The following is a 55,786-nucleotide window of genomic DNA, read 5'->3' as shown; positions in this document are numbered from 1 at the left end:
GGCCCTGCTGCTGCCGATCGGCGCGCTCGCTGCCGTGCCTGTCGCCGCGCTGTCGCCGGTGATGATCGCCGGCTTCCTCAGCTTCGGGCTGATGGCGCTGCTCTACCTCGTCACGGAGGAGTTGCTGGTCGAGGCGCACGAGAAACCCGACACCCCGCTCATCAGCTCGATGTTTTTCGTCGGCTTCCTGGCCCTGCTGACACTTGAGGAGATGATGGGATGATCCCGGGCAACGACAACAATGGCGGGCAGGAGCGCCGCACACTGTGGATCGTCCTGCTGCTGAACGCGGCGATCGCTGCGGGCTTCTTCGTTTCCGGCTTCTTCGCGGACTCGAGCGCGCTGATCGCCAACGGCGTCGACAACCTGTCCGATACGGCTGTGTATGCGCTGAGCCTTGTGGCGCTCACCCGGGGCCAGACATGGAAGACACGCGCCGCGGTCGCTTCGGGCGTCATGCTGCTGATCTTCGCGGGCGGCATCTTGATCGATGTCGGACGGCGCTACGTGCAGGGCAGCGAGCCCATCGGACCTACCATGATGGTCATGTCCGCGATCGCCGGCGTCGTGAATTACCTCTGCCTGCGGCTGCTCCAGCGCCTCAAGGATCCGGACGTCAATCTCCGGGCCGCAACCACCTTCAGCTTCAACGACTTCATTTCCAACGGCGGCATCCTGATCGCCGGCGTGCTGGTGCTGTGGTTGGGTACCAATTGGCCGGACCTGCTGGTCGGCTTCGCCACCGCCATCATCGCCATCAAGGGCGGTGTCGAAATCCTGCGCGACGCGCGCGCCGAAACCAAGAAAAGCGAAAGGAGGTCGTCATGAACGACAAGCTCGAACTCGACATTCCAGTGTTGTTGCCGGACCTTCCTGACGCGGCCGATGCCTGCCTGGACCGTCTCGTATCAACCCTGTCAAAGCGCGAAGGTGTCGAGCGGGCGCATGTGATCTGTCTCGACGGCAACACGCCAGCGGCGCTGTGCATCCATTTCGATGCCGCCAAGCTGCCGCTGCCACGGTTGCGCGAAATGGTGCGCGCCGCAGGTGCCGAAATCACCGAGCGCTACGGCCATGCGATCTGGCAGGTGACGGGGATCAACCACGAACGTCGGGCGCGCACGGTCAGCGATGCGCTGTGCGCCTTGCCCGGCGTGGTCCAGGCAAGCGCCAGCACCAGCGGGTCTGTCCGGGTCGAATATGATCGCCGCGAAACCACCGAAGAGGAGGTGCGCGCTGCGCTTCGCAAGCTGAAGGTGAGGGTGGGCAAGCGGGTCGCTGCCGATGAACATGCCGGCCACGACCACGGCCCCGGGGGCCACGGCGCGGGCGAAGAGAAGCACGGCCCCGGCGATGGCCACGACCATAGCCACGCCGAATTTCTCGGCCCCAATACCGAGCTGATCTTCGCGCTCGCCTGTGGCGCGCTGCTGGGGATCGGCTACGCGATCGAGAGGCTGGTCGCTGGCGCGCCCGAATGGCTGCCGACCGCCTGCTATATCGCAGCCTATTTCTTCGGCGGATTCTTCACGCTGCGCGAGGCGATCGACAACCTCCGGATGAAGAAGTTCGAGATCGACACGCTGATGTTGGTCGCTGCGGCCGGCGCCGCTGCGCTGGGCGCATGGGCCGAAGGTGCGCTGCTGCTGTTCCTGTTCAGCCTCGGCCATGCGCTTGAGCATTATGCAATGGGCCGCGCCAAGAAGGCGATCGAGGCGCTGGCGAAGCTCGCGCCCGAAACCGCGACCGTGCGACGCGGCGGGCAGACCAGCGAAATCCCGGTCGAGCAGATGGTCGTCGGGGACATTGCCATCGTCCGCCCGAACGAGCGCCTGCCTGCCGACGGCTTCGTCATCAAGGGCACCAGCGCGATCAACCAGGCCCCGGTCACGGGTGAAAGCATCCCGGTCGACAAGGTGCCGGTCGCAGATGCCGCAGCGGCACGCGCCAAGCCCGATGCAGTCGACGCGGAAAGCCGGGTTTTTGCTGGTACGATCAACGGCGGCGGCGCGATCGAGATCGAGGTGACACGCCGTTCCAATGAAAGCGCGCTTGCCAAGGTCGTGAAGATGGTGAGCGAAGCGGAGACGCAGAAGTCGCCGACGCAGCGCTTCACCGACCGGTTCGAACGGATCTTCGTGCCCGCCGTCCTGGTCCTGTCAGTGCTCCTGCTGTTCGCATGGGTGGTCGTCGACGAGCCGTTCCGCGACAGCTTCTATCGCGCGATGGCGGTGCTGGTGGCGGCAAGCCCGTGCGCGCTCGCGATCGCAACGCCGAGCGCGGTCCTGTCGGGCGTTGCCCGTGCAGCGCGGGGCGGCGTGCTCGTGAAGGGCGGTGCACCGCTCGAAAACCTCGGGTCGCTCAAAGCGATCGCTTTCGACAAGACGGGCACGCTGACCGAAGGTCGTCCGCGCATCACTGATGTCGTGCCCGTCGATGGCGCCGATGAAGGCGAGTTGCTGGCGCTGGCTGTCGCCGTCGAAGCGTTGAGCGACCATCCCCTGGCCCAAGCGATCGTCAAGGACGGCCGCGAACGTCTGAACGATCGTGCCGTGCCGACTGCCGGCGACCTCAAGAGCCTGACCGGTCGGGGCGTCACCGCGAGCGTGGATGGCGAGACGGTGTGGATCGGCAAGGCCGAGATGTTCGGAAGTGAGGGCATTCCGGCGCTGGGGCAGGGCGCGCAGGACGCAATCGCGAAGCTGCGCGAGAACGGCCGCACGACAATGGTGGTCCGCAAGGGGGACCGCGACCTGGGCGCGATCGGCCTGATGGACACGCCTCGCGAAGCTGCCAAGACCGCGTTGCGTCGGCTGCACGAGATGGGCGTGTCGCGGATGATAATGATCTCCGGCGATCACCAGAAAGTCGCCGAAGCGATCGCCGACGAAGTCGGGATCGACGAAGCGTGGGGCGACCTCATGCCCGAAGACAAGGTTGCCGCGATCAAGAAGCTCGCCGGCGAAGACAAGGTCGCGATGGTGGGCGACGGCGTGAACGATGCGCCGGCGATGGCAAGCGCCACGGTCGGCATCGCGATGGGCGCGGCGGGGTCGGACGTTGCGCTGGAGACAGCCGACGTGGCGCTGATGGCCGACGATCTGGCGCACCTGCCATTCGCAGTCGGTCTTAGCCGCCATACCCGTGGAATCATCCGGCAGAACGTCTTCGTCAGCCTGGGTGTCGTCGCCTTCCTGGTGCCTGCTACCATCCTCGGCCTCGGCATTGGGCCAGCGGTGGCGGTTCATGAGGGATCGACGCTGCTCGTCGTCATCAATGCGCTCAGGCTGCTCGCCTACCGCGATCCGGCAGGGAAGGCGGCATGAAGTGGCTGATCGCCTTCGACCTCGACGGCACGCTTGCCGAGAGCAAGCGGCCGTTATCGGAGGATATGGCCGCAATCCTCGCCCGATTGCTCGCCATCACGGATGTGGCGGTGATCTCGGGCGGGGACTGGCCGCAGTTCGAAAAGCAGATCGCCTCGCGCCTTCCTGCCGGCGTCGCGCTCGACCGTCTCTGGTTGATGCCGACCACAGGCACGAAACTCTATCGGTTCATCAATGGCGCTTGGCGCGCGGTCTATGCCGAACTGTTCGACGACGCGGAGAAGGCGAAGATCCGCACGGCCTTCGATCAGGCGCTGACCGATGCCGGTCTCGCCGACGAACGTATCTGGGGCGAACGGATCGAGGACCGGGGCAGCCAGATCACCTTTTCGGGCCTGGGGCAGGCAGCGCCGCTGAAGGAAAAGGAAGCGTGGGATCCTGACCGAAAGAAGAGGACCGCGTTGCAGGCCACGTTGCGCGCGAAGCTGCCGGAGCTCTCGATCAATCTCGGTGGCACGACATCGATCGACGTGACCAGAGCAGGGATCGACAAGGGCTATGGCCTGAAGCGCCTGAGTGCCGAGAGCGGTGTCCCGCTCGACGGGATGCTGTTCATTGGGGATGCGATATTCCCCGGTGGGAATGACTATCCCGCTGCTGAAATCGGCCTCGACACAGTGAGGGTGCGCGACGTCGCGGAAACCACCGCCGTCGTGACCGCCATCATCGCGTGTCTGCACCGATAGGATCAAGATACATGGTCGGCTCCATCGCGGAATGCCGCATTGTCAAAGCTCTGGCTTCTGTCGCTTAGGGCAGCGCTTCCTAAAACGAAAAGAAGGCAATGTGCGCGTCTCCGCGAACAAAGCCTCCAGCGATCAATCTAAGAGATTCCGCCGCGCTTCTCAATCGTAGGGGGCGTTTGCGGGAGGGGGCGGAATCCTACGCTAAGGATTTGGGCCAGCGATATTCCCCGGTTAGATTGATGTGTTCCCATCCCAACGGCGAGACGTGGGCGAGTAGATCAGGCGCGATATGGGTACCGCTGGCGGCCCGGGTATTGACGACCTCGCCGAGCTTCATGGTGTTCCAGAATATGATGATGGCGGCGAGCAGGTTCATTCCGGCGATGCGATAGTGCTGGCCTTCGCCGGATCGATCCCGGATTTCACCTCGGCGGTGGAAGCTGATGGCGCGCTTTAGGGCGTGGTGGGCCTCACCCTTGTTGAGGCCGATCTGAGCCTGGCGCTGGAGGCCGGCATCAAGAATCCAGTCGATCATGAACAGGGTTCGCTCGATGCGGCCCACCTCTCGCAATGCGAGGGCCAGCTCATTCTGGCGCGGGTAAGAGGCGAGCTTGCGAAGAATCTGGCTGGGGGCGACGATCCCCGCTGCGATCGTCGCCATGATGCGCAGGATGTCGGGCCAGTTGCGCTCGATGAGCGGTTCATTGATCTTACCTCCGACCAGCGCTCGCACATTGGCCGGCGTCGCGTTGGGCGTGAAGGCATAGAGTCTTTTCTGAGGGAGATCGCGGATACGGGGGGCGAACCTGTAGCCGAGCAAGGCGCAGGCGGCGAACACATGATCGGTGAAGCCGCCCGTGTCGGCAAAATGCTGGCGAACGCGGCGGCCCGCGTCATTCATGAGCAGCCCGTCCAGGATATAGGGAGCCTCGCTGACCGTTGCCGGGATCACCTGGGTTGCGAACGGCGCATATTGATCGGACACATGGCTGTATCCCTTGAGGCCCGGGACGTTGCCATATTTCGCGTTGATCAGATTCATCGCCTCGCCCTGCTCGGTAGCAAGGAAGAACTGCCCGTCGCTGGATGCCGATTGCCCTTGTCCCCAGAGGGCGGCCATGGGCAGGGCGGCGTGGGCCTCCACGATCATGGCGAGCGCCCGATCATAGGCGCTGCCTTCGACATGCCAGCGCGCGATCCGCAGCAATTCCCAGAAGCTGTGCGTGTTGGTCGCCGCCGCCATCTTGCGCAAACCGAGATTGACGCCTTCCGCCAGCAACACGTTCATCAGGCCGATCCGGTCGCTGCAGGGCGCGCCGGTGCGCAGATGCGTGAACGCCTCGGAAAATCCGGTTCGCTCATCGACTTCCAGCAACAGATCGGTGATCCTCGCGGGCGGGAGCTGTTGATAGAGATCGAGCACGAGATCCTCGGCCCCTTCGGGCGTGTCGGCCCTCAGCTTGTCGATGTGCAGCTTGCCGTTCTCGATGATGCCGCCTGGGATCGTGCCGGTTCGCGCCGCGCGGCCAAACTCCTTCAGCCGTGTATCCAGTCGAGCCCTGCGCTCGGCCAGCCATTCGCCGGGTCGCAGCGGCACGGCGAGCCGCGCGGTCTGCTCTATCGCCTGTGGCGGGACCAGAAGCTGCTTGAGGTCGCCATAGCGGCGCGATCCCGCCAACCATATGTCACCGGACCGGAAGGCGTCGCGGATGTGGAACAGCACCGCGATTTCCCAAAGCCGGTGGTCGCCGCTGGGCTCAGCGCGAAGATGACGATGCCATTTCGAGTTGGGACGTAGAAAATCCACCGGCGGATCGACCTTGATCCCGTTACGCAGCATCGCAACGGCCGCCAGAAGAGGCGTGGCGATCGGCGCCGCCTGCATGTCGAGCAGGCGCAGCATCCTGGGCGCGTAGAGGCGGAAACGGTGATAGCCGTCCAGCACACGGCTGAGCGGGTCGGCCGCGAGCACGTTGGTCAGCGCGGAGGCCGTGGCGACAAGGGTTCTGAACCGTTCCCAGCCAGGCCCGGTGGCGATTATCCCGTCCAGGGCCGTGCCATCGTCCTGCGCTCCAAGCAAAGCACCACCGATTTCGGCAAAGGACTTCAGCGTGTCCCGAACGGCCGCCTTTTCGTCGGCGATCCTGGTGTTGCAAAGGCGTTCGGAGGCCCGATAGAGACGGCCTACGATGCGATCGTGGGTCTCCACGATGACATCGGCCAGCGATGACCGCCATTCCAGGGTGCAGACAGCGAGGATCGCAAGCCGCCTGTCTTCGGGCAGATCACGCATGCCGTCGGCGTAATAGCGCTCGCCCTGCCGGCGAAGCCGGGTCACACGATGCGCCGGCACGCCGTCCAGCAAATCCGCCGGAAGATCGAACCTTTGAAGATATTCCAGTCGATCCATCAGCCGGTTAGCGGCTGCTGAATTTGCGCCAACCTCGAACTGTCGCAGCCATACGAAGCGCGTGACGCGACCATCCACCGTATCCTCCAACAGGTGAGCCAAATTCTCGCTCAGGGTTGGCGTGATGCGATGGGCGATAAGATCCTCGATCCGGCGCTCGGCCTCAACCAGCGCATCGGCGCAAAGGCGCTCGATCGTCGAGGAGCCGGGAAGGATCGTGCGGGTGCGGCGACACTCCGCAACGAAGCGACGGGCAAGATCCTCATTCGATGTCGCCGCCTCGGCTTCCCGAGCGATCCATTCGCGCAAATCCCGTGCGCCCCGCCCCGAAAAGGAGCGATAGCCGTAGATTCGGCGAAGGTCCGCCAGATGCTCGTGCCGGGTCTCCTCGCGCGCGGCATAGAGGAGTAGATCGTCGCTGGTCAGGCCGAGCTGGGCCGCGATGAAATCCGATACCTGCGCCGGGATCAACTCGCCAGGAGCGAGCACCCGGCCCGGGTAGCGCAGGACGCACAGTTGCAGCGCGAAGCCAAAACGATTGTGGGCGCGCCGGCGCTGGCGGATATGCCCGAGATCCTCATCGCTGAGGGTATAGTGCCGCAGCAGCTCACCTTGATCGACCGGCAAGTGAAGCAGCGCCTCGCGCTGTCGATCGGTCAGGGTCACGCGACGCGGCATACATGCTCCTTATTCTTTCCGAGCTACGGTTTGAGATAGCTTGATTGAGATGCTGGTTAAGATACACAATAGCCCAATCTTATGTGCTCATGTTCGTCACCGCCTCAAACCTTCGTTTGTGATCCATGCTGATCGGCTACGCCCGCGTGTCCAAAGCCGACGGCTCGCAGTCGCTCGACCTGCAGCACGATGCCCTTCGCGCTGCCGGTGTCGAGCCAGGCAATATCTATGATGATCGTGCATCCGGTAGCCGTGATGATCGCCCCGGTCTTGCCGCCTGCCTGAAATCGTTGCGCGACGGCGATGTCCTCATCGTTTGGAAGCTCGACCGGCTCGGCCGAACGCTCACCCACCTGGTCAGCACGGTGCAGAATCTGTCGGATCGCGGTATCGGTCTGCGGGTGCTCACCGGCAAGGGCGCGCAGATCGACACCACGACGCCATCGGGCCGGATGGTGTTCGGCATTTTTGCCACACTGGCGGAGTTTGAGCGGGATATGATCCGCGAGCGCACCATGGCTGGCCTGGCCGCTGCCCGCGCGCGGGGACGCAAGGGTGGCCGCAAGTTCGCCCTCTCCAAGGCCCAGGTGCGGCTCGCTCAGGCTGCTATGGCCCAACGCGACACGTCCGTTTCCGACCTCTGCAAGGAACTCGGGATCGAGCGCGTCACTCTCTACCGCTATGTCGGTCCCAACGGGGAACTCCGGGATTACGGTCAGCGCGTGCTTGCTGCCAAAACGCGATGATGATGACGGGAGCCCCGATCAAACTTACCCAAGCGGACGCCGCAGACGTTGCAGACCTGTACAACCGTTGCAGCGACTATTTCCTGTTGCAGGACGGGGCCGCGCCCACGCTGGACGATGCTCGCGAGCTTTTCTCCGATGTGCCGCCCGAAAAGAGCGCCCACAATCAAGCTGTCCTGGGATGGAAGGGGCCTGGCGGCCTATATGCAATCGCGGCCATCCTCCGCGATTATCCGCGTGATGGCACATGGTATCTCGGCTTCATGATCGTAGATGCCGCACAGCGTGGTCGTGGCGTCGGACGCTCAATTTACTCGACGGTCGAAAGCTGGGCCGCTGCGAGAGGTGCCACAGAGATTCGGTTGGCCGTGCTGGAAGCGAATGAAGCGGCAGAGCGATTTTGGCGTTCTCTCGGCTTCATTGAGTATCGGCGCGTTGGGCCAGACACCTTCAAAATGCGTAGCCATCGCCGGATAGAACTGAGCCGTCGCCTTTCTGGCGCGACCGTAGAAGGCAGCAACAAGTAAGATCTCGCGCCGGCTATCTGGGCGAGCTTGGCGTAGGATTCCGCCCCCTCCCGCAAACGCCCCCTTTCAGGGAAGGGGGCTTGAGATCGCCTTGATGGCCTTCAATCCCGTTCCAAAACGAGCGATCGCGTCCCTGTTTCTCTCCAGCTCGCCATAGGGCAGATAGGCGAAGTCGAGATCGGCAATACGGCTGAAAGCCGGGCGACGGAGTTGCGCGCGAACGTCCTGCTCGCGCGCATTCGGTGCGACCAGGAATAGCCCGGCGGCAGCGTGCAGATCGCTCCCCGACAGCGCCAGATCGAGCATGCGCACGATCCCCGAGTAGATCGAGGTCGAATGTTCAACCTCGAACGCGGCGGCGACGCCGTCGCCACCCTTCGCCAGCCACAACACGTCGATGAGGCGGATCGAGTCCGCTCCGGGAGAGGTCGCAATGGCGTCTGGAAGGCGCTCGAGGCATCCCTGTCCAAGCGGGCAGCCAGCGTGAAGTCGACCGCGGTCATTGGCGGCGATCCACACATCGTAACCGAGGGCATGGCCGAGGTCGCGCAGCCAGGCCTGGATTTCGGCGTGCGTGCGATCGGTTTCGCCCTGCGCGGCGGCTGTCTTGTCGAGCCGGCTTGCCTCCGCTCTGGCATGTTCCAATCTGCCGAGCCAGTCGTCGGCCGCCGTTGCGTCATCCTCCAGCGGTGGCGCGGGATAGCGGCCCGAGCCAATGTCGAACAACAGTCCGCCGATCGCGCCGAGATCGTTGGAGAGCAACTCGCGGTAACGGTCGTTGAGGTCGAGGATGCCGGCGCGCATGGCGAGAAAATGATCCCATGACCCGAGCTTCACCTTGGCGCCGGTGACGGCATTGTAGCCCTTGACGATCGCGGTATTGAAGGGCGGCACCAGCGTCGGGTGAAGGAAATAGAGCAGGTTGGCCGCCGCCGGCCCCAGCCCCTTGATCTTGAGCGCGTCTATGCTGCGGATGTGGCTGATGATCTCCTCGGCGGTATCGCAGCACGAGCAATTGTCGAGCAGGCGACCGAACGCCCGCTGGTTGTCCGGGCTTTCGTAGATGTCTGGAATGCGCAGCTTGGGCTTCCACAGCCAGGCATGGTCGGCGCCCTTGAAGATCTGCCGCTGTTCGGCGATCGAGTGGACAACCGTTTCCAGTGACGAGCCGCGATAGGCGACGCCGAACCGCCCACTTTCGATTTCTGCGACCACCTGCTGCAGCCCGCGACGGATGGAGCGGAAGTTTTTCAGCCGTTCGTCCCACAGAAACCAGGAGCGATAGGTGGCGCCGGGATCGTCTCGCCAACGACGGACAAGCTCGCTCACGAGATCATGATGTGTCGCGGGTAACAAGGTCATACTGGCTGGGTCATCTAAACTGGGCTCCTTGCCGTTCAGGCTATCGCGAGCAAGGGCGGCTTGCACGTTCAATGTGCGATCCGCGAAGCGTGCTCAAATTGTCGGTGATCGCGCAGGGAAACGCCGCTGGCATTGGGCGTTGCCGGTCGCAACCGTCGACCGGGCGCACAGCCAGGCAGACGGCCGGCACGGGCGTCGCCGCCCGGGAGCGGCGACGCAACCAGCTTTTTCCGGTCGAACTTAGCGGATCACTGCTTTGCGATCGCGGTGACCTCGCCATCGCTGCCCTTGAGCGAGAGGTCGAAATCGACCTTGTCGCCGACCTTGACCGCATCGGTGATCGACGGCGCGGCCTTGAACGCCATCGTCATCGCGGGCCACTTGGCCTCCGGGATCGGACCATGATCGAGCGTGATCGTGCCTGCCGCCTTGTCGATCGCGGTGACGGTGCCATGGCCCTTGGCCTTGATCGCGGCGTTCGCGTCAGGCGCCATCGACATGTTGCCCATGTCGCCGCTCATGGTCGCGGCGGGCGCCGCCTCGTTGGTCTCAGTCGCAACGGGGGCCTCCGCCTTCTTGCCGCACGCGGCAGTCAGGGCGGCGAGGCCGAGGGCAATGGTCAGTCGTGCATGGTTCATCGTCTTCTCCTTCATGATGAAACGGGTTGAGGGATGGGATCGGTCTTGGGCCGGCGCAACAGCAGATAGGCGGCGGGCAGGACGAACATTGAGAGCAAGGGCGCGGTCAGCATGCCGCCGATCATCGGCGCGGCAATCCGGCTCATGACCTCCGAACCCGCGCCTGATCCCAGCAGGATCGGCAGCAGGCCGGCCAGGATCACCGCCACCGTCATCGCCTTGGGACGGACGCGCAGCAGCGCGCCTTCGCGCACGGCGGCCTCGACTTCGGCGGCGTCCGGATTTGCGGTGTGCTCCGCCAGCGCGTTCTTGAGATAGATCAGCATCACCACCCCGAACTCGGCGGAGATGCCGGCGAGCGCGATGAACCCGACCCCGGTGGCAACCGACTGGTTGAACCCCAGCAGATAGAGCGTCCAGATGCCGCCGGTCAGCGCGAACGGCAGCGTGCCCATGATCAGCGCAGCCTCGTCGAAGCGGCCGAAGATCAGGTAGAGCAGCACGAAGATGATCAGCAGCGTCGCGGGCACGACCAGCTTCAACCGGTCGACTGCGCGCTCGAGATATTCGAACTGGCCCGAATAGGCGATGCTGACCCCCGGCGAGAGCCGAACCTGTCTCGCCACCGCGCGTTGCAGATCGCCAACCACCGAGGCGAGATCGCGCCCGCGCACATCGACATAGACCCAGGTCGAGGGCCGGGCATTCTCGGTCTTGAGCATCGGCGGCCCTTCGGCGATCGTGACATTGGCGACCGTGCCGAGGGTGATCTGCTGGCCCGCGGGCGTCAGGATCGGTAGCCCCCGCAGCCCGTCGAGGCTGTCGCGCAATTCGCGCGGATAGCGCACGCTGATCGGGTAGCGGGCGAGGCCCTCGACCGTCTCGCCGATCGTCTCGCCGCCGATCGCGCCGGAGACGATGGCCTGGACGTCGGCGATGTTGAGCCCGAACCGCGCGGCGGCGGCGCGGTCTATGTCGACATCGACATAGCGTCCGCCGGTCAGCCGCTCGGCGAGCGCCGAGCTGACGCCGGGCACGCTCCTGGCCACGGTCTCGACATCATGCGCGATGCGGTCGAGCTCGGCGAGGTCACTGCCCGACACCTTGACCCCGATCGGGCTCTTGATGCCCGTCGCGAGCATGTCGATGCGGTTGCGGATCGGCGGCACCCAGATATTGGCGAGACCCGGAAGCTTCACCCGGCGATCGAGCTCGTCGACAAGGCGTTCGGGCGTCATGCCCGACCGCCACTGGTCGCGGGGCTTGAATTGGATCGTCGTCTCGAACATTTCGAGCGGCGCGGGATCGGTCGCGGTCTCGGCGCGGCCGGCCTTGCCGAACACGCTTTCGACTTCGGGCACGGTCTTGATCAGGCGGTCGGTCTGCTGGAGCAGCTCACTCGCCTTGGCGGCCGAGAGGCCCGGCAGCGCCGAGGGCATGTAGAGCAGGTCGCCCTCGTCGAGATTGGGCATGAACTCGCCGCCGAGCCGGCTGAGCGGCCAGGCCGTGGTGGCGAACACCAGAGCCGCGATCAGCAGCACTGCCTTGGGCCGCTTCATCGTCCAGTCGATCGCGGGCCGGTAGATATTGGTGAGCCAGCGATTGACCGGATTGGCCTGCTCGGCCGGAATGCGGCCCCGGATCAGCCAGCCCATCAGGATCGGCACCAGGGTCACCGACAGGATCGCGGCCGCGCCCATCGCATAGGTCTTGGTGAAGGCGAGCGGCGCGAACAGCCGGCCTTCCTGCGCCTCCAGGGTGAAGACCGGAATGAACGACAGCGTGATGATCAGCAGGCTGAAGAACAGCGCCGGCCCGACCTCGGCCGCCGCCTCGGTGACGACGATCCAGCGCATCTCGCCATCGAGATGTCTGTCCGGGTGATCCTGCTCCCAGCGTTCGATCCTCTTGTGGGCGTTCTCGATCATGACGACCGCCGCATCCACCATCGCGCCGATGGCGATGGCGATGCCGCCCAGCGACATGATGTTGGCGTTCACCCCCTGGAACCGCATTACGACGAACGCGGCCAGCACACCGAGCGGCAAGGTCAGGATCGCGACCAGCGCCGAGCGGACGTGCCAGAGGAACAGGGCGCAGACCAATGCGACGACGATGAACTCCTCGACCAGCTTGCGGGTGAGGTTCTCGACCGCGCGATCGATCAGCTGCGAGCGGTCATAGACCGTGACCACCTCGACGCCCGGCGGCAGGCTTTTCCTGAGATCGGCGAGCTTGTCCTTGACCGCCGCGATGGTCTCACGGGCGTTCTTGCCTGACCGAAGAATAACGACGCCGCCGGCGACCTCGCCTTCGCCGTTCAGTTCGGCGATGCCGCGCCGCATCTCGGGGCCGACCTGGATCGTGGCGACATCGCCGAGCCGGACGGGCACGCCGCCCGCCGCAGTCTTGAGCGGGATTGCCCGGAAATCGTCGAGCGTTTTCAGATAGCCCGAGGCGCGGACCATATATTCGGCCTCGGCCATTTCCAGCACCGAGCCGCCGGCTTCCTGATTGGCTTGGCTGATCGCCTGCACTGCCTGGGCGTGGGTTACGCCGTAGGCCGCGAGCTTCACCGGATCGAGCAGCACCTGGTACTGCTTGACCATGCCGCCGATGCTGGCGACTTCGGCCACGCCGGTCACGGTCTTCAGCTCGTAGCGCAGGAACCAGTCCTGCAACCCGCGAAGCTGCGAGAGATCGTGCCGGCCGGTGCGGTCGACCAGCGCATATTCATAGACCCAGCCGACCCCGGTCGCGTCCGGCCCGAGCGCGCTGCGGGCGCTGGCCGGCAACCGACCCTGGACCTGGTTGAGATATTCGAGCACGCGGCTGCGCGCCCAGTAGAGATCGGTGCCGTCCTCGAAGATCACATAGACGAAGCTGTCGCCGAAGAAGCTATAGCCGCGCACCGTCTTGGCGCCGGGCACCGACAGCATGGTGGTGGTGAGCGGATAGGTGATCTGGTTCTCGACGATCTGCGGCGCCTGACCCGGATAGGAAGTGCGGATCACGACCTGCACGTCGGAAAGATCGGGCAGCGCGTCGATCGGGGTCGAGCGCACCGCCCACAGGCCCGCGCCGACCAGCGCGAGCATGCCGAGCACGACGAAGAAGCGGTTCCTCACCGACCAGCGGATGAGATGGGCGATCACTGGCCCGCCACCTTCGCCATATGCCGCAGCGTCGGTCCCGCCGGGGGCCGGTCGAACCCGAACCGGACCCGGTCACCCGCCTTGAAGCCGCGCGCGATGCCCGGATTGGCGAGCGCGAAGGTCATCGTCATCGCCGGCCAGTCGAGCGCGGGAACGGGCTCGTGGCTGAGCGTCACCGAATTGGCCGTGATCCGCTCGATCTTGCCCGTCGTCTCGTACAGCGTGGCTTTCGACGCCGGCGCGGCGATGGTCGCCGATGCCGCACCGCCGCCGATCGGCCGCGCCTCGATTCCCGACAGGCTCGCCTCGGAATCGATCAGGAACTGCCCCGAGACGACGACGTTCTCGCCGGGCGACAGGCCGGCAAGGATCTCGGTCTCGCCGCCTGCCTCGCGGCCGATGCGGACCTCGGCGGGATGATAGCGCCCGTCGCCTGCGGCCAGCATGACGAGCGTGCGCCTGCCCGTGCGGATCACCGCTTCGCTCGGCACCAGCAGCGCCGGCTTGGCATCGCCGCCAAGCGCGACGCTGGCGAACATGCCCGGCCGCAACCGGCCGTCCCGGTTGGGCAGCTCGATCCGCACGGTGAGCGTGCGGCTGTCGGCCTGCGTGGTCGGCAGGATCGCGATCACCCGGCCGGCGAAGCGCTCGCCGGGGAAGCCCGCCAGCGTGGTGCTGGCATTCTGGCCGACCCGGACATCGCCCGCGCGCGCTTCGGGCACCGCGGCATTGAGCCAGACGGTGCCGAGCCCGCTTACCTGGGCGAGCGTCTGGCCCATGGCGAGCGTCACGCCGGCACGGGCGTCGAGCGTCTGGATCGTGCCCGAGATCGGCGTCGTGATCGTCACCACGCCGTTCGGGCGTCCGCTCCGCTCGACGCTGGCGATGAGGCCGTCGGACATGCCCATCAGCCGCAGTCGCTGGCGCGCGGCCGCGGTGAGGTCGGGCTTGCCGAGCCGCCTGACGCTCAGATATTCGGTCTGCGCGCCGCCCCATTCGGGCAGGAGCAGGTCCGCGATCGGCGCGCCGGCGCGGACCACGTCCCCGGGCGCTCGCGCATAGACGCGGCTCACGAACCCGCCCGAACGCGCCTGGATGACGGCGACGTCGCGCTGGTTGAAGTCGATCGTGCCGGTGACCTCGAGGGCCGAGGCAAGGCTGCCCATCTTCGCCGCGACGACCCGCAATCCCAGGCTCTGCCGCGCGGCGGGATCGACGGCGACCGTGGGGGCCGCGCCGGCGCTTCCTCCGTCCGCGTATCGCGGCACGAGCTGCATATCCATGAAGGGCGACTTGCCGGGCTTGTCGAACTTCTGGTTGGGGAACATCGGATCGTACCAGTAAAGGACTTTGCCTGCCCCGGCGGGCGTGGTCGCCTCCGATTGCGGTGCCTGGCGATGGCCAGCCCAATAGCCTGTGCCGCCGGCCAGCAGCGCGACAGCCAGGATCGATGCGCCCCAGCGCAGCGCGGATTTATCGAGCGTCATGGCCGCTCCTCCCCATAGGTGATAGTGATGCGGACCGCGTCGCGCGCGACGTCGGCTTCGCGGTTGAGCGCCTCGACCTCGGCCTCCGCGAGCCCGAGCGTCGTGAGCAGCGCGGCGCCAAGGTCGAGCTTGCCGGCGCCATAGCTGTCGCGGTCGAGCTCGGCGCGGTGCCTGGCGAGTGGCACCAGCGTCTCGCGGGCATTGCGCAACCGGGAGAGATGCATGGCATGGTCTGCGAGATCGGCGTCGAGCTGCGCCACCAGCTCGCGGCGGATCGCCTCGCGGTCGAACCGACCCCCTTGCGCAAGGCTCTCGCTTGCAGCGATCCTGGGGTTCTGGCGCTTGCCGGCGAACAGCGGCAGGTCGATCGACACGCCGACCGAGGCCATGTCGCCGTACATGGGATCGCGCCGGCCATAGGTGACGCCGACCTTCCAGTCGGGGCGCTTGTCGGCGCGCGCGAGACGCACGTCCGCTTCGGCGACTGCGATCCGCGCGTCCTGCGCGCGCAGGGCGGGAAGCGCATCGATTTCGGCCCGCAGCCGGATCGGATCGACATCGAGCATCGGCGGGTCGCCCGTCGCCTGCGGGTCGGGGTCGCCGGTATAGCGCGCGAGCCGGGCCCGCGCCTGCGCCACCACCGCAGCCATCTCGGCGCGGCGATCGGCGATGGCGGCGCGGAGCTGGTCGGGCTCGAGCGCCTGGCTCGGGCGCGCGCTGCCCGACGCCAGGCGTGCGGTCACGGTCTTCTGCAGGTCGTCGAGGCTGGCATCGAGCGGGTCGAGCTGCCGGAGCCGGCGTTCTCCATAATAGAGATCGACCCAGGCGAGGGCGGTCTCGAGCCGCACGTTGCGGCCTTCGACCAGCTCGCCCGCCTCGGCGATACCGATATCGGCCGCGGCGCGCGCGGCGCGTGCATGGCGCTTGGCGAGATTGGGGAAGGTCTGGCTGAACCCGATCGTCGCCATAGTGAAATCGTCGCGCGTGAAGCTGCCGGCATTGGGGCCGCTCACCGGGAAGTTCTGCAGGCCCAGGTCGAGCGTCGGATCGGGCAGGCGATCGGCCGCGACCGCCGAAGAGCGGGCGCCGGCTGTCGCCGCCGCGCGCGCCTTGAGGCTTGGCGCGTTGGCGGCAGCGAGCCTCACTGCCTGCTCGTAGGTGAGCGGGCCGGCCGACACCGGCACGGCCCAGGCGCTCGCAAGCGTCGCACCGATAGAGAGCAACAGGCGTCGCACAGCGCGCCTCGGCATCATGATCATGGATATCATCCCCTCATGACAGAGGCGGCGCGCCAAGATGTGACGCGCCGCTCCGGAGCGGGTTTAGCCCTTGTCCGACCTGACTGCGCCGCGCATGCAGTCGGCGGCGCTTGCCTGCATCATCGCGCAATCGCAGCTGGCCATGTCCCGGCTGTCGGGCACCCATATGCGGACACGCGCAGGGCCAGTCGCCCGCGGACCATATTGCGGCGCCGACCGCCATTCCCAATGGCCTTGCGGCGTGCGGCTCGCGTCGGTTGCAAGCGCAGGCGCGGCGAGACTGAGGGCCGCCACAAGGGCGGCCGGAAGCAGTTTGATCATCACGAAAACCTTTGACTGAAAAGAAGGAAACCGGGCGCGCACGCATCGATCGATGCGCGCAGCCCGAGCTCGTTCAATCAGGCAAGGCTGGTGGGAGGATCCGGCTCGGGCGCAACCGCCTTGCCGGTCAATATCGTGTCGGTCGTCCAGAAGCTGGGCGCGTCGTAGAGACGCGCAGGCGCAACGCCGCCTGCCAGGTCCGCTGCGACCAGCGGGATCACGCACCCCATCGCGGCGATGCAATCGAGCGTCAGGCCCTTGCAGGGCTTTTCGCTGGGCGCAGGCTGCTGCTTGGCCATCATCGCCATGCAGTCCGCATCCATGCCCTTGGCCAGCGGCGCGCCTGCCGCCTGCGGCACGCTGTGCGCGGCCGCCATCTGGGCTCCGAAGAGACCGGACAGCGCTCCGATGACGAGCAGGAGGGCGAGCAGGCGTTTCACGGGCCTCGATATCTAGCGGGTTTCGCGGGCGCAGCCAACCAAAGTCTCGCGCCGCGCGGATTTTGAAGTGCTGACGGCTGATTCCGTCAACTCCGCGTCAATAAAGATCCGGCCCGGGGAAGAAGATCGGCTGCGGCCTCTACGTATATCGAGGCTGGACCCGGGACCGTAGTCCCAAGCCTGAAGAGACGCTCTTCCCCTCGGCAAAGTCCGGGCGGTGGCTTACCATCCAAGGAGGTGAATATGGTCAGAAAAACTCTCATGGTCGCGCTTGCCGGCATTTCGATGCTTGCTGCCGTCCCCGCTATGGCCCAGGGCATCGGGCACAGCCTGTTCATGCGCGGCTCGATCGTCGACACGGGCAGCAACGGCACGGTCGTCTGCATCGGCAAGGCCGATGGCGCCGAGGTCGGCCAGAAGCTCGAGGTCTATCGCGTCGTGACCCATCCGGGTCCGTCCAAGGGCGTGGCGCCGACCTATCACCGCCAGCTCGTCGGCCATGTGACGATCGACCATATCTTTGACGATCACTTCGCGCACGTGTCCGTCGCCGACGGCACGCCTGCCAGGCACGACATCGTCGAGCTTCGCAAGAACTGACAAGCCGGTGGCCCGGCGGCACGGGCTGCCCTGCGACGCGTCGGGGCAGCGGGCCGCCGGCGACGAGGAGACCGTTCGGGGTCAAAGCGAAACCGCTTGACCCTGGACCATGGTCCAACCGGCATGATCGAGCGGATGACATGGGCAATTTCAAGATCGGCGAACTGGCCGCGGCCGCAGGCGTGGGGCGGGATACGATCCGCTATTATGAGCGGATGGGCCTGCTGCGCGAGCCCGCGCGCACGGCAGCGGGCTACAGGCTCTACGACGCGACCGACCTCGAGCGCGTCAATTTCATCCGCTCGGCGCAGGAGCTTGGTTTCACACTCGAACAGGCCCGGCAGCTGCTGGCGCTCAGGGCGTCGGACACCGCGCATGCCCAGGCCGTGCTCGATATCACGCTTGCCAAGATCGCGGACGCCGAAGCCCGGCTCGAGCGCCTGTCGGATATCCGCGACATGCTGCGGATGCTCGCCGACGAATGCCCGGGCGAAGTGCCGGTCTCCGATTGCCCGATCCTCGCCTTCCTGACGGCGCGGCGGAAAGACCAGCAGCATAACAAGAAACATCAGGCAGCGCAGGACGAACGATCACCACGAGCGAAAGGGGTTTTGTCATGAAGAAAATGCGTTTGATCGCCGTCCTCACGCCGGCGCTGCTTCTAGGCGCCTGTGTGACCACGCGGCCGACCTCGGCGCAGGTCGAGAGTTGCCGGGCGATGGAGGGCAATATGGGTCTCCAGACGCCGCATGATCATGGCGAGATGAAGGGGCAGGGGCGCAACCCGATGAACCTCTCGCACGACCGGTGTCTCCGGATTCTGCGCAGCGCGCAATGAGCCGGTCCGGACGCCAGGGATGGCGCCCGGACACAGTTTTCAAGCCAAGGAGCAAAGCCATGATCGACCATGCGAAGAAAGCCCTTCCACTTGTCGGCGGAAGCCTGTTGCTGGCGCTCGCGCTTTCGGGCTGCGACCGCCAGGCCGACCAGACGGTGCCGCCCGCGGCGAACAGCGTCGCCGCCACCCCGGTCCTGACCGACAGCGGCAACGCTGCAGACGCGGCGCCGATGGACGCGATGAGCAACCAGGCCGAGATGGAGCGGCATCACCGTCAGGCGATGGACCATGACGCGATGCGCGCCGGGGCCGGCAACCAGACCGCGCCGGCACCCGATCCCGCGCCGGGCAATGCGGCGATGCCGATGAAGGATATGTAGGCTCGCACACTAAGGGGATGAGGATGTCCAGGCGGATCAGCCTTCGACGCTTGAGCCTCGGCTGCGCAATCGCTCTCAGCCTGTCCGCGAGCGCGGGCGCGCAGGAGGGCGAGGATCATGCCGCGCATCATGGCGCAGGCATGCCGGCCGGCGGGGGCATGTCCGCACCGGCAGAGCCGGGGTCGTCGGACATGGCGAAGATGATGAACCCCATGATGGATCGCATGATCAATGGGGAAGGGGAGAATGAGCACGGCCACGAATCGCGCCGGACCGGCTTCATCTCGCAGCTGCTCGCCTTTCCCGCGCTTGACGAAGCGGCAAGGCAGCGGGTCGCTGCGCAGGCCGGCGAACGGGTAAGCACGGGTCTGGCGATGATCAACGCCGCCTCGGCCGACGGCGCGCGTGCGACCACGGTCTCGGCCCGGCTCGATGCGGCGCGGCGCCTGCGCGAGGGAACCGACCTGTTCCGCTCCGGCACCGCCGCGCAGGGCGCGATCGGGGGCTTGCAGCCGCCCCGGGAGGTCGGGCTTGCCTGGCTGCGCGATCAGCTCGACATCGACCAGGCCGCGCCCGGCCATGCCGATCACTGGTTCGGCATCTCGCCCTCGCACCTCCTTCTCATGCTGTTCCTGGGGCTGGTGAGCGCCACGCTTATCGCGCTGCAGATCTTCCGCCTGCGGCGGATCGGGGCGATCGCCGGCGGTGTCGCCACCGCCAAGGTTCCAGCAAAGCCGGAGCCGAAGGCTGCCCCTCCCGCTACCAGGGTTGCGCCCGCGCCTGCACCCGTTGCCGACAGCGCCGGGCTCGCGCCGAGCAATGCGGCCGCACCCGCTGGGGCGTCGCTGCGCAAGCCCAAAAGCTGGGCGGGGCAGCTGCGCGTGGTCCAGATCGTGCGAGAGACGCCGAGCGTGCTGACCTTCCGGCTCGCGGACCCGACCGCCGACCGGCTGCCGTTCGACTTCCTGCCGGGCCAGTTCCTGCAGGTCGAGGTAGAGCCCGAAGCGGGCAAGACCGCGCGCCGTTCCTACACGATCGCCTCTTCGCCGACCCAGCGGGCCTATGTCGAACTGACGGTCAAGCGCGAGGAGCAGGGCGTGGTCTCGCGATACCTGCACGACAAGGTCGTCGCCGACGATCTGCTGAAGGTCAGCGGACCGTTCGGCGCCTTCACCTTCACGGGAACGGATGCCCAGAGCATCGTGCTGATCGCGGGCGGGGTCGGCATCACCCCGATGATGTCGGTGCTGCGCTATCTCACCGACACCGCGTGGAAGGGTGATATCTTCTTCTTCTACGGCGCACGGTCGACCGAGGAATTCGTGTTCCGCGACGAGCTCGAGCGGCTCGAACGCCGTTTTCCCAACCTCCATGTCGTCGCCGCGATGCAGCGCGCGCCCGGCACCGTCTGGATGGGCCCCGAAGGGCCGATCACGCGCGAGATGATCCTGGCCGCGGTGCCGGAGATCGCGAGCCGGCGCATCCATATGTGCGGCCCGCCGGCGATGATGGGCGCGATGCGCGGCGTGCTGGCGGAACTCGGCGTCCCCGAAGCGCAGCTGCACACCGAGGCGTTCGGTCCGGCCTCGCTGCCGGCCGACCACGAGGATCTCGAGGTCAAGCCCGCGCCCCCGCCAGCGGATAAGCCGGCCCCGAGCGCCGAGGTGGCGCCGAGCACGGTGACCTTCTCCGTGTCGGGGGTGTCGGCGGCCTTGCCCGCGGACGAGACCGTGCTGGAGGCGGCCGAGGGCGCGGGCGTCGAGATCCCCTATGCATGCCGTGCGGGCACATGCGGCGCCTGCGTGGTCAAGCTGCTGCGGGGCGAAGTGACGATGGAGGTCGAATCCGGCCTTGCGCCCGCCGACAAGGCGCAAGGCTATGTGCTCGCGTGCCAGGCGAAGGGGACGGGCACGCCGCTCGTGGTCGAAGCCTGATGCGCGAACGCAGCGACATTGCCGTGGGCCTGCTGGTCGCGTTCCTGCTGCTGTTCCCGTTCGGCTATCTCGTGCATGTGTCGCCCCGCTTTCCGGGTAGCCTGGCCGGCGGGATCATCGGGATCGCAGCGCTCGTGCTGATGCTGCTGACGCTTCCTTATGTCGCGGCCAAGCACATCGCCTGGGTCGACAAGGCGCTCTCCCGGGTCGTCAGCAAGCCAACCCTGCTCGCCATCCACATCTATGCCGGCGTGCTGGCGCCGATCCTGGGTCTGGTCCACGCCGCGCACAAGCTCGAAAGCCCGGTCGGCCTGCTTCTGACCGTCCTCCTGCTGATGACGGTCATCACCGGCTTCATCGGCCGCTACCTGCTTGCCCAGCTTGGTCGGGCGCTGCGCGGACGCAGGTCAGAACTGGCCTCGCTTCGCGCCGCCTTCCTCGAGGAGCCGGCGGCGCCGACGCAGGCCGATACCGCAGCCCCGCCGCTGTCGGGCTGGAAGCGCTATCTGTTCGTCGCCGGGGATGCGTCCGCGGGCCAGCGCCCCCAGGACAAGGCGGGGATCGCCGCAGCGCTGGCCGATACCGAATTCGCGATCCGTGCCGAAGAGGCAACCAACACCCTGTTCGCGCGGTGGCGGTTCCTGCACATCCTGCTGGGCTGTCTCATCTTCGCGCTGCTCGCGCTCCACGTCGGCGCGGCGATCTATTACGGGCTGCGCTGGCTATGAGCTGGCAGCGTCTTTCCTACGCCGTCTTCATCGCAGCCCTGCTGGTGATGGTCGCCGCGGTCGCGATCCGGATGCGATCGGACGCGCCGAGGGATGCCGGCCTGGTGGCGCAGCTCGTCTCGCCCGGCCCGCTCTCGAGCGCGCACCAGTCCTTTGCCGGCCAATGCACGGCCTGCCACACGCCGGGCAAGGGCGTCGAAACCCGGACCTGTCTCACCTGCCATGCGGGCACCGATTTCGGGACGAAGCAGTCGACGCAGTTCCACGCGAAAGCGACGCAGTGCACCTCCTGCCACGTCGAACATGAGGGAGAGCGCGGCATCATCCGCATGGATCACGCCGCGTTGCTCGACATGGCGAAGTGGCGGCAGCCTTTGGCGGGCATGTCGACAAACACTCGAAGCCTGACCCCCGAGACCGCGCTCAATTGCGCGAGCTGCCATGCGTTCCGCGATCCGCACCAGGGCCTGTTCGGCACCGACTGCGCGAGCTGCCACAAGACCGACAGCTGGAAGATCGCCAATTACCGCCATCCATCGGTCAATTCGACGCAGTGCGCCGAGTGCCACAAGGCGCCGCCGAGTCACTTCATGGAGCATTTCAGCATGGTCTCGCAGCGCGCAGCCGGATCGAAGGCGCGCGTCGACCAATGCTATGCCTGTCACGCCACCGACAGCTTCAACAATATCCGCAAGCGAGGCTGGTATGATCACCATTGAGGCCGACTGGCTGAGCGCCTTCTTCCGGCTCGCGGTGATCGGCCTGGAACTGGCGGGCACGCTGACCATCCTGGTCGGCGCGGGGCTCGCAACCTTTCTGTTTGCGCGGCGGGCGAGGGCGGGCGACCGAACCGAGGCCTATAGCGCGTTCCGCTCGGCGCTCGGCCGCAGCATCCTGCTCGGCCTGGAATTTCTGGTCGCCGGCGACATCGTCAAGTCGCTGGTGATCAACCCAACGCTCGACGATCTCATCGTTCTGGCCGGGCTGGTGCTGGTGCGGACCTTCCTGAGCATCTCGCTCGGGGTCGAGATCAACGGCCACTGGCCCTGGGAGGAAACCCGGATGGCGCGGGAGAAGGCGCGTGCGGCGTCGGATGGGTCGCCTGCGACGGCTGAGGCCGCCGGATGCGGCCCAGCGCTCAAGGGATAGCAGATGGGAGGTGCATGATGATCGAGAGACGCGAATTGCTGATGGCCGGCGCCGGCCTTGCCGCCGCCGGAACGCTGGCTGTGCCGGCGGCGGCGCAGCAGCATCGAATGGAAGGGATGGCGATGTCGATGACGGACTGCATCGACGATTGCGTGGCTTCGCACCGCATGTGCCTGGAAACCGCCGCTTGGCTGACGAAGCAAGGCGGCGCGTCAGCTACGGCGTCGCTGATCGCCATGCTGAACGACTGTGCGGAACTGTGCCAGGCGACCGCCAACTCGATGCTGCGGGAATCTGCCCTGCACCGCATCGTCTGCCGCGCCTGCGCCGACGCTTGCGAGCGCTGCGCCGAGGAATGCGGACGCCATAGCGCGCACCAGCGGATCGCGCGTTGCTCGGCCACCTGCAAGAAATGCGCGGCGAGCTGCCGAACGATGGCGGACATGTCGAGCTGAGCGGCGCGCTTCGCACGTGCCCCACATAGTCACGTTCAGGCCAGAGCCCCCGGTCACAGCTTGTGTGTCCGACAACTACGCCAGGACAGCGATCATGGCACGTGGCACAAAGTCCGAGTATCCGGCAACGGCGGAAATCATCGCACCCGCCATCGCCGGAGCCTTCCGTGCCGCCACCCGATAGTCGGGTAATGCCGAGCACCATCTTTACGATTGCGTGAACGCTCCACGGTCGATCTGTATTGGAGAAGTCAGTGTCAACCGCCGAATTTGTCAACCGGCTACCCGAATTGCTCCGCCCCAATCCAGCAAGGGTAGTGATCAGACCCTATATGCCGTCGACGGAAACCTATAAATATGCGGTACCGGATCAGCCACGTGCGCAGCGCATCGCCGACCGCGTCCTGGCGCTCGACCCAGCATCGCTCCACGATGAGTTGCAACGCATTCTTGATGATTTCTCGGGAAGGCATCGTGAGGTTCCGTCCCTGTTTTTGCGGCGGTTCCACGAGTTTATGGCATCATCGTCTGTGATTGCGAGGTCACCCATGAACAGGCGCTCTTGATCGGTGCCCATTTTTGCAACGAATATTCCTATGAGGCAGCAGCGCTTTTCAATCCGAGCATCGTCCTGCATCCTGATCAGTCTGCTGTACCTGAAAACTCTCTCCGATTCATTCTTTCCCTGCGAGGCGTGGGCGAGGGGCATATCTCCTCCGTCACCTTTCGCACCGGGTTTTGCGCCGCGGACGGAACCATAGCAATCAATCCTCCGAGCCCCATGCCGCTCGTGCTGGAGACTGAAAACATCTCCGGCGAGGACGGGCCGGACGCGGGCATTCGGATCAAGTGCGATGGCAGCCACGATCTCTCGGAGATCGTGATCTTTCCGACAACCCCCAGCCAGCGTGGTGGCATCGAAGACCTTCGCTTGGTCCGCTTCCTGGACGACGATGGCCGAGCCACCTATTTCGGTACATATACGGCATTTAGCGGCCAGTCCGTCCGGCAGGAGTTGTTGTCCACGCCGGACTTCCGGACATTCGAACTCAGACCGCTGCGTGGGGATGCCACCGGTAGCAAGGGCATGGCGCTTTTCCCCCGACGCATTGCCGGGCACTTTGCCATGCTTGGGCGCGAGGATAACGAAAATATCTGGTTCCTGACGTCCGCGGACATTCACGACTGGAGTGGCGGAGCGAAAGCCATCGAACCTCGCTGGCCTTGGGAGTTTGTCCAGATCGGTAATTGCGGATCGCCGATCGAGATCGACGAAGGCTGGCTGGTCGTAACTCATGGAGTCGGCGCCGTTCGGAACTATTGCATCGGGGCGTGCCTGCTGGACCGTGACGATCCCTCGAAGCTGCTGGCGCGGACGAAGCTACCGCTTTTGCGGTCGGACATGGATGAGCGCGAAGGTTATGTGCCAAACGTAGCCTACAGCTGCGGCGCGATGGTACATAATCGGGTGCTGGTACTGCCTTATGCCATTGCTGACAGCTTCACCACTTTTGCCACTATTCCTCTCGAGCGTCTGCTGGCCGCCATGGATTAGTCACTGTTGCCGACCTGTCCTGCTCTCGAGTCCGAACCATAGTTACACATCGGCACAACAACGATGCCAGTGCGATAATTTATGGCCATCTCAGAGACGGACTTCGCACATTACGTATACAGCAAGGCGGAAGGTGACACCATTTCACGGGCAAGCTCCGGAAGGGGCGACAATCGACCGGGCATATGCTCGATCGAACGGGAAACCCAGACTTGAAGGAATGGATACTTGCGCAAGAAGACGGCAATGATCGCTTCGCTCGCAGCTCTCGGCTTCCTCGCCGTCAGTGCCGGACCGGTGCTGGCGGACGGGATGCCGCCGGGCATGCCCGATCTTGAGGAGACCCTCAAGGCCAGGCCGGCGCCTGCCCAGCCCGATCCTGCCCACATGCAGGGCATGGCTCACGGTAAGGAGCAGATGCACGGCCAGATGATGCAGGGCCATCGAATGGCGATGCGGGATTCGCAGGACCAGGACGGCGCCTCCGGCATGTCACACAGGTCGGACGGTGGTTGCTGACCCTGCCATCATTCCATCAGACGACAAGGTTGACGGACAAGATCATGGCCGCTTTCAACCGAAGCCTTGGTCCGCCGTTCCCACGGCGGGCCAATCGCTTTTCTGGCCGGTCTCAGGACGAGAAAACCAGGCCGGGTCACATTTTTGATCGATCCCGGATCATCATTTTACGCGCCTGCTCCAGCAGGCACACGGCCGATCGGATATCGATTCGTAACTTACGTATACAGACAGCGTCTCGCTAGCAGCATTGAAGCTTCGGAATTGCCGGGATCGGAACGTCGATCGGGCAACAGGAAGAACACTCGGAGACCCTCAATGCGACAGACGACATTTCTCGCGGCGCCCGTCAGCCTCTTCGCGACGCTAACCTTCGCCGCCGGCACCGCTCTCGCCCAGTCGACGCCCGCGCCCGCGCAGGCTGCGCCGGCCCATGCCCACCAGCAGGGCATGGATCATGGCGGGCAGCAGATGCACGATCAGATGATGAAGGATCATCAGGCCGGCGCGCAGAAGCAGCAGGGGCAACCGGCCCAGCAGGATCAACAGGGCATGTCGGGGATGGCCGGCATGTCCGGCGGCTCGCCTGCATCGAACGGCTCGGGCATGGCCGGTAAGGCGAAGAGTGGCTGCTGCAAGATGCCGATGAAGAAGGCCAAGCCGGCGGCGAAGAAGAAGACCGCCAAGCCCATGGCCGACAAGCCGATGAGCGACATGTGAGGTTTCCAGCCCCGAGAACAGACCCCAGGGGCTGAGGGCCCGCCGTTCCCCCGCGGCGGGCCAGTTCTTTGACGATGCCCAGCGTCGCCCCGTGCTCCCAGCTTTCAAAACCGGGTCCGAGCGTCTGACTTGACAGAGGAAACAGCGATGCGAAAACATCTTGGCGTCGGTGCTGCTGTTGGCTTTCTGCTCTTTGGCAGCACGCCGCTCCTCGCACAGGGTATCGGCCATAGCTTGTTCATGCGCGGCAAGATCGTCCGTATGGATGCGGGCGGCACAGTGGCCTGCCTGGGTAAGGCCGATGGCGCGCACATCGGGCAGATACTCGAAGTCTATCACGCAACGCCGCGCCACCGCCGTCTTGTCGGTCATGTCGAAGTCGACCAGATTTTCGACGACCATTATGCTCATTTCCGCGTGAGGGACGGGACGCTTCAGAAAGGCGATTGGGTGAGCCTAAAGCGCGTCCGGGCGTAACGCCAGAATTGGAATGCCAAGCGCCGCCCTCGCCAAAAGAAGACTCGGCCGAGTAACGCCTGTCTCGGCATAATTCCGATCAGGCGTGCGCGAATACGTTCAGGAGTCGATGAATAGTCATCGGCTCTGTTGGCGTGTCTGACCCTCAAGCCCGCGACCCCGATACCAGACTACCTTCTGCGGAACTTACTTATAGGCCACCCGGGCAAAGAGATTACTCCGTCAGGCCATCGATAGAGATGGAGTCAGGTTATGTTCGAGAAGGCGATCGGGACCATTAACGCGGCGGCCTCCTTCCGACACCGCTATGATAATTTCATCGGAGGCCGCTGGAGCGCTCCTGCGGGCGGCGAGTATTTCGCCGACACGAGCCCGATCAATGGCGCCCAGATCGCAGAGTTCGCGCTGTCGACGCCGGAAGATGTCGAGCGCGCGCTCGATGCGGCGCACGCCGCCAAGGATCAATGGGCAAGGATCGCGCCCGCCGAACGCGCCAGGATTCTCAATCGCGTCGCCGACCGGCTCGAAGACAATCTGGAGTTGCTGGCACTTGCCGAGACGATCGACAATGGCAAGCCGATCCGCGAGACGCGCGCTGCCGACGTGCCGCTCGCGATCGACCATTTCCGCTACTTCGCCGGCTGCATCCGGGCGGAGGAAGGCGGCATCTCGACGATCGATGCGGACACCATCGCCTATCATTTCCGCGAGCCGCTCGGCGTCGTCGGCCAGATCATCCCGTGGAACTTCCCGCTGCTGATGGCGGCGTGGAAGATCGCCCCGGCGCTGGCGGCGGGCAACTGCACCGTCATCAAACCCGCATCCCAGACGCCGCTCACCTTGCTGATGTTCGCCGAGCTCACCGCCGACATCCTGCCGCCCGGCGTGCTCAATGTCGTTACCGGCCCGGGACGGACCGTTGGCCAGGCGATCGCCGCCAATCCGCGCATCGCCAAGGTCTCGTTCACCGGCGAGACCGTCACCGGCAAGCAGATCATGCACGCCGCGGCGGACCATCTGATCCCCCAGACGATGGAGCTTGGCGGCAAGTCGCCCAACATCTTCATGGCGGACGTGCTCGACGAGGACGATGCCTTCTTCGACAAGGCGCTCGAAGGCTTTACTTTGTTCGCCTTCAACAAGGGCGAGGTCTGTACCTGCCCGTCGCGCGCCCTGATCCATGAGTCGATCTTCGACCGCTTCATCGAGCGCGCCGTGGCGCGCGTCGCCGCGATCCGCCAGGGCGATCCGCTCGACCCGTCGGTCCAGGTCGGCGCGCAGGCGTCGGAGGACCAGCTCCACAAGATCCTGGGCTATATCGATATCGGCAAGGCCGAGGGCGCGCAGTGTCTGGTCGGTGGCGCCAGGGCGCTGCCGGGCGGTGCGCTCGACCAGGGCTATTTCGTGCAGCCGACCGTGTTCGTGGGTCAGAACCACATGCGCATCTTCCAGGAGGAGATCTTCGGTCCCGTCCTGTCGGTCACCACGTTCAAGACGGTCGAGGAGGCGATCGCACTTGCCAATGACACCGCCTACGGTCTTGGCGCGGGCGTCTGGACCCGGAGCGGCAACACCGCCTACCGGCTCGGCCGCGCGATCGAGGCCGGGCGGGTCTGGACCAACTGCTATCATCAGTACCCCGCCCATGCCGCCTTCGGCGGATACAAGGCATCGGGCTTCGGGCGTGAAAACCACCGGATGATGCTCGATCATTATCAGCAGACCAAGAATCTGCTCGTCTCCTATGACGAGCACGCGCTCGGCCTATTCTGACCCCCCGCTTAAAAGGAGAAACGGACATGGCGAAAACCATGAAGGCGGCGGTCGTCCGCGAATTTGGCAAGCCCCTGGTCATCGAGGACGCGCCGATCCCGACGGTCGGCCCCGGGCAGGTCCTGGTCAAGATTGCGGCAACCGGCGTGTGCCATACCGACCTGCACGCGGCAGAAGGGGACTGGCCGGTCAAGCCCAACCCGCCCTTCATTCCTGGCCATGAGGGCGTCGGGCATGTCGCCGCCGTTGGTGCCGGCGTCACCCATGTGAAGGAAGGCGACCGGGTCGGTGTGCCCTGGCTCTACACCGCCTGCGGGCACTGCGTGCATTGCCTGGGTGGCTGGGAGACGCTTTGCCACGAACAGCAGAACACCGGCTATTCGGTCAATGGCAGCTTTGCCGAATATGTCCTCGCCGATCCCAACTATGTTGGTCACCTTCCCGACAATGTCGACTTCCTCGACATTGCGCCGATCCTCTGCGCGGGCGTCACCGTCTACAAGGGATTGAAGGCCACCGAGGCCCGACCCGGCGAGTGGGTGGTCGTCTCCGGCATTGGCGGGCTCGGCCACATGGCGGTGCAATATGCCCGAGCCATGGGTCTCAATGTGGCCGCGGTCGACATCGACGATAGCAAGCTCGACCTCGCTACACGCCTTGGCGCCACACTGACGGTCAACGCGCGCAACGAGGACCCTTCGGCAGCGCTCAAGAAAGCCATTGGCGGCGCGCACGGGGCGCTGGTGACCGCCGTTTCGCCCAAGGCGTTCCAGCAGGCGCTCGGCATGGTCCGGCGCGGCGGCACGGTCGCGCTCAACGGCCTGCCGCCGGGCGACTTCCCGTTGTCGATCTTCGACACCGTGCTGAACGGCATTACCGTGCGCGGCTCGATCGTCGGCACGCGGCTCGATCTGCTCGAGGCACTGGCGTTCGCCGGCGAGGGCAAGGTCAAGGCCACGGTCCATGCAGACAAGCTGGAGAACATCAACGACGTCTTCTCCCGCATGCATCATGGCGACATCGAGGGCCGGATCGTCCTCGACCTCGCCTGAAGCCGACTTCGCGAAAGTACAGTTCATGTCTCCCTTACATATCCGGCCGATCGCGCGGCGCCGTTTCGTCCAGGGGCTGGCGATCGGCGGCGCGGTCGCCGGTTTCGCCCCGGCGCTTCTCGCGCGATCCGCACCAACCTTGCCCGCTGAGCTGAGCGGGACCGAGTTCGACCTCGAGATCGCCGAGCTGCCGGTCAACTTCACCGGCAAACGCCGTATCGCGACCGCCGTGAACGGCAGCGTGCCCGCGCCGGTCCTGCGCCTGCGCGAAGGCGACACGGTCACGCTGCGCGTACGCAACGGCCTCAAGGAGATGTCGAGCATCCATTGGCACGGCATCATCGTGCCGGCGGAGATGGACGGCGTGCCCGGCATCAGCTTTGCCGGCATCGCGCCGGGCGAGACCTTCACCTATCGCTTCGAGGTCCGCCAGAGCGGAACCTACTGGTATCACGCTCACACGCTCGCCGAGCAGACGGGACTCTATGGAGCGATCATCGTGGAGCCAAAACAGGTGCCGACGGCGCGGGCGCCCGATCGCGACTATTGCATCGTGCTCAGCGACTGGTCGGACGAGCCGCCGCTGCAGATCTTCCTCAATCTCAAGAAGCAGAGCAGCTACTATAATTTTGCGCAGCCGACCGCCGGCGATTTCCTCAAGGATGTCGGCACCATGGGCTTGGGCAAGGCGCTCGAGCGGCGGCGGATGTGGAACAGCTCGCGGATGAACCCGACCGACTACAGCGATGTCTCTGCCGCGACCTACACCTATCTGATGAACGGCGCGCCGCCCGCCGGCAACTGGACCGGTATCGCCGCGCCCGGCGAGCGCGTGCGCCTGCGCTTCGTCGGCGCGGGGACGGCGACGTTCTTCGACGTGCGGATCCCCGGGGTCGAGCTGACGGTCGTATCGACCGACGGGCAGCCGGTCGAGCCGGTCACGGTCGAGGAATTCCGGATCGGCCCGGGCGAGACCTACGACGTCGAGTTCACCATGCCCGAGGGCGGCGCCCGCACCATCTTCGCGCAGGCGATCGATCGGAGCGGCTATGCGCGTGGCACGATCGCACCGGCCCCGGGCATGGCGGCAGCCGTGCCGCCGCTCGATGCCCGGACCTGGCTCGAGCCGGTCGACATGATGGGCGCGATGGCGACGATGGGCGCAATGGGAGGCGACGCGCATGCCGGGCACGGCATGACCGAGATGCCGGCCAGGGCACGGCACGCCCGCACCGAATATGGCGCCAATACCGACATGCGCGTCGACTATCCGCGCACCAATCTCGACGATCCCGGCGCCGGGCTGCGCGGGCGCGGCTGGCGCGTGCTGACGCTGGCCGATCTGCGCACGCCGGGCGGCGATCCCGACCCGCGCGAGCCCGAGCGCGACATCGAGCTGCATCTGACGGGCAATATGGAACGGTTCATCTGGTCGCTCGACGGCATCAAGCTCAACGATTCCAGGCCGCTTCATTTCAAGCCAAACGAGCGGCTGCGCGTCACCTTCGTCAACGACACGATGATGGCGCATCCGATGCATCTGCACGGCATGTGGAGCGATGTCGAAGGCCCGGACGGCGCCTTCCAGGTCCGCAAGCATACGGTCGTGGTCCAGCCCGCCCAGCGGGTGAGCTTCCGCGTCACCGCCGACGCCATGGGCCGATGGGCCTTCCACTGCCATCTGCTCTATCACATGGCGGCCGGCATGTTCCGGGAGGTGGTGGTCGCATGATCCGGATTTTCCCCTCGCGCGGCATCGCTCTTGGCGCTGCCCTCTTCCTGGCGCCGGCGATCACGGCTCCCGCCCTCGCGCAGGATGCCTCGCCCCCGTCGCCCGCCGCCACCCCTGCCCAAACGGCCACTCCCGCTCAGCACACCCCTTCCGCGCAAGGCTCTCAGGACCATGCGGGCATGGACATGCCGGGCATGGATATGACCGACACGAAGGCGTCCGGTAACGGCGCCACGATGGACATGGGCTCGATGCAGGGCGGCCAGGCCCCGCCGGACGCGCGCAACTCGGACGATTATGCCGACGGCTACCGCAACTCGACGCTGCCGGGCTATGAGATGGCCGACAAGCTCTCAATCCCCAAGATACTTGTCGATGAGCTTGAGTTCACCAGCGGCAACGAGGGTCAGGGCGTGGGCTGGACCGTGCTCGTCACCAAGGGTCAGGACAATGACAAGCTCTGGCTGCGCAGCCAGGGGCTCAAGAACTCCCGCGACCAACGTCTCGATCCGGAGAGCAGCGTCGAGGCGCTGTGGTGGCACAGCAAGAACCCGTTCTGGGGCACGCTGCTCGGGGTCAGGCAGGATCTCGGCAAGGGTGCGACCACCTGGCTGGCCGCCGGCGTCGAGGGACTGGCGCCCTATTGGTTCGACGTCCAGCTCACCGGCTATGTAGGAACCGATGGGCGTCTCGCGGCGCGCGCCAAGGCGTCCTATGAGGTCTTGTTCACCAATCGGTTGATCCTTACGCCGCAGGTGGAGACCAATATCTATTCGAAGCGGTCGAGCGATCGGCAGCTCGGCAGCGGCTTCAGCAATGTCGAGCTGAGCGGACGGTTGCGCTACGAGGTGTCGCGCAAGTTCGCGCCCTATATCGGCTTCGTCTGGGAGCGCGCATTTGACGGCACGGCCGATTTCCGTCGCCTGCGCGGGGAAGGGCCTTCCGAACACAGGCTGGTGATCGGCTTGCGCGCCTGGTGGTGATCCGCGGATGGCCACTCGAGGGGTCGACCGCGAACGCGCCGCGTGACAAGGCTGGATCGCAAGCCAACGGTCGCTGGCCGGCCTCCTTTTTCGTCTTGTTGCTCGCGGCGGCTGCGGCGTCGGCGGGACAGACGGCCATTCTCGCCTTCCTTCCGGCACTGGTCGACCCGGCTCGTGGCGCGCTATCGTCAAGCGCTCATGATTTTCATGTCGCGAGCCTGACCGCGGTCCATCCCCTGGCAGCCTTGCTGGCGGCGCCGCTCTGGGGCTGGATCGCGGACCGGGTCGACTATCGGGCGATGTTGCGCGCAGCGCTGGTCATCCTCGCCCTGGTGACCGCGCCGATCGGCCTCGTCGGGCTGCCTGAGCTTTATGCATTGCGCCTGGTGGCGGGGATGGCGTCGGCCGCCATCATACCGTTGGGCTTGCTCTGCGCGAGCTTTGCCGCAAACGAGCGCGCGGACCAGGCGCGGCGCTTCACCTGGCTGACCGCCTTCTTGTTTCTGGGCGATCTCGCCGGTCCGCTGGTGGCGGAGGTCTCGGCCGCGATCCTGCCCCGCGCTCCCCTCATGATCCTCGCTTTCGGCATCGGTGCCGTCGGGGCGGCGCTTTGCGCCGTGCGTCTGCCGCGCTGGTGTGCACCTTGCATCGATGGCGGAGACCTGCCCGCGCCGACGCTCGGCGCGACGCTGATCCTGCTTTTCGTCACGATCGTCGCGGGCGGCGGGCTGGCGGCGATGCATGTCAATCTTCTGGTGACGCGGAGCGTCATTTCGCTGAGCCGCGAAGAGATCGCCTGGATGCTCAGTCTCTGCGGATTGGGCATGCTGGCAGCACAGATCTTCCATGCGAGGCTCGATTGGCTGGTGACCATGCCGAGGCGGCTTGCGGGGCTGACGCTCGGCCTGCTGGCTGCGGCGCTCTTCCTGTTCCCTGTCGCCGCGAGCATGGCCGAACTCAGTGGGATCATCGTTGCTGCCGGCTGGAGCTCGGCAACCCTTCGATTGGTCACCAGCTTCTGGATCAGCGGTGCGGCAGCCCCTTCGGGTCTGAAGCTCGGTCTCCAGCATTCCGCCGCCAGCATCGGGCAGGCGCTCGCGCCGCTGGCGATCGCCGTCGTCGCTCCCGGGGCGCAGCACTTAGTCTTGTGGGGGATTGGTGGTCTGTCGCTGGCGCTGCTTGTGTCCTTGCCGCTCGCCTGGAGGCCGCGCGCCATCGTGAAATCTTCAGCGTGATGAGGGGTAGGGGGCATCAATGCGTATAGATCATTAGGAACCCTATCGCATGCTTCCGGGAGCCGTTCATGAAGACCCGTCTTTCTGCCGCCTTGCTGTTCCTCGCCCTGCCCGGCGCAGCGCTTGCGGCGAATGATGTCGTCGTCCACCGGGACCCGGGTTGTGGATGCTGTGAGAAGTGGGCCCAGGCGCTTCGCGCGAAGCTGGGCCGCACGGTCGTCATGCGCGACGATGCGTCGCGCGGGGCGCTTCAGCGGAGGGCCGGCATGCCGGGCACGCTGGCATCCTGCCACAGCGCGATGGTTGATGGCTATCTGATCGAGGGCCATGTCCCGGTCGCCGATATCAAGCGCCTGCTGGCAACCCGTCCCGTAGGCGTCAGAGGCATTGCGGTGGCGGGGATGCCGATCGGCTCGGAGGGCATGGAAGTGGCAGGCGCCGCCCGCCAACCCTATGCGGTGGTGTCGTTCGGCAGTTCGGGCCAGAAGGTCTTCGCGCGGCATTGATCACGCACGCCTCGGCTCTCGCTGGTGATTTCCTGTTTGAATGACTGGGACTTGCTCGCCCCCACCTGTATAGTCATTTGATGCATGCTCCCGCTCGCCCCCATAGCCGCGCATCCGCTCCCCGGACGAAAGCTGCTTCTGTGGGCGAACCCGCGGTCGACGCTGCCGGTGCGGAGAAGCAACCTCGCTATGTGGCGATCAAAGACAGCATTTTCGAGGACATCCGGGAAGGTCGCCTGAAGCCCGGCGACCAGACGCCGTCAGAGGCCGAGCTCGTCGAGACGTTCAAAGTCTCGCGCATGACCGCAAACCGGGCGTTGCGGGAACTGCAATCGGCCGGTGTCGTGGTACGGCGGGCGGGGCGGGGCAGCTTTGTCGCCGAGCCCCGGCCGATCGGGCAGCTGATCGAGATCCGCAACATCGCGGAGGAGGTGCGCGGCAGGGGCCACGCCTATCGCGCGCGCGTCATTTATAATATCGAGATACGGGCTGATGCGGAAAGGGCAGCTCTGCTGGAAGTCGGCTTGGGCACGCGCCTCTTCCATTCGCTTATCGTCCATCACGAGACCGAATTCCCAATTCAGGTCGAGGAGCGCTTTGTGCTGGCATCTGCTGCGCCACGCTACGGAGAGAGGGATTTCAGCGCCTCGACGCCGAATGAATATCTGACACGTGTTGCCCCGCTCGAGCGAGTAGAGCACCGGGTGTGCGCGGCGATGCCGGATACAGCCATGCGAACAATGCTGGGCCTCGCTGAAGGAGAACCAGTGCTAATGATGACGCGCAGAACCTGGAGTCGCGGACGTCTCGTATCGCACGCTTGGCTCACGCACCCGGGCAATCGGTTCGAGCTATCGGCGGCTTTTTCTGTTGGGACCTAGCGATCAGCCCGCGCCCAACTTGACGGCCGATTTGCGCCTGCGCCGCAACCATCGCACGTCGGCGCGACTGAAGCTCTTAAACAGCAGGTAGAAGCCCGTCCCCGACAGCCACAAAGTACCGAACGCAACGAAGACGATCAGCGGGTGATTGAAGCTGGTGCGGTTCACATAGTCCATATTGTGGAGCATCCAGAAGAAATCCCAGGTGCGCCATGTGTCGCCGCGCATGACCAGGAATCGGCCGGTGTCGGCGGAGATGTAGGCGCTGCTGTTCTCTGCGTCCGCGAAATCCAGTCGCCACATGGTGCCTTCGTGCTCGCGCGCTTCCACATTCGGTTCGGCGAGCAACGTTGCCTTGCGGATCGGTGCTTCATTCACCATCGTCGCGACGTCGCGCGCGACCTGCTCGTCGACCCGAACCGGGGCGCCGCTCGTCGCGTCGATTAGCCGCGTGCCCGTGGTGGATCGAAGCTCGTAGACGGGGCGTGTGGCAAGGGACCGCAAGGCGATGCCGAGCACGGGACCATCAAGAGCGAGCTTTGCCGGCGCAATATAGTCACCGGCAGGTAGGGCGTGCTGATGGCTGGCCTGCGCACTGTGTCCGCCGACCTTCTCCTGATCGAGCAAGGCCATCATCGAGCCGCTCAGAGCCCAAAGGAGAAACTGCACGCCCAGGATCAGGCCGACCCATTTGTGGATGCGCCGAAAAAAGAGCGGGGTGAACCGGATTTTCTTCATGCCTTCTTCTTCCTGCGCCGCGGGAACGACCAAAGCAGCAGCCAAGCCCCGGCCAGCGCCATGGCAAGGGCACTCCAGGTCGCCACGCGCAGCAGCGGATTGTTGACGTCGGAGCGATCGTCATAGTCCATGATGTGCAGCATCCACGCGAAATCGAACACGCGCCACAGCGCATGGCGGCGCGAGATCAGCTCACCGGTCTGCGGAGAGAGATACAGGGTTGGCCGGTTCCAGGCATCGAATTCGACCTGCCAATAGGGAGGCTTGCGCGCCTGCATTTCCAGTGGCGCCGTCGTCAGCAGCCGGGCTGCGACGATGTCCCCGGTGCCGCTGTAGATGCGCCGAGCGGCGGCGCGGATTTGTGCCTCGCTCAAATCGGGGATGGGCTGTCCCGAACCTGCATCGAAGAGTCTTGGACCACCCGAGGTTTGCGCGCGCCAGACGGGCTGATCCATGAACCGTTGCAGGCGGATCTCGGACGCGTCGGGAGCCGATTGAACAATCCGCGCCGGCGGGACGAAGCTCGCAAGGTCGATGGGGGCGACGACCGGTGGGCGGACCAGATCGTCGCCATGGATGATGTCGATATGGACGGCCACCATATAGAAGCCGGTCAGCGTCCAGAGCAGAACCTGGACGCCGACGATCAGGGCCAGCCACTTGTGCGTCCGGCGGATGACCAAAGGCCAGCGAATTGCCATGTGCTGCCCTTCAGAACGCGGTTCGGAAGCCGGCGTAGAAGCGCCGTCCGAGCAGATCATAGGTCATCGTGTCGGTGTTGGCATCGGTGAAGCTCTGGATATAGGGCGCCTTGCGGTCGAACAGATTATCGGCCCCGATCTGGAAACGTGTCTTCTCGTCGATCGCGAAGGCAAGCTGAAGATTGTGGTAGAAGACGTTCGGCGTGCGGTAGCCGATGTCGCCGGCCGATGCGTTGAAGTCGGTCGCCTTGCCGATCCATTGTGTCGACCAGGTCGCGCTGATGCCGTCCTTTTCCGCCGTCAGCACGCCATAACCACGCCATTTCGGATAGCCGCCATTGCCGCCCCCGATAAACCCGTCGAAATAGATCGGCGCGCCGCCGGGGAAGGGGTTTACGACATATTTGTTGAGATAGGTCATGTTGAGATCCAAGGAGATCTTCACCTCGCCCACCGCACCACTGTACACCAGACCCAGATCGAGACCATTCATCTCCTCGCGGCCGGTGTTGATGGGCTGGGCGGAGAGGTAAGTGACCTCGCCGGTCAGCGCGCTGCGCGTAAAGTCGCTGCAGAACGGGTGCGACAGGTTCTGGCTCGCATAGCAGACTGCGAGCTTGGTCGAGCCGGGAATGGCCCGGATCGCGTCCTTGATCTTGATGTCGAACCAGTCTGCCGTCAGCGACAACCCTGGGATGATGCCGCGCGGCGATATCACCGTACCAACGGTCCAGGTCGTGGAGCTTTCGGGCCGAAGGCTCTGGTTACCGCCCACTGTGGTGAGGATCGTGGTGCCGAGCTGCGTATAGTTGGCCGGCACACCGGACGCCTGACAATTGGCGATCAAGGTCACGTTGCCGCTGGAGGTGTAGCGCGAGCAGGGATCGGTCGTGGTCAGATTGCCTTCCGAGACGCCGCCGAAAAGCTCCGGCACGTTGGGAATGCGAAAGCCCGTCCCATAAGTGCCGCGCAGACGGATGCTGTCATTGACTACCCAGTCGGCACTGAGCTTGTAATTCCAGTCGCTCCCGAAGAGATTATAGTCTGAGTAGCGGACTGCGCCATCGAGCGTGAGCGCCTTGGCGAAAGCTGTGTTGGCAAGCACCGGCACCGATAGCTCGAGATAGGCTTCCTTGGCGGTGCTCGAGCCCGAAATAGGATCCTGCTGATTGACGTTCGCCACGCCGAGCACCGTCAACGGGTCGGGATCGCGCCAGCCTTTTTCGCGCCGATAGACCACGCCGGTGGCGAAGGACACCGCGCCGGCTGGAAGGGAGAAGAGATCGCCGTTGAGGTCAGCCGTGACCGTGCCGAGTTCGTTGCCTCCGCGATCGCGCGAGGTGAACAGAATATAATCCAGAACCTGAGGTGTCAGGTCTCCGAACCCAAGATAGTCACCGCAGGGGATGGCCGCGCCCGCCGTGCTGGAGCATTTGCTCCTGTCGAGCGTGTTCGCGACGCGCTCGAGATTGGCGATGTTGGTCGAGCCGTCGACGGCCGTGTTACGCCCGAAGCTGCCCGCGACTTCCCAGGCCCAGTCGTTCGCCAGCTTGCCGCGCAGCCCGAAGGTGCCTTGCCAGGTATCGGTCTCCTGGAAGAAGTGGCGCGCGCCGGGTTCGGCGAGGCGGCGCTGGGCCAGGACCAGGTTCTGGCCGGTCGGATTGGTCGGATTGCTGGCTGGTATCGAGAGATTGCGCAGCGTGCCGGGTGTCGCGATCTGATTCGACTTGCGGAACGTATAGAGGAACTCGCCGAACGCCTGGATACCGTCGGTCAGCGCATAGTCCGCGAAGAAGGCCGTGCTGACGCGCTCGACTGGGCTGACCGCATTGAGAAACGGGTTCGAGTTGAAGTTGTGCTTGGCGGGACTGTAAGGCTCGTAGAAGTTCCCGTTCCCTCCGGGTACCTGGTTGAAGTTGATCTGTTGGCCGTTGGGCAGCACCGCGCGTCCGCCGATCGTCGAGGCGCTGTTGACGCAGCTCAGCGAGCCCGGCGTCGTTTCAGCGAGCGAGCAGGGCGCACGCGAGGCCATGTTGACGGCGCTGGTCTTCTGGTAGGTGACTGCTGCCATGAACCCGCCACGATCGTTGCGAATGCCCCAAAGTAGGTCCGCGGTGAGATCGGAGCCGTCGCCGCGCTCGGTAATGCCTTGTCGGACGCTGAGACCCAGGCCTTCATAATCGGTGCGCGTGACAAGGTTGACCACGCCGGCCATGGCATCGGCCCCGTAGATAGCGGACGCGCCATCCTTGAGGACATCGGTGCGTGCCAGCGCCACGACCGGGATCATGTTGAGATCGGGTGAGGAATTGGCGCCGGTGCCGCCCGCGACGAGGCGTCGGCCGTTGAGGAGCACGAGTGTGCGCTTGATGCCGAGGCCGCGCAGATTGACCTGAGCAGTGCCATAACCGTTGTTGGTCCAGTAGGCCGATGTCTGGTTGCCCGCGAAGCCGGCATTGGCCGGCAAACGCTGCAAGGCGGTTTCGATATTGACGATGCCGGTATTTTGGATCTGCTCGGCGGTGACCACGGTGGCCGGTCCAACCCCGGCCAGATCCTGCCGACGGATTCGTGAGCCGGTAACGACGATGTCGCTGTCATCCCCCAGGACTTGTGCTTTTGGCTGCGGTGTCGGATCGGCCTGAGCGAGAGCCGGCGCGGCGTAGCCCGCGACGATGGCGGCGCTGCCGAGCAGGGCCATCCTGATGGTCATGTGCAATCCCCCTGACGTTTTAGAACAGCCACAGACAACATCAGTTGTATATACAGGTCAACAGTATTTTTCCTGTTTTTCCAATACCTTATTCTCGTGAAATTTAGATATAGATATAGCTGTAATACGCACGCCAGACGTCGAACCCTCATGACTGAAGAGATATTTTTGCGAGCGCTCATTTGCAAAGCTGCTGAGATAGGAGATAGAATATCATATCGTAATACAGCCTCGCACGCTTCGATTTGATGATCGGGACATTTGGCCGGCAAGAATGCGAAGCGGCATGATCACATGTTATTGGTGTCGGCGTGATATACCTAGGTATAGCGCTAGAGATGCTCCGGGAACATTAGTCCTTTGCTGAGCTTGCACGCGCCAGGGAAAGTAATACCGATGCGGACCGCATTTGATCCTCGTTTCCTGGATGTGTCGCGCCTTCTTCCGGATTGAGCCGCAGGTTCGCCTTTTGAGGCAGATGAAACGACTCCTGACGAAACGTCGTGCGACGAGTCCGGCGACCTGAGATCGTCGCGCAGCCACTGGGTCACTTGGCGATGATCCAATCCGGTTCGGCAGTGGCGGCGCAGTCCTCGAACGTCGATCGCATCCGCGGAGCCGACGGGCCGGCTTGTGCATGAGCCGCCCTGATTTTGCCGCTGGGCAGTACGGCAGGTTGCGAAAAATGCTTGCTGTGTCCCGGTCGGCGCGCGGGCGTGCAGCTCGCGCCTCGCACGATCACACGCGCAGCAGTCGCCCCACCGCCCGCATGATCGTCGCCCGGCGCGCCGCGTGCTCGGCAGCGTCGCGTGCAGCTCCGGTCATGCACCAGAGCTGGGTGAGGGCGGCGACAAGCCGGACGACATCCAGGGGCGTGAAGTCGGCGACGATCCGCCCCTCGGCCTGCGCCGCTGCGATCCCGTCCAGCTTCTCCCCGAGAAGGACCTCGCCGGCCGGGAGCATCAGAACATCCTGGCCACGCTCCAAATGATGCCAGGTCAGCAGCCTCCACAGGCGCGGGCGTTCGACCAGCAAGTCATAGGTGCGCCCCGCATAACCCTCAAGATCATTTGGATCGAAGCGATCGGCCTGCGCCGCGTCCATCACTTCCTGCGTCAGCGCGGCATCGAAGAGCGCCTCCTTGTCCCCGAAATAGGTGTAGAGCATCGGCTTGCTGATACCCGCCGCCTGCGCAATCCGGTCGATCCGCGCGCCCGCCAGCCCATGGGACGCGAACTCCTCGGTCGCTGCAGCCAGGAGCGTCTCGCGGCTCTGTGCGGCATTCCGCCGGGTTCGTTGCTTCATCACACCTCCAAGCATTGACGCATTCCAGGTTTCAAGTTACCTACCAGTTGGTAATATATGGAGTAACATATGTCCAATCACTGGTTTCTCACGGGCGCGTCCAGCGGCATCGGCCGCCATCTGGCCGAACTGATCCTGGCCGCTGGCGACGACCTTACCGCGACGGCCCGCAAGCCCGAAAGCCTCGATGATCTCGCGGCGAAATATCCGAGCCAGCTGCGCGTCGAAGCGCTCGACGTCACGGTCAAGGACGATATTGCTGCGGTCGTGGCCCGGGCGCAGGCGCGTCGACCCGTCGATATTCTGGTCAACAACGCCGGCGGCGGCGTGATCGGCGCCACCGAAGAGATGTCGGACGCCGAGGTCGAAGGCCAGATCGCGCTCAATCTCATGGCGCCCATCCACATCACCCGCGCCTTTGTCCCCGCCATGCGGCTGCGCGGGAGCGGCCGGATCATCCAGATCTCCAGCGCTAGTGGTCAGGGCTCGCTTCCGACGAGCAGTCTCTATCATGTGGCCAAATGGGGCCTGGAGGGCTTCAGCGAATGCCTCCGCCAGGAGCTTGAACCCTTCAACCTGTTCGTGACACTGATCGAGCCGGGCGGGGCGCGCACCAGCTTCAGCCACAATCTGCAATTCGCCAGCGAGATCGCCGCGTATCGCGATACGCCCGCCGGCCATATCCGCAAGATGTTCGAGACCGCCGGAAACGAGCTCTACACGCTCGACCCGCAAAAGATCGCGCAAGCGATCGTTGATGTCGCAACCAGCGACCATCCGCCGCTGCGCGTGACTCTGGGGGGTGACGCTTTCGGCGTTGTCCAGGCGGCGCTGCAATCGCGGCTCGCCTTTCTGCAGTCCCAGGAAGCGCTCGCGCGCTCGGTCGCTTTCGACAGTTGAGCTTTTCCGTCTTCCAGCTTTCGTCTCCGCGCGGTGCGACGCGCCTCACCGGGGCCCGGCAACCCTGTCGTCAGCGCCGTTATCCGATACTTAGGTATAGTCATCCGACACGATTGCAGAGGCGCCACACGGGCAATCGCTTGGTACCATCGCAAGAGAGGAAAACCCTCGCGGTCGCCAATCAAGGGTGCGCAGACCTTCGCAGTCTGCGTGCCCTTGATGTGGCAGCGCGCCGCCCAGCCACGCGCGTCATGAACGGGAGCGGCCTTCTGCGAAACCCAACGCTCCGCCGCATTTTCTATAAGCTCTCGCTCGAATTGCTGCGCGCCGCCTTCTTCTTCCTGCGATTGGGCTTGAAGAATGACGAGTGTTTGTGCGCGCGTCTCAATAGGCGAGGCACACGGCTTCCGGTCGCCGCCGCCGTTCTTTGTCACAATGGCAAACGGCTACGGCCGGCGACCCTGATCGATCCGGCGTGCGAGCACGTCGGCAAGGATGACTTCGTGTGGATCAAAATGTCCCAGCCCAGCGAAACAGAACTTGCCGACATCGCCGGGAATTACGGCCTTCACCCGCTTGCCATGGAAGGTGCCGACAACGGCCACCAGATTTCGAAGCTCGACGATCACATGCTCAGGGTTGAGAGCGCCATCACCGGCATCCGCGACATCCTGATCTCGGTGTTCGAGGCGAGTCACCTGCTCGAACAGCAGCGCCAAGGTGCGATCACCCGTTAGCTTGCCGCCCGGGCTGCGATCCTCGCGGTGCCTACCGCGATTGCCGGAATCTACGGCATGAATTTCGAGAATATGCCCGAACTGAAGACGCAATGGGGATATTTCGTCATCCTCGGCGTCATCGCTGCGGTCTGCATTGGGCTCTACATCCGGTTCAAACGTAGCCACTGGCTTTGACGGCGCAGATCGGCTTTCCACATCGCGCCGGGCTGAGGCTGCCGGGGGCCGGCCGCCACAATTCAATGCTTTCGAAGCGTCTCGATGCGGTGCCGGTCCAACGCTTCGAGCAAAGCCCTGCCGATCAGCGGCTTTGCGAGAACATGATCGAAGCCCGCCTCAGCGGCCCGCGAGGCCAGCAGCGTGTCATGAAAGCCTGAGATCATGATCGCGCGTCCCGACCATCCGATCTCGCGAAGGTGACGCAGCATCGCGAATCCGTCGATGTCGGGCATGCGATAGTCGAGGATGACGCAGTCTGCCTCCTTCGCGCGGGGGTCGGCCAACAGCGCGTGGCCGGTCGTATATCCCCACACGGCATAGCCGCGCGATCTCAGCAGCAGCTGGAGGCCACGCCGCACGCCGGGATCGTCGTCGGAGACGAGGATGGTGTATCTGCCATCATGCTGAGTGGAACGGACCGATGGCATTGCGAGAAGCGGACACCCGTGTGACGATTGCACCATCGATCGCATATCGCGCCTCGTCCCGTCGCTACGTAGAGGTCGCAGTCACTTCGGCTTGCGGCCCATGCCCGCGGCAAAGGCGATCCGCAGGGCTTCGGACAAATTGCGGACCTCGAGCTTGGCCATCAGGCTCGCGCGATGGACCTCGACCGTTCGCGATGAACAGCCCAGGTCATAGGCGATCGTCTTATTGGGCAGGCCGTTCGCCAGCCCTTCCAGCACTTCACGCTCCCGGGGCGTCAGTGCAGCGACCCGCACGCCGGCTTCAGAGGTTTCCAGAGTGCGAAGGTCGACATCGTCGAGACGCGCGAACGCGCGGCTGACGGCGCCGAGCAGGGCGGCTTTCTCGAAGGGCTTCTCGAGAAAGTCGACCGCGCCGCCTTTCATGGCCTGCACCGCAACCGACACGTCGCCATGGCCGGTCAGGACGATGACCGGCATATTGACCCCGCGTGCTGCCATGGCGGCCTGAATCTCGAGACCGTCCATCTCGGGCATGCGCACGTCGAGGATGATGCAGCCGACGGCCGCCGACTTCGCCTCCTTGAGAAACTCCACGCCCGAGGCATAGGTCACGACGTCGTAGCCCGCGGTCTTGAGCGCAAAGCTCGCCGCCTTGCGGATGCTCTCCTCGTCGTCGACCAGATGGATGACGCGTCTATCCCCCATGTTCCTCCTCCGCCCGCGCATGGATCAAGGTAAAATGAAAGCGCGCGCCGCCGCGGTCGGGGCGCTCCATCCAGATACGGCCCCCATGCGCTTCGATGATGGTCCGGCAGATCGAAAGGCCGAGGCCCATGCCGTCGGCCTTTGTCGACTTGAACGCCGTGAAGAGCTGCTCCCGGACCTCGTCGGCGATGCCGGGGCCGGTATCCTCCACGGTCACCTCGATCTGCCCGTCAGGGCGCAACCTGGTCGCTACCTTGAGGTCGCGAACAGGACACGCCGCCATCGCCTCGATGGCGTTGCGCATCAGGTTGACCAGCACCTGCTGGATCTGCACCCTGTCGACGAGAACCGGCGTCGCGGCGGGATCGACCGCGAAGAAGCTGCGGATGCCGCGCTCGCGTGCACCGACCAGCGCGAGCTCGCTCGCCTCGGCGACAACCTGCGGCAGATCGTGGAGGCTCTTGTCGACCTCGCCGCGGGCGACGAAATCGCGCAGGCGCCGGACGATATGGCCGGCCCGCAGCGTTTCCTGTGCCGCATCATCCATCACCGACCGTAGCGACACGAAGGGTTCGTCGTCCCGCTCGTCGAGCATGTCGCGGATCGTCTCGAGATAGAGCGCGACCGCGGCAAGCGGCTGGTTGAGCTCATGCGCGAGGGTCGAGGCCATCGTGCCCATCGCGCTCAGCCGGGAGACATGGACAAGCTCTGCCTGCAGTTCCTTGAGCCTGAGCTCATCCTGCTCCTTGGCGGTGAGATCCCGGATGAAGCCGGTGAACAACCGCTGCCCGTCTTCACCGGCCTCGCCAACCGACAGCTGCATCGGGAAGGTCGAGCCGTCGCGGCGCTGGCCGACCACGACGCGGCCGAGGCCGATGATCCGGCGCTCGCCGGTCTGGAGATAATGCGCGATATATTCGTCATGCCGGTCGCGATCGGGCTGGGGCATCAGGCAGGAGACGTTGCGGCCGACGAGCTCGGTTTCCGAATAGCCGAACAGGCGTTGGGCGGCCGCGCTGAACGACGTGATGTCGCCGGTCTCGTCGATGATGATCATCGCATCGGGGACGGTCGCCAGGATCGACTGGAGATGCTGCTCGCGGGTCTCGATTGACGCCCGGACCGCCGCCTCGTCGGTGACATCGCGACTGATGCAGGCAAAGCCTCGATGTGCGTCGCCTTCGAACAGGGCGCTGATCGTCAGGCGCGCGAGATACTCCGCTCCGTTCTCGCAGACCCGCCACGCTTCGCGCTCCAGCGTGCCTTCGTGAAGGGCGGCCGCCAGGTCTGCGCACGGGCGGCCGGCCGCAATCTCGTCGGGCGGGTAGAACAGGTCATGGGGCTGTCCCAGGACGCGATCGAGGGGCCAGCATTCGGCACGCTCGCCTTCTTCATTATAGCTCAGCACGATCCCGGCAGGATCGAGCAGCGTCAGGACATGGCCGCCAGCCTGTCGCAGGAACAACGGCGCAAGCCGCACCACCTCCCTGGCAATCTCGTCCGCCCCGCGCCTCGTGTCGACCATCGGCCGGCTCACATACCTGGCCGGGCGCACGTATCCGGGCGTAGCCCGACCGTGCCACTCAGCGCCGCGCGAGTATGGCCTTCATCTCGTCGATTTCCTGCCGCTGCGAGCGCTTGATCGCTTCGCAAAGCCGGATGACTTCCGGATCGCTGAGCTTTGCTTCCTGGCACATCAGGATCGCCCCGGAATGATGCGGGATCATCGAGCGCAGAAAGGCCGTGTCGCCGATCGTGGTCTGGGTGCGGATGAGTGCAAAGCTGCCGAAGAAGGCGACCAGCGACGCGGCGATCAGCGCGATGTTGGCGGCCTTCGACACGAACATGTGTCGCATGGCGAGGATCATCAGCACCACCATCGGTGCGACCATCATCAGCGTCATGTAGAGCATGTTGAGGTTGTTGTAGAAGCTGTCGAGCCCGTCGATCATGACGAACATCACCAGATACATGATGACGCCGCTGATGACGGTCTGAACGGCAAGGCTCCAATAGGCACCCATCTTCCGGGTGTTCATGTGGGACGAATGGTCCATGGCGTATCTCCTTCGCTCGGCGCCGGCCGACCTGGGTATGAGTGTAACGCCCCGCTCTCTTGTTCGCCCCCGCCATCAGCCGTCCTGATGCTAAAACCAGAAGCGAACGCCGGCGACGAAGCTGGTGGCATGGACGTCCTCGCCCGCAAGCCTCGACAGCCGCGCCGTGTCTCCGGCTTTGCGCAGATAGGAAACGCCGATGTAAGGTGCGAACTGGCGGCTGAATTCGTAGCGCAGGCGCGCGCCGAGCTCTATGTTGACCAGCCCCGAACCGATGTCGTTCTCCGGAATATCCTGCGCGGCGAAATTGACCTCGGCGCGCGGCTGCAAGATCAGGCGCTGGGTGATGCGCTGGTCGTAATAGCCCTCGACCCGGCCCAGAACATCGCCCTTGGTCGAGAGGAACAGCGCGCCTTCGACCTCGAACATGCCAGGAGCCAGGCCCTCGACGCCGATCGTCGCGTAGGTGCGGTCGGGCCCGCGGCCGAAGTCCTGGCGGATACCGCCCTGAAGATTGAAATAGGGGTCGATGGCCCGGCTGTAGAGCACCTGCACCTCGGCGCTGTCGATGCCGCGGCCGAACTCGCCTTCGCCCTCGCTCTTGAGCCAGAGGCGGTTGATGTCGCCGCCGTAAAAGCCTTCGCCATCCCAGCGATAGCCATCGCGGCCGCTATGCGCCTGATACTCGAACAGGTTGAGCAGCACCTGCCCGAAATTGTTGCCGCCGCTGTCCTTCATCATGATGTCGCGTGAGCGCGCCATCTCGGCGCCGGGAAAATCACGATCGGCGAAGTGGTCGCTGGGGGGAGGCGGCGGGGGCGCATTGCCGGCCGGAAGCGCCGTGCCGGTCATTTGCATGCCGGGCATGGCGGTCTGGCCATGCTGCGAATGGTCCATCCCGGGCATGTCCGGCATCGCGCCGTCCTGATGCTGGGAGTGGTCCATGCCCGGCATGTCCGGCATCGCGGGAGACGCGGGTTGCGGCTGACCGGCCGCATCTCCCTGCGGCGCAGGACTGGCCTGGTGCTGCGAATGGTCCATCGCCGAGGTGGCGTCTGGCGCTGGTGTCTGAGCGCGCGGCCTGGCGGCGGCCTTGTCCTTCTTCTTCTCCTGCGCCGGCGGCACCTCGCCCGGCGGCGCCATGCCGGGCATGCCGTGCATTGAATGATCCTGGGCAAAGGCGGGCGCGGCAGCGAAAAGGGCGATCGCGCTCACCAGCGGCGTGAGGATGCGGGTCATTACGCGTCTCCCTTCGGACGGACGCTCACGACCCGCATCATCCCGGCATGCATGTGGTAGAGGAGATGACAGTGGAAGGCCCAGTCGCCGACCGCGTCGGCGGTGAAGTCCCAGGTCACCTTGCCGCCGGGCTGGACGATTACCGTATGCTTGCGTGGCGCATGATCGCCATGCCCCGTCACCAGCTCGAAAAAATGCCCGTGAATATGGATCGGATGCCCCATCATCGTGTCGTTGATGAGATTGACGCGCACCCGCTCGCCTTCGATGAAGGAGATCGGCTCGTGATGGTCCGACATTTTTTCGCCGTCGAACGACCACATGAACCGCTCCATGTTGCCGGTGAGGTGAATGTCGATGCTGCGGCTCGGCGCGCGCACGTCCGGATTGCGATCGAGCGCCATCAGGTCCCTGTAGACAAGCACCTTGTGGCCGACGTCGGCGAGGCCCTGGCCGGGCTCGCCGGTGCGGTCGACGGGCATCGGCGAGATGGTCTGGACGCTCGGGTCGCGCTTCACCTGCGGCGCGTTCGAGAAGTCGCGCATCTTCATCGACCCCATCGCGTGCCCGCCATGGTCCATGCCCGCCATCTGGCCATCTGCGCCCATCGCGCCGTGGTCCATCCCGCTCATCGCGGAATGATCCATCCCCGAATGATCCATGCCTGCCATGGCGCTATTGTCCATGGTCGCCATCGCTGCCGCCGCGCCGGTCGCGAGGCGCGCGGACGCGTTCTTCTCGGCCGTCGGATCGACGCCCCGCATAGCGCCGCCCGACATGTCCATGCCTTCCATGCCCGGCATCGAGGACATGTCCATGCCCATGTCCTTCATGTCGGCGAGCGGCCGTTTGCGTAAGGGGGGAACCTCGCCGGCCATGCCGGCGCGCGGCGCGAGCGTGGCACGCGCCATGCCCGAGCGGTCGATCGCCTCGCCGACAAGGGTGTAGGCCTTGTCATCGCCTGGGCTGACAACGACGTCGTAGGTCTCGGCAACACCAATCTGGAACTCGTCGACGGTGACCGGCACCACATTCTGCCCGTCGGCCTGGACGATGGTCAGCGGCAGGCCGGGGATGCGGACGTTGAAGGTGGTCATCGCCGACGCATTGATGACCCGCAGCCGCACCCGTTCGCCCGGGGTGAAGAGCGCGGTCCAGTTGTCCATCGGACCATGGCCGTTGACGAGATAGGTGTAGGTGGATCCGGTCACATCGGAGATGTCGGCCGGGTCCATCCGCATCTGGCCCCAGTCGAGCCGGTCCTTGAGCGGCTGATCCTTGCCCGACAGGAGCCCGGCCAGGGTCTGGCGCTGGAAATTGAAATGGCCGGGGTTGACCTTGAGGCGCCGGAAGATCGCCTGCGGCGAGAGCGCGCTGTGATCGGCGAGCACGATGACATGCTCGCGGTCATAGGCGACCGGATCGGCACCGGCGGGATCGATGATGATCGGGCCGTAATGGCCTTCCTGTTCCTGCAGGCCTGAATGGCTGTGATACCAGTAGGTGCCGCTTTGCACGACGGGGAACTGGTAGAGGTAGTTCGATCCCGGCTTGATGCCCGGAAAAGACACGCCCGGCACGCCGTCCATATTGGCCGGCAGGATCAGCCCGTGCCAGTGGATCGAGCTGTCCTCCTCGAGTTGATTGACGACGTTGAGCCGCACGCGCTGGCCTTCGCGCAGCCGGATCAGCGGGGCGGGGACCGTGCCGTTGAGACCGATTGCGCGGAACTGGCGCCCGTCGATGCTCATCGACTGCCGGGCGATGGTCAGCGTGATGTCTTCGCCCGACACGGTCGGTAGCGTCGGTCGCATCCCCGGCGAGATGGTCTGCGCCCAGGCAGGCAGCCAGGCTGATAATGCGGCGCCACCACCGGCGAGGGCCGCGCCGCGAAGGAACTGGCGGCGGTCGAGGGCAGAAATCATTCGGTTTGTCTCAGCTTGCGGAAAGAGGGCGGACCTATTGGAAATACGCAGCCCACCCGCCTGCCCCTCAAACTTTCTTCAAACTTTCCGCGAGGCGCGCCCGGGCGCGGTAGAGGCGGGTCTCGACGGCCTTCTGGGAGATGCCGAGGATCTCGGCGGTTTCGGCTTCCGATTTCTCGTCGATCGTCCGCAGGATGAGCGTGTCCTTGAGCGAGGCGGGCAGGGCGGCGATCGCCGTCATCGCCTCGGCGAGTTGCTGTTCGGCATCCAGGGCGCGGTCGGCCGAGGGGGCGTCGTCGACGATATGTTCGGCTTCGCCCAGAGGAAGGGCGAAGGAAAAGAAATTGCGGACCGCACGGCGACGGCGCCAGTCGTGGCATTTGTTGATGACGATCCGCGACATCCAGACCGGGAAGGGCCGCGTCCCATCATAGCGGCTGAGCGCGGAAAAGGCGGCCACGAAGCTCGCCTGAGTGACGTCGAGCGCCTCGTCGGGGCTACCGACATGGCTGCGCACGAGACGGTGTACCCAGCCCTGATGCCGGCGGACCAGCTCGCCATAGGCCGCTTGCCGGCCCCCCAGCGCCAGAGCCGCAAGCTCCCCGTCCGAGCAGTCGGGGAGGTGGAGCGTCATTTTTTCTCGGCCGTCAGCGCTTTCACGACGGCGTCGTCGAACTTCACCGTCTGGTCGGGGCGGAGCACCGCACGCATCGCGAAGATATGCTCGAGCGTTTCCTTCTGCAGCGCGCCCATCGCCTGGTGTGACCGGTCGACGGCGGCGGAGACCTGAGGCCCATAGCCATGTTCCGACCTGATGGCCTGCGCGAGCCATGCATTGTCGGCGCGCAGTTCCGCTTCCAGGGCCTGTCGGCGGATGGCGTAGCGGGCTTCGATAGCCTCGAGCCGTGCATGTTGCGCGCTATCCAGCTTGAGATCGCGATGGAGCAGGTCGTGCAGCTCATTCTCGACAGGGGGCGCCGGCACGACATAGAGCCGGCCGATCACGACCCCCGCTACTGCCGCAACAAACGTCAGCAGCACGAGAAGGAGAAGGCCGCGGCGATCGCGCATCATTGCGCGCTCAGCAGCGTCGAAGGAGCGAGCGCGAGCCGCGCGTCGAAGGGCGATGCCGCAGCATCTGCCGAACGCACTGGCACCGCGGAACCGGCGATGCCGATGAAGAGCGCGACCGCGGCTGCGACACCGAAGGTCGTGGCGCTCAGGCGCGGCATGGCCTGGAGCCGGGCGATCTCGGCCATGACGCGGCTGTCCAGCCCGGCAAGCCGGGGATCGAGGGGGGCTTCCCGCAACCGGCTGAGCATGTCGTCGAGGTGGTCCATGATGTTTCTCCGTCTTCTCTTCTCAATACGCAGGGTGGTCTTCTAACCCTTGTCCGGGAACAAAAAGAAAATTGCGAGGGGTGCAGGTCGCGGCTGCGTATTCTCTCATGTCACTGACAGGAGAATGTCCAAATGCGCTTCTTTTCGCCGCTCGCAGCCATCGCCGCCGTCGGCCTGAGTGTTTCTGCTCCGGCCTACGCCCATCCCAAGCTCGTGTCCTCGACGCCCGCCGCCAACGCCAGCGTCCCGGCGCCGTCGCGTATCACGCTCACCTTCAGTGAAGGTCTGATGCCGAAGCTGTCGGGCGCCGAGATCGTGATGACCGGCATGCCCGGCATGCCCAACCACCGCATGGCGGTAACCGGCTTCAAGACGTCCGTCGAAGGCGACAAGACGCTCGTGCTGACGCTCGCCAAGCCGCTCATGGCGGGCAGCTATCAGGTCGCCTGGCACGTCGTCTCGACCGACACGCACCGCATCCAGGGCAATCTCGCCTTTACCGTCAAGTGACGCCATGAACGACGTGGCACTCGTCGCCGTCCGCTGGGCGCTCTACGTCGATCTCGGCCTGTTGTTCGGCCTGCCGCTGTTCGCGCTCTATGCGCCCGGCGGCGGCCGGATGGTACAGCGGCATCTGCCGATGGTAGCAATGGTGGCCGGTCTCGCCTGTCTCGCCCTCCTGCTGTCGGCGCTGGGGTTCGCGTTGCAGGCAGCGGCCATGACCGGGCTGCCGCTCACCCAGCCTGATCTTTCCATGGTCGCAGAGCTGTTCAACGGCACGTCCATGGGAACGGCGCTGAAGGCGCGCCTCGTCGCGCTCCTCGTTCTTCTGCTCTCCATCCCCTTCTATCGCCGGCAATCCCGTCCTGCCTTCATCGCCTCCACTCTGGCAGGCGCGGTCGCACTCGCGACCCTCGCCTGGAGCGGGCATGGCGCGGCTGGCGAAGGCGAGGCGGGCTGGCTGCAACTGGGGGCCGATCTCATCCATCTGCTCGCCGCCGGCGCCTGGGTCGGCGCGCTTGCCGCATTCCTCGCGCTGGTACTTCCCAGGCTCGCAACCGACGATCTCGCCGCTCAAGACATGGACCGGGTCACGCTCGCCGAGGAAGCGTTGCGGGGCTTCTCCCTCGTCGGCACGATCATCGTCGCCCTGCTGATCCTGACCGGGACGGTGAACGGCTGGTTCCTCGTCGGTCCGGGCAACATCGCCTCGCTCGGGCAGTCGACCTACGGCCTGCTGCTCATCGCCAAGCTGCTGCTGTTCGCCGGCATGCTGGGCCTGGCCGCGCTCAACCGTTATCGCCTGACCCCGGCACTTGCGCAGGCGATCGAGGAAGAGGACGCGCCACGGGCGCAGGCGCTGCTGCGCGCGAGCCTCGTCGTCGAAGGCGGTCTTGCGATCGTCATTCTCGGGCTCGTCGCCTGGCTGGGGACACTATCGCCGCCCATGTCGATGTAGCTTATCGTTTCGGACGCCTCGCGTTGGGAGAAGCCTATGCAATCCTACACCCCGCCGCTCGGGACCGGATCGACGAAAGACTATGATCGCGCGATCCGCCTGTGGACGCGGGAGAAGCGGTGGCGTGCCGCCATGCTCGCCGCCCTGGCGCCCAAAGCCGGTGAGACGGTCGTCGACGTCGGCTGTGGCACCGGCAGCTTCGCGCTGATGCTTAAGCAAGCCGAGCCCAGGACGCAGGTGATCGGTCTCGATCCCGATGCCGAGGCGCTCGACATCGCGCGGCACAAGGCCGCTGTGCGGCGGGCCGATATCGACTGGCGTCAGGGATTTGCCAGGGACGTGGCCCCGGGTACCGCCGACGCTGTCGTGTCGAGTCTCGTGCTGCATCAGATGCCGGTCAGGGAGAAGGCGGCAACCCTGCGCGCCATGTTCGCCATGCTGCGCCCGGGTGGGCGCCTGGTGATCGCCGATTATGGCCGCCAGCAGGGTTTCATGCGGCTTGCCTTCCGCCTGACCGTGCAGCGGCTCGATGGCATCGATGATACCCGGCCCAATGCCGACGGCGTGCTCCCCGGCCTGATCGCGGCGGCCGGCTTCAGGCATGTGGCCGAGACGTTTCGGCTTTTGACCATCACCGGCGCGATCGACTTGTTTACGGCGCATCGACCGGCGCAGGACCACGGCCTTACGGTTGCCAATGACCTTGGCTGATGGCGGCCAGGCGAACGGGCCCGCCGATTTGTCCGCTTAGGCGATTACGTATTGACCCTGACACGGTGTCAGACCCTAGATCGTCAGGCGTCGAAAGGAGCAAGGCGATGAACGAGACACATGGAGCGGCGCATGGCGGCGGTTGCTGCGGCGGCCACAGCGCCGCGAAAGCGGCGACCGGCGTCAAGGACCCGGTCTGCGGCATGACCGTCGACCCGGCGACCACGGCGCATCAAGCCGAGCATGGCGGTGAACGCTATCATTTCTGTAGCGCGGGCTGCCGGACCAAATTCATCGCCGATCCCGAGCGCTATCTCGGCCCGCCAGCGCCGCCGGTCGCGGCGCCCGAAGGCACGATCTGGACCTGCCCGATGCATCCAGAGATCCGGCAGGACCATCCCGGATCCTGTCCGATCTGCGGCATGGCGCTCGAGCCCGCGACCGTGACTGCCGACAGCGGCCCCAGCCATGAGCTGGTCGATTTCACACGGCGCTTCCGGGTCGGCCTGATGCTGGCCCTCCCGGTGCTGATCCTCGAGATGGGCGCGCATCTCTTTCCCGCGATCCATCGCCTCGTGCCGATGTCGATCTCGGTATGGATCCAGTTCGTGCTGGCGACACCCGTCGTGCTCTGGGCGGGCTGGCCCTTCTTCGAGCGTGGCTGGGCCTCGCTCAAGACCCGCAACCTCAACATGTTCACCCTGATCGCGATGGGGACCGGGGTCGCCTGGATCTACAGCGTCGTCGCGACGCTCGCGCCCCAGCTGTTCCCGCCCGCCTTCCGCGGAGAGGACGGCATGGTTGCCGTCTATTTCGAGGCGGCCGCGGTGATCACTGTCCTCGTGCTGCTCGGCCAGATGCTCGAACTGCGCGCGCGCGAGCGGACCTCGGGCGCGATCAAGGCGCTGCTTAACCTTGCGCCAAAGACCGCGCGCCGGATCGGTTCCGATGGCAGTGAAGAGGAAATCAGCCTCGATCTCGTTGCGGTCGGCGACCGCCTGCGTGTGCGTCCCGGCGAGAAGGTGCCGGTCGATGGCGTGGTCGAGGACGGCCGTTCCTCGCTCGACGAGTCGATGGTCACCGGTGAGTCCATGCCCGTCACCAAGGCCAAGGCCGACACGGTGATCGGCGGCACGCTCAACCAGACCGGCGCGCTGGTGATCGTCGCCGACAAGGTCGGACGCGACACCATGCTTGCGCGGATTGTCCAGATGGTCGCCGAGGCGCAGCGCTCGCGCGCGCCGATCCAGCGCATGGCCGATCAGGTGTCGGGCTGGTTCGTGCCCGTGGTCATCGCGGTTGCGGTGGTCGCGTTTATCGCCTGGGGTATCTGGGGCCCCGAGCCGCGCTTCGCCTATGGGCTGGTGGCGGCGGTCGCCGTGCTGATCATCGCCTGTCCCTGTGCACTGGGTCTCGCCACGCCGATGTCGATCATGGTGGGCGTCGGCCGCGGCGCCGGACTCGGCGTCCTTATCAAGAATGCCGAAGCGCTCGAGCATATGGAGAAGGTCGACACGCTCGTCGTCGACAAGACAGGCACGCTGACCGAAGGCCGCCCTGCCGTCACCCAGGTCGTGCCGGCGCCCGGCTTCGACGAAGCCGAGTTGCTGCGGCTTGCCGCCTCGGTCGAACGGGCTTCCGAACATCCGCTCGCGCTGGCGATCGTCGAGGCTGCGAAGGATCGCGCCATCGCCACGAGCGACGTCACCGACTTCGACTCGCCGACCGGGCGCGGCGCGCTCGGTACGGTCGAAGGGCGGCGCATCGTCCTCGGCAATGCGCGGTTCCTCGCCGACGAGGGCGTCGCCACCGAGGCGCTCGCCGGCCAGGCCGACGCACTGCGACGCGATGGCGCCACCGCAATCTTCATCGGAATCGACGGCACCGTCGGCGGTGCCTTCGCCATCGCCGATCCGGTGAAGGCCACGACGCCAGAAGCGCTCGCCGCGCTCAAGGCGGAGGGTATTCGCGTGGTCATGCTGACCGGCGACAACCGCACGACAGCGGAAGCGGTCGCCCGGCGCCTGGGCATCGACGAGGTCGAAGCCGAGGTGCTGCCCGATCAGAAAAGCGCCGTGGTCGCCAAGTTCAAGCGCGAGGGGCGGGTGGTCGCCATGGCCGGCGACGGTGTCAACGACGCCCCCGCGCTGGCCGCCGCCGATGTCGGCATCGCCATGGGCTCGGGCACCGACGTCGCCATCGAGAGCGCGGGCGTGACCCTGCTCAAGGGCGACCTCACCGGCATCGTCCGGGCGCGTAAGCTCAGCCAGGCGACCATGTCGAACATCCGCCAGAACCTCGTCTTCGCCTTCATCTACAATGTCGCGGGCGTGCCGGTGGCGGCGGGCGCGCTCTATCCGCTGTTCGGCATCCTGCTCTCGCCGATCATCGCGGCCGCCGCCATGGCGCTCTCCTCGGTCAGCGTGGTCACCAACGCGCTGCGACTCAACCGGAAGGCGCTGTGAACATCGGCGAGACGTCTCGGCGGAGCGGCGTCTCGGAGCGGATGATCCGCCATTATGAGAAGATAGGCCTCATCCCGGCGCCGCCGCGCCGGGGTGCGGGCTATCGCGACTATGACGAGCGCGATCTTCATCGCCTGCGGTTCATCGCCAATGCGCGCGATCTGGGGTTTCCGATCGAGGAGATCCGCACTTTGCTCGGCCTTTGGGCGGATACGGGTCGCGCGAGTGGCGAGGTGAAGCGGCTTGCGCTGGCCCGTGCCGAGGAATTCGAGCGCAAGGCGGCAGCGCTGACGGCGCTGCGCGACACGCTGGTCGATCTCGCCGAACGCTGCCACGGCGACGCGCGGCCGGATTGTCCGATCATTGCCGAACTCGCCACGGGCCGATCCGCATAACGTCCGATGTCGCAGGATGGTGAAGCCTAATGGCGATCGTCCTCAGGCGATCCGTTCAGGTCCACAGCAAACGCGATCCGTAGCAAGTCGGGCAAACTTTGGGCTCCCAGTTTGACCATCAGGCTGGCTCGATCCAGCTCGACCGTGCGCGGCGTGGTACCGAGTTCATCTGCGATAAAGCTATTGGGATAGCCTCGCGCAATCCCTCTAAGAACGGCCCGTTCGCGCTGCGTCAGTCTCGCGGCTTTCGACAGCGCGTCGGCCTGTTCTGCGGCACGCCCGGTTATATTCTCCAGCGAGCTGAAGGCGCGGTCGATCGCGCCAAGCAATGCGGCCTTTTCGACCGGTTTGGCGAGAAAGTCGGCAGCGCCCGCCTGCATTGCCTGCACGGCGAGCGTGGGATCGCCATTGCCGGTGAGCATGACGACAGGCATATCAATCCCGCGTCGCGTCAGCTCCACCTGGACCTGAAGGCCGTCCATGTCCGGCATGTGCATGTCGAGGATCACGCAGCCTTTCTTAGCGTCACCCGCGGCCGACAGAAACTCCGGCCCCGAAGCGTAGGCCTCGACGGCGAAGCCGGCGGTACGCAACGTGAATCGCAGTGCCTTTCGGATTGTCTCTTCGTCATCGACGATGTGAACGACGCGCTTGTTCCCCATACTCCTCGGATCGATCTGGAGTGCCGCGCCGCAAAGGCACCGCTATTGGGGAGGCCTCTTACGGGCAGGACCATGGTCCAAGGTCAAGGCCGAAATATTGCCGCAGCAGTTCCAACGGCGCAGGTGCTCGACATCGCCCCGATACGGCGGCTCTTACCACTGGAGTTCGGGCACCTCCGTCTGGTCTCCTGGAAGGGGGGCGCCCCAAAACGCGGCGGCCGAAAACGTACACGCCCTCAACGGGGCTGAACGCGCTACCTGCAAAAAGGGGCGTGAGGCCCAAAAGTGCGTCTGTCGGGCTCGACTTCAGAGCCGCAAAGCTCGGGCACCTGCTGGGGACATAGGAGCCGTTCTAGGCCTCACCTCAAGATTTGTTCGCCAGACAACGCTAAGCTGGAAATACTGAGAACATCCTAGGCGACGAGCCGAAGTCTGCCGTTCGGGTCGTGGAGTGCTCGGTACCCGCGGTTGCCGC

The 55,786-nt window shown here is 65.2% G+C and carries 55 protein-coding genes and 1 pseudogene (1 of these 56 cut by a window edge); 34 read left to right on the top strand and 22 right to left on the bottom strand.

Annotated features, from left to right (window positions below; genetic code table 11):
* The 4 genes in view from A8V01_RS08985 to A8V01_RS08970 are tightly spaced (each overlapping or abutting the next) and all read left to right on the top strand, a layout consistent with a single transcriptional unit that may run on beyond the window.
* Window positions 1-223 carry the end of a ZIP family metal transporter gene (locus A8V01_RS08985; RefSeq protein WP_004212882.1) on the top strand. It extends 464 nt beyond the left edge of the window, so only the last 223 of its 687 coding nucleotides appear in the window; its start codon lies off the left edge, out of view; the stop codon is at window positions 221-223.
* Window positions 220-828, top strand: a complete 609-nt coding sequence (locus A8V01_RS08980) for a cation efflux transmembrane domain-containing protein (protein ID WP_004212885.1) — start codon at window positions 220-222, stop codon at window positions 826-828. Before A8V01_RS08985 ends, A8V01_RS08980 begins: the two co-directional genes overlap by 4 nt.
* Entirely contained in the window at window positions 825-3,326 is a 2,502-nt protein-coding gene (locus tag A8V01_RS08975; protein ID WP_004212886.1) for a heavy metal translocating P-type ATPase, read from the top strand. Before A8V01_RS08980 ends, A8V01_RS08975 begins: the two co-directional genes overlap by 4 nt.
* Window positions 3,323-4,072, top strand: a complete 750-nt coding sequence (locus tag A8V01_RS08970; protein ID WP_004212890.1) for an HAD-IIB family hydrolase — start codon at window positions 3,323-3,325, stop codon at window positions 4,070-4,072. Before A8V01_RS08975 ends, A8V01_RS08970 begins: the two co-directional genes overlap by 4 nt.
* Before the next feature lie 196 nt (window positions 4,073-4,268).
* On the opposite strand, the gene A8V01_RS08965 is transcribed toward A8V01_RS08970, so the two are convergent.
* Window positions 4,269-7,160: a Tn3 family transposase gene (locus A8V01_RS08965; RefSeq protein ID WP_036526748.1), complete on the bottom strand. Its 2,892-nt coding sequence runs from the start codon at window positions 7,158-7,160 to the stop codon at window positions 4,269-4,271.
* Between the two features lie 125 nt (window positions 7,161-7,285).
* On the opposite strand from A8V01_RS08965, the gene A8V01_RS08960 reads away from it, so the two are divergent.
* Together A8V01_RS08960 and A8V01_RS08955 are read left to right on the top strand one after the other, a co-directional pair.
* Window positions 7,286-7,906, top strand: coding sequence for a recombinase family protein (locus A8V01_RS08960; RefSeq protein WP_008832583.1), 621 nt, complete (start codon window positions 7,286-7,288; stop codon window positions 7,904-7,906).
* Window positions 7,903-8,433: a GNAT family N-acetyltransferase gene (locus A8V01_RS08955; RefSeq protein WP_007686150.1), complete on the top strand. Its 531-nt coding sequence runs from the start codon at window positions 7,903-7,905 to the stop codon at window positions 8,431-8,433. The genes A8V01_RS08960 and A8V01_RS08955 overlap by 4 nt, the downstream gene beginning before the upstream one ends.
* A gap of 66 nt (window positions 8,434-8,499) precedes the next feature.
* Here A8V01_RS08955 and A8V01_RS08950 read toward each other — a convergent pair whose 3' ends face one another.
* From A8V01_RS08950 to A8V01_RS08920, 7 genes are all read right to left on the bottom strand, one after another.
* Entirely contained in the window at window positions 8,500-9,762 is a 1,263-nt protein-coding gene (locus A8V01_RS08950; RefSeq protein WP_007683327.1) for a hypothetical protein, read from the bottom strand.
* 281 nt (window positions 9,763-10,043) lie between these two features.
* A complete protein-coding gene (locus tag A8V01_RS08945) occupies window positions 10,044-10,448 on the bottom strand; it encodes a copper-binding protein (RefSeq protein WP_007406376.1) in 405 nt (134 codons plus the stop codon).
* Window positions 10,445-13,588, bottom strand: a complete 3,144-nt coding sequence (locus A8V01_RS08940; RefSeq protein ID WP_016746446.1) for an efflux RND transporter permease subunit — start codon at window positions 13,586-13,588, stop codon at window positions 10,445-10,447. The genes A8V01_RS08945 and A8V01_RS08940 overlap by 4 nt, the downstream gene beginning before the upstream one ends.
* Window positions 13,585-15,075, bottom strand: a complete 1,491-nt coding sequence (locus tag A8V01_RS08935) for an efflux RND transporter periplasmic adaptor subunit (protein ID WP_007406384.1) — start codon at window positions 15,073-15,075, stop codon at window positions 13,585-13,587. Before A8V01_RS08935 ends, A8V01_RS08940 begins: the two co-directional genes overlap by 4 nt.
* A complete protein-coding gene (locus A8V01_RS08930) occupies window positions 15,072-16,334 on the bottom strand; it encodes a TolC family protein (RefSeq protein ID WP_103095557.1) in 1,263 nt (420 codons plus the stop codon). Before A8V01_RS08930 ends, A8V01_RS08935 begins: the two co-directional genes overlap by 4 nt.
* Before the next feature lie 63 nt (window positions 16,335-16,397).
* On the bottom strand, window positions 16,398-16,655 hold the full coding sequence (locus A8V01_RS08925) for a hypothetical protein (protein ID WP_007683334.1): 258 nt from the start codon (window positions 16,653-16,655) through the stop codon (window positions 16,398-16,400).
* Window positions 16,656-16,732: 77 nt separating this feature from the next.
* On the bottom strand, window positions 16,733-17,095 hold the full coding sequence (locus tag A8V01_RS08920; RefSeq protein WP_007406428.1) for a hypothetical protein: 363 nt from the start codon (window positions 17,093-17,095) through the stop codon (window positions 16,733-16,735).
* A 261-nt stretch (window positions 17,096-17,356) separates the two neighbouring features.
* Between A8V01_RS08920 and A8V01_RS08915 the strand changes: the two genes are divergently transcribed.
* The 21 genes from A8V01_RS08915 (at window position 17,357) to hutC (ending at window position 34,612) form a co-directional block, all read left to right on the top strand.
* Window positions 17,357-17,695: a hypothetical protein gene (locus A8V01_RS08915; RefSeq protein WP_007406371.1), complete on the top strand. Its 339-nt coding sequence runs from the start codon at window positions 17,357-17,359 to the stop codon at window positions 17,693-17,695.
* Between the two features lie 140 nt (window positions 17,696-17,835).
* A complete protein-coding gene (locus tag A8V01_RS08910; protein ID WP_007406417.1) occupies window positions 17,836-18,315 on the top strand; it encodes a heavy metal-responsive transcriptional regulator in 480 nt (159 codons plus the stop codon).
* On the top strand, window positions 18,312-18,533 hold the full coding sequence (locus A8V01_RS08905; protein WP_007406426.1) for a hypothetical protein: 222 nt from the start codon (window positions 18,312-18,314) through the stop codon (window positions 18,531-18,533). The genes A8V01_RS08910 and A8V01_RS08905 overlap by 4 nt, the downstream gene beginning before the upstream one ends.
* 59 nt (window positions 18,534-18,592) lie before the next feature.
* Complete coding sequence (locus A8V01_RS08900) at window positions 18,593-18,913, top strand: hypothetical protein (protein WP_007406382.1); 321 nt, start codon at window positions 18,593-18,595, stop codon at window positions 18,911-18,913.
* Window positions 18,914-18,936: 23 nt separating this feature from the next.
* A complete protein-coding gene (locus tag A8V01_RS08895) occupies window positions 18,937-20,847 on the top strand; it encodes a 2Fe-2S iron-sulfur cluster-binding protein (RefSeq protein WP_103095545.1) in 1,911 nt (636 codons plus the stop codon).
* Entirely contained in the window at window positions 20,847-21,575 is a 729-nt protein-coding gene (locus tag A8V01_RS08890; protein WP_007406424.1) for a hypothetical protein, read from the top strand. The genes A8V01_RS08895 and A8V01_RS08890 overlap by 1 nt, the downstream gene beginning before the upstream one ends.
* Window positions 21,572-22,294: a hypothetical protein gene (locus tag A8V01_RS08885; protein ID WP_007406380.1), complete on the top strand. Its 723-nt coding sequence runs from the start codon at window positions 21,572-21,574 to the stop codon at window positions 22,292-22,294. Before A8V01_RS08890 ends, A8V01_RS08885 begins: the two co-directional genes overlap by 4 nt.
* Window positions 22,281-22,724, top strand: a complete 444-nt coding sequence (locus A8V01_RS08880) for a DUF1622 domain-containing protein (RefSeq protein WP_103095544.1) — start codon at window positions 22,281-22,283, stop codon at window positions 22,722-22,724. Before A8V01_RS08885 ends, A8V01_RS08880 begins: the two co-directional genes overlap by 14 nt.
* A gap of 14 nt (window positions 22,725-22,738) precedes the next feature.
* Window positions 22,739-23,179: a four-helix bundle copper-binding protein gene (locus A8V01_RS08875; protein WP_103095543.1), complete on the top strand. Its 441-nt coding sequence runs from the start codon at window positions 22,739-22,741 to the stop codon at window positions 23,177-23,179.
* A gap of 254 nt (window positions 23,180-23,433) precedes the next feature.
* On the top strand, window positions 23,434-23,745 hold the full coding sequence (locus tag A8V01_RS29855; RefSeq protein WP_483869998.1) for a hypothetical protein: 312 nt from the start codon (window positions 23,434-23,436) through the stop codon (window positions 23,743-23,745).
* Complete coding sequence (locus A8V01_RS08870) at window positions 23,742-24,734, top strand: glycoside hydrolase family 130 protein (protein WP_483869997.1); 993 nt, start codon at window positions 23,742-23,744, stop codon at window positions 24,732-24,734. Before A8V01_RS29855 ends, A8V01_RS08870 begins: the two co-directional genes overlap by 4 nt.
* Before the next feature lie 228 nt (window positions 24,735-24,962).
* Window positions 24,963-25,253: a hypothetical protein gene (locus A8V01_RS08865; protein ID WP_007406388.1), complete on the top strand. Its 291-nt coding sequence runs from the start codon at window positions 24,963-24,965 to the stop codon at window positions 25,251-25,253.
* Window positions 25,254-25,571: 318 nt separating this feature from the next.
* Window positions 25,572-25,973, top strand: coding sequence for a hypothetical protein (locus A8V01_RS28925; RefSeq protein WP_015449265.1), 402 nt, complete (start codon window positions 25,572-25,574; stop codon window positions 25,971-25,973).
* A 147-nt stretch (window positions 25,974-26,120) separates the two neighbouring features.
* Entirely contained in the window at window positions 26,121-26,450 is a 330-nt protein-coding gene (locus tag A8V01_RS08855; protein WP_004212674.1) for a hypothetical protein, read from the top strand.
* 252 nt (window positions 26,451-26,702) lie between these two features.
* A complete protein-coding gene (locus A8V01_RS08850; RefSeq protein WP_015449264.1) occupies window positions 26,703-28,223 on the top strand; it encodes an aldehyde dehydrogenase family protein in 1,521 nt (506 codons plus the stop codon).
* A 26-nt stretch (window positions 28,224-28,249) separates the two neighbouring features.
* Entirely contained in the window at window positions 28,250-29,275 is a 1,026-nt protein-coding gene (gene adhP / locus A8V01_RS08845; RefSeq protein ID WP_004212676.1) for an alcohol dehydrogenase AdhP, read from the top strand.
* 25 nt (window positions 29,276-29,300) lie between these two features.
* On the top strand, window positions 29,301-31,007 hold the full coding sequence (locus tag A8V01_RS08840; RefSeq protein ID WP_015449263.1) for a copper resistance system multicopper oxidase: 1,707 nt from the start codon (window positions 29,301-29,303) through the stop codon (window positions 31,005-31,007).
* Window positions 31,004-31,990, top strand: a complete 987-nt coding sequence (locus A8V01_RS08835) for a copper resistance protein B (protein ID WP_015449262.1) — start codon at window positions 31,004-31,006, stop codon at window positions 31,988-31,990. The genes A8V01_RS08840 and A8V01_RS08835 overlap by 4 nt, the downstream gene beginning before the upstream one ends.
* The gene (locus A8V01_RS08830; protein ID WP_015449261.1) at window positions 31,984-33,225 is read left to right on the top strand and encodes an MFS transporter; all 1,242 of its coding nucleotides are present in this window, start codon (window positions 31,984-31,986) and stop codon (window positions 33,223-33,225) included. Before A8V01_RS08835 ends, A8V01_RS08830 begins: the two co-directional genes overlap by 7 nt.
* Before the next feature lie 68 nt (window positions 33,226-33,293).
* Window positions 33,294-33,731 (top strand): DUF411 domain-containing protein, encoded by a 438-nt coding sequence (locus A8V01_RS08825; RefSeq protein WP_004213035.1) that lies wholly within the window; start codon window positions 33,294-33,296, stop codon window positions 33,729-33,731.
* A gap of 191 nt (window positions 33,732-33,922) precedes the next feature.
* On the top strand, window positions 33,923-34,612 hold the full coding sequence (gene hutC, locus A8V01_RS08820) for a histidine utilization transcriptional repressor HutC (protein ID WP_230588639.1): 690 nt from the start codon (window positions 33,923-33,925) through the stop codon (window positions 34,610-34,612).
* A 3-nt stretch (window positions 34,613-34,615) separates the two neighbouring features.
* On the opposite strand, the gene A8V01_RS08815 is transcribed toward hutC, so the two are convergent.
* The 4 genes from A8V01_RS08815 to A8V01_RS08800 form a co-directional block, all read right to left on the bottom strand.
* On the bottom strand, window positions 34,616-35,350 hold the full coding sequence (locus A8V01_RS08815; protein WP_004213137.1) for a PepSY domain-containing protein: 735 nt from the start codon (window positions 35,348-35,350) through the stop codon (window positions 34,616-34,618).
* Entirely contained in the window at window positions 35,347-36,051 is a 705-nt protein-coding gene (locus A8V01_RS08810) for a PepSY domain-containing protein (RefSeq protein WP_015449260.1), read from the bottom strand. Before A8V01_RS08810 ends, A8V01_RS08815 begins: the two co-directional genes overlap by 4 nt.
* Window positions 36,052-36,061: 10 nt before the next feature.
* Window positions 36,062-38,764 carry a TonB-dependent receptor domain-containing protein gene (locus A8V01_RS08805; RefSeq protein WP_015449259.1) on the bottom strand — a complete coding sequence of 901 codons (2,703 nt, stop codon included), beginning with the start codon at window positions 38,762-38,764 and terminating at the stop codon, window positions 36,062-36,064.
* Between the two features lie 738 nt (window positions 38,765-39,502).
* Complete coding sequence (locus A8V01_RS08800) at window positions 39,503-40,069, bottom strand: TetR/AcrR family transcriptional regulator (RefSeq protein WP_015449258.1); 567 nt, start codon at window positions 40,067-40,069, stop codon at window positions 39,503-39,505.
* Between the two features lie 69 nt (window positions 40,070-40,138).
* Here A8V01_RS08800 and A8V01_RS08795 point away from each other — a divergent pair, with 69 nt between their 5' ends.
* Entirely contained in the window at window positions 40,139-40,969 is an 831-nt protein-coding gene (locus tag A8V01_RS08795; protein ID WP_037479754.1) for an SDR family oxidoreductase, read from the top strand.
* A 611-nt stretch (window positions 40,970-41,580) separates the two neighbouring features.
* Window positions 41,581-41,883: pseudogene (locus tag A8V01_RS29755) on the top strand (CorA family divalent cation transporter); the annotation flags it as partial.
* Window positions 41,884-41,945: 62 nt separating this feature from the next.
* Here A8V01_RS29755 and A8V01_RS08785 read toward each other — a convergent pair.
* The 9 genes from A8V01_RS08785 to A8V01_RS08745 all read right to left on the bottom strand — a co-directional run bounded on the left by A8V01_RS08785 (window position 41,946) and on the right by A8V01_RS08745 (window position 49,619).
* Window positions 41,946-42,353 carry a response regulator gene (locus tag A8V01_RS08785; RefSeq protein ID WP_016743851.1) on the bottom strand — a complete coding sequence of 136 codons (408 nt, stop codon included), beginning with the start codon at window positions 42,351-42,353 and terminating at the stop codon, window positions 41,946-41,948.
* An 81-nt stretch (window positions 42,354-42,434) separates the two neighbouring features.
* Complete coding sequence (locus A8V01_RS08780; protein WP_103095542.1) at window positions 42,435-43,058, bottom strand: response regulator transcription factor; 624 nt, start codon at window positions 43,056-43,058, stop codon at window positions 42,435-42,437.
* Window positions 43,048-44,583: a PAS domain-containing sensor histidine kinase gene (locus tag A8V01_RS08775; protein ID WP_103095541.1), complete on the bottom strand. Its 1,536-nt coding sequence runs from the start codon at window positions 44,581-44,583 to the stop codon at window positions 43,048-43,050. Before A8V01_RS08775 ends, A8V01_RS08780 begins: the two co-directional genes overlap by 11 nt.
* A gap of 58 nt (window positions 44,584-44,641) precedes the next feature.
* A complete protein-coding gene (locus tag A8V01_RS08770) occupies window positions 44,642-45,115 on the bottom strand; it encodes a DUF305 domain-containing protein (protein ID WP_015449253.1) in 474 nt (157 codons plus the stop codon).
* A 90-nt stretch (window positions 45,116-45,205) separates the two neighbouring features.
* A complete protein-coding gene (locus A8V01_RS08765; RefSeq protein WP_103095540.1) occupies window positions 45,206-46,354 on the bottom strand; it encodes a copper resistance protein B in 1,149 nt (382 codons plus the stop codon).
* Window positions 46,354-48,279: a copper resistance system multicopper oxidase gene (locus tag A8V01_RS08760; RefSeq protein ID WP_017501304.1), complete on the bottom strand. Its 1,926-nt coding sequence runs from the start codon at window positions 48,277-48,279 to the stop codon at window positions 46,354-46,356. Before A8V01_RS08760 ends, A8V01_RS08765 begins: the two co-directional genes overlap by 1 nt.
* Before the next feature lie 67 nt (window positions 48,280-48,346).
* Entirely contained in the window at window positions 48,347-48,913 is a 567-nt protein-coding gene (locus tag A8V01_RS08755; RefSeq protein ID WP_017501305.1) for an RNA polymerase sigma factor, read from the bottom strand.
* Window positions 48,910-49,350: a periplasmic heavy metal sensor gene (locus A8V01_RS08750; protein WP_026109207.1), complete on the bottom strand. Its 441-nt coding sequence runs from the start codon at window positions 49,348-49,350 to the stop codon at window positions 48,910-48,912. The genes A8V01_RS08755 and A8V01_RS08750 overlap by 4 nt, the downstream gene beginning before the upstream one ends.
* On the bottom strand, window positions 49,350-49,619 hold the full coding sequence (locus A8V01_RS08745; protein WP_037447996.1) for a hypothetical protein: 270 nt from the start codon (window positions 49,617-49,619) through the stop codon (window positions 49,350-49,352). Before A8V01_RS08745 ends, A8V01_RS08750 begins: the two co-directional genes overlap by 1 nt.
* A 132-nt stretch (window positions 49,620-49,751) precedes the next feature.
* On the opposite strand from A8V01_RS08745, the gene copC reads away from it, so the two are divergent.
* The 5 genes from copC (at window position 49,752) to cueR (ending at window position 54,649) form a co-directional block, all read left to right on the top strand.
* The gene (copC, locus tag A8V01_RS08740; RefSeq protein ID WP_007406420.1) at window positions 49,752-50,129 is read left to right on the top strand and encodes a copper homeostasis periplasmic binding protein CopC; all 378 of its coding nucleotides are present in this window, start codon (window positions 49,752-49,754) and stop codon (window positions 50,127-50,129) included.
* Window positions 50,130-50,133: 4 nt separating this feature from the next.
* Window positions 50,134-51,078, top strand: coding sequence for a copper homeostasis membrane protein CopD (gene copD / locus A8V01_RS08735; RefSeq protein ID WP_007406374.1), 945 nt, complete (start codon window positions 50,134-50,136; stop codon window positions 51,076-51,078).
* Window positions 51,079-51,114: 36 nt separating this feature from the next.
* Window positions 51,115-51,789, top strand: coding sequence for a class I SAM-dependent methyltransferase (locus A8V01_RS08730; protein ID WP_017501308.1), 675 nt, complete (start codon window positions 51,115-51,117; stop codon window positions 51,787-51,789).
* A 107-nt stretch (window positions 51,790-51,896) separates the two neighbouring features.
* The gene (locus tag A8V01_RS08725) at window positions 51,897-54,254 is read left to right on the top strand and encodes a heavy metal translocating P-type ATPase (RefSeq protein WP_103095539.1); all 2,358 of its coding nucleotides are present in this window, start codon (window positions 51,897-51,899) and stop codon (window positions 54,252-54,254) included.
* The gene (cueR, locus tag A8V01_RS08720) at window positions 54,251-54,649 is read left to right on the top strand and encodes a Cu(I)-responsive transcriptional regulator (RefSeq protein ID WP_020820526.1); all 399 of its coding nucleotides are present in this window, start codon (window positions 54,251-54,253) and stop codon (window positions 54,647-54,649) included. Before A8V01_RS08725 ends, cueR begins: the two co-directional genes overlap by 4 nt.
* Before the next feature lie 26 nt (window positions 54,650-54,675).
* On the opposite strand, the gene A8V01_RS08715 is transcribed toward cueR, so the two are convergent.
* The gene (locus A8V01_RS08715; protein ID WP_021235673.1) at window positions 54,676-55,311 is read right to left on the bottom strand and encodes a response regulator transcription factor; all 636 of its coding nucleotides are present in this window, start codon (window positions 55,309-55,311) and stop codon (window positions 54,676-54,678) included.
* Between the last annotated feature and the right edge of the window lie 475 nt (window positions 55,312-55,786).

The sequence above is a fragment of the Novosphingobium guangzhouense genome (assembly GCF_002896965.1).
Classification (GTDB): domain Bacteria; phylum Pseudomonadota; class Alphaproteobacteria; order Sphingomonadales; family Sphingomonadaceae; genus Novosphingobium; species Novosphingobium guangzhouense.
Note: the sequence above shows the minus strand (reverse complement) of the source record. Positions and strands in the feature narration are given on the sequence as shown.

Excerpts from the sequence above, each read along its gene's own strand:
- A8V01_RS08925 (WP_007683334.1), bottom strand. The coding sequence starts at position 16,655 with ATGATCAAACTGCTTCCGGCCGCCCTTGTGGCGGCCCTCAGTCTCGCC.
- A8V01_RS08930 (WP_103095557.1), bottom strand. The coding sequence starts at position 16,334 with ATGATCATGATGCCGAGGCGCGCTGTGCGACGCCTGTTGCTCTCTATC.
- A8V01_RS08800 (WP_015449258.1), bottom strand. The coding sequence starts at position 40,069 with ATGAAGCAACGAACCCGGCGGAATGCCGCACAGAGCCGCGAGACGCTC.
- A8V01_RS08760 (WP_017501304.1), bottom strand. The coding sequence starts at position 48,279 with ATGATTTCTGCCCTCGACCGCCGCCAGTTCCTTCGCGGCGCGGCCCTC.
- A8V01_RS08935 (WP_007406384.1), bottom strand. The coding sequence starts at position 15,075 with ATGACGCTCGATAAATCCGCGCTGCGCTGGGGCGCATCGATCCTGGCT.
- A8V01_RS08770 (WP_015449253.1), bottom strand. The coding sequence starts at position 45,115 with ATGGACCATTCGTCCCACATGAACACCCGGAAGATGGGTGCCTATTGG.
- A8V01_RS08715 (WP_021235673.1), bottom strand. The coding sequence starts at position 55,311 with ATGGGGAACAAGCGCGTCGTTCACATCGTCGATGACGAAGAGACAATC.
- A8V01_RS08970 (WP_004212890.1), top strand. The coding sequence starts at position 3,323 with ATGAAGTGGCTGATCGCCTTCGACCTCGACGGCACGCTTGCCGAGAGC.
- A8V01_RS08875 (WP_103095543.1), top strand. The coding sequence starts at position 22,739 with ATGATGATCGAGAGACGCGAATTGCTGATGGCCGGCGCCGGCCTTGCC.
- A8V01_RS08745 (WP_037447996.1), bottom strand. The coding sequence starts at position 49,619 with ATGGACCACCTCGACGACATGCTCAGCCGGTTGCGGGAAGCCCCCCTC.
- A8V01_RS08775 (WP_103095541.1), bottom strand. The coding sequence starts at position 44,583 with ATGGTCGACACGAGGCGCGGGGCGGACGAGATTGCCAGGGAGGTGGTG.
- A8V01_RS08810 (WP_015449260.1), bottom strand. The coding sequence starts at position 36,051 with ATGGCAATTCGCTGGCCTTTGGTCATCCGCCGGACGCACAAGTGGCTG.
- A8V01_RS08965 (WP_036526748.1), bottom strand. The coding sequence starts at position 7,160 with ATGCCGCGTCGCGTGACCCTGACCGATCGACAGCGCGAGGCGCTGCTT.
- A8V01_RS08815 (WP_004213137.1), bottom strand. The coding sequence starts at position 35,350 with ATGAAGAAAATCCGGTTCACCCCGCTCTTTTTTCGGCGCATCCACAAA.
- A8V01_RS08855 (WP_004212674.1), top strand. The coding sequence starts at position 26,121 with ATGCGAAAACATCTTGGCGTCGGTGCTGCTGTTGGCTTTCTGCTCTTT.
- A8V01_RS08805 (WP_015449259.1), bottom strand. The coding sequence starts at position 38,764 with ATGACCATCAGGATGGCCCTGCTCGGCAGCGCCGCCATCGTCGCGGGC.
- A8V01_RS08750 (WP_026109207.1), bottom strand. The coding sequence starts at position 49,350 with ATGCGCGATCGCCGCGGCCTTCTCCTTCTCGTGCTGCTGACGTTTGTT.
- adhP (WP_004212676.1), top strand. The coding sequence starts at position 28,250 with ATGGCGAAAACCATGAAGGCGGCGGTCGTCCGCGAATTTGGCAAGCCC.
- A8V01_RS08725 (WP_103095539.1), top strand. The coding sequence starts at position 51,897 with ATGAACGAGACACATGGAGCGGCGCATGGCGGCGGTTGCTGCGGCGGC.
- A8V01_RS08730 (WP_017501308.1), top strand. The coding sequence starts at position 51,115 with ATGCAATCCTACACCCCGCCGCTCGGGACCGGATCGACGAAAGACTAT.
- A8V01_RS08795 (WP_037479754.1), top strand. The coding sequence starts at position 40,139 with ATGTCCAATCACTGGTTTCTCACGGGCGCGTCCAGCGGCATCGGCCGC.
- A8V01_RS08755 (WP_017501305.1), bottom strand. The coding sequence starts at position 48,913 with ATGACGCTCCACCTCCCCGACTGCTCGGACGGGGAGCTTGCGGCTCTG.
- A8V01_RS08765 (WP_103095540.1), bottom strand. The coding sequence starts at position 46,354 with ATGACCCGCATCCTCACGCCGCTGGTGAGCGCGATCGCCCTTTTCGCT.
- A8V01_RS08960 (WP_008832583.1), top strand. The coding sequence starts at position 7,286 with ATGCTGATCGGCTACGCCCGCGTGTCCAAAGCCGACGGCTCGCAGTCG.
- A8V01_RS08825 (WP_004213035.1), top strand. The coding sequence starts at position 33,294 with ATGAAGACCCGTCTTTCTGCCGCCTTGCTGTTCCTCGCCCTGCCCGGC.
- A8V01_RS08915 (WP_007406371.1), top strand. The coding sequence starts at position 17,357 with ATGGTCGCGCTTGCCGGCATTTCGATGCTTGCTGCCGTCCCCGCTATG.
- A8V01_RS08850 (WP_015449264.1), top strand. The coding sequence starts at position 26,703 with ATGTTCGAGAAGGCGATCGGGACCATTAACGCGGCGGCCTCCTTCCGA.
- A8V01_RS08880 (WP_103095544.1), top strand. The coding sequence starts at position 22,281 with ATGATCACCATTGAGGCCGACTGGCTGAGCGCCTTCTTCCGGCTCGCG.
- A8V01_RS08895 (WP_103095545.1), top strand. The coding sequence starts at position 18,937 with ATGTCCAGGCGGATCAGCCTTCGACGCTTGAGCCTCGGCTGCGCAATC.
- A8V01_RS08945 (WP_007406376.1), bottom strand. The coding sequence starts at position 10,448 with ATGAAGGAGAAGACGATGAACCATGCACGACTGACCATTGCCCTCGGC.
- A8V01_RS08785 (WP_016743851.1), bottom strand. The coding sequence starts at position 42,353 with ATGCCATCGGTCCGTTCCACTCAGCATGATGGCAGATACACCATCCTC.
- A8V01_RS08835 (WP_015449262.1), top strand. The coding sequence starts at position 31,004 with ATGATCCGGATTTTCCCCTCGCGCGGCATCGCTCTTGGCGCTGCCCTC.
- A8V01_RS08905 (WP_007406426.1), top strand. The coding sequence starts at position 18,312 with ATGAAGAAAATGCGTTTGATCGCCGTCCTCACGCCGGCGCTGCTTCTA.
- A8V01_RS08980 (WP_004212885.1), top strand. The coding sequence starts at position 220 with ATGATCCCGGGCAACGACAACAATGGCGGGCAGGAGCGCCGCACACTG.
- A8V01_RS08910 (WP_007406417.1), top strand. The coding sequence starts at position 17,836 with ATGGGCAATTTCAAGATCGGCGAACTGGCCGCGGCCGCAGGCGTGGGG.
- copC (WP_007406420.1), top strand. The coding sequence starts at position 49,752 with ATGCGCTTCTTTTCGCCGCTCGCAGCCATCGCCGCCGTCGGCCTGAGT.
- A8V01_RS08885 (WP_007406380.1), top strand. The coding sequence starts at position 21,572 with ATGAGCTGGCAGCGTCTTTCCTACGCCGTCTTCATCGCAGCCCTGCTG.
- A8V01_RS08900 (WP_007406382.1), top strand. The coding sequence starts at position 18,593 with ATGATCGACCATGCGAAGAAAGCCCTTCCACTTGTCGGCGGAAGCCTG.
- A8V01_RS28925 (WP_015449265.1), top strand. The coding sequence starts at position 25,572 with ATGCGACAGACGACATTTCTCGCGGCGCCCGTCAGCCTCTTCGCGACG.
- A8V01_RS08840 (WP_015449263.1), top strand. The coding sequence starts at position 29,301 with ATGTCTCCCTTACATATCCGGCCGATCGCGCGGCGCCGTTTCGTCCAG.
- A8V01_RS08955 (WP_007686150.1), top strand. The coding sequence starts at position 7,903 with ATGATGATGACGGGAGCCCCGATCAAACTTACCCAAGCGGACGCCGCA.
- copD (WP_007406374.1), top strand. The coding sequence starts at position 50,134 with ATGAACGACGTGGCACTCGTCGCCGTCCGCTGGGCGCTCTACGTCGAT.
- A8V01_RS08890 (WP_007406424.1), top strand. The coding sequence starts at position 20,847 with ATGCGCGAACGCAGCGACATTGCCGTGGGCCTGCTGGTCGCGTTCCTG.
- A8V01_RS08975 (WP_004212886.1), top strand. The coding sequence starts at position 825 with ATGAACGACAAGCTCGAACTCGACATTCCAGTGTTGTTGCCGGACCTT.
- A8V01_RS08780 (WP_103095542.1), bottom strand. The coding sequence starts at position 43,058 with ATGGGGGATAGACGCGTCATCCATCTGGTCGACGACGAGGAGAGCATC.